Origin of the sequence: Variovorax sp. OK605 (assembly GCF_900115445.1) — a bacterium.
Taxonomy (GTDB): domain Bacteria; phylum Pseudomonadota; class Gammaproteobacteria; order Burkholderiales; family Burkholderiaceae_C; genus Variovorax.
Genome location: NZ_FOWL01000007.1, coordinates 1 through 56137, shown reverse-complemented (window position 1 = coordinate 56137; position 56137 = coordinate 1). Strand labels below are relative to the sequence as shown.

The 56137-nt window shown below is 67.6% G+C and carries 52 protein-coding genes and 2 pseudogenes (1 of these 54 cut by a window edge); 34 read left to right on the top strand and 20 right to left on the bottom strand.

The window, feature by feature from the left end; genetic code table 11:
• The 8 genes from BM013_RS19020 to BM013_RS18985 form a co-directional block, all read left to right on the top strand.
• On the top strand, nt 1-511 hold the end of the coding sequence (locus BM013_RS19020) for an acetyl-CoA acetyltransferase (protein WP_093129209.1). Its footprint begins 695 nt before the window's first position; the window shows 511 of its 1206 coding nt (coding positions 696-1206); its start codon lies beyond the left edge, outside the window; it ends in the stop codon at nt 509-511.
• Between the two features lie 65 nt (nt 512-576).
• Complete coding sequence (locus tag BM013_RS19015) at nt 577-1347, top strand: glucose 1-dehydrogenase (protein WP_093129208.1); 771 nt, start codon at nt 577-579, stop codon at nt 1345-1347.
• A gap of 28 nt (nt 1348-1375) precedes the next feature.
• A complete protein-coding gene (locus BM013_RS19010) occupies nt 1376-2170 on the top strand; it encodes an enoyl-CoA hydratase-related protein (RefSeq protein WP_093129207.1) in 795 nt (264 codons plus the stop codon).
• A 22-nt stretch (nt 2171-2192) separates the two neighbouring features.
• The gene (locus tag BM013_RS19005) at nt 2193-3734 is read left to right on the top strand and encodes an enoyl-CoA hydratase-related protein (RefSeq protein WP_093129206.1); all 1542 of its coding nucleotides are present in this window, start codon (nt 2193-2195) and stop codon (nt 3732-3734) included.
• Entirely contained in the window at nt 3731-4192 is a 462-nt protein-coding gene (locus BM013_RS19000; protein WP_093129205.1) for a MaoC family dehydratase N-terminal domain-containing protein, read from the top strand. Before BM013_RS19005 ends, BM013_RS19000 begins: the two co-directional genes overlap by 4 nt.
• Complete coding sequence (locus tag BM013_RS18995; protein WP_093129204.1) at nt 4189-4590, top strand: MaoC family dehydratase; 402 nt, start codon at nt 4189-4191, stop codon at nt 4588-4590. Before BM013_RS19000 ends, BM013_RS18995 begins: the two co-directional genes overlap by 4 nt.
• Nucleotides 4587-5831 carry an acetyl-CoA hydrolase/transferase family protein gene (locus BM013_RS18990; protein WP_093129203.1) on the top strand — a complete coding sequence of 415 codons (1245 nt, stop codon included), beginning with the start codon at nt 4587-4589 and terminating at the stop codon, nt 5829-5831. Before BM013_RS18995 ends, BM013_RS18990 begins: the two co-directional genes overlap by 4 nt.
• Before the next feature lie 13 nt (nt 5832-5844).
• Nucleotides 5845-6324, top strand: coding sequence for a PaaI family thioesterase (locus BM013_RS18985; protein WP_093129202.1), 480 nt, complete (start codon nt 5845-5847; stop codon nt 6322-6324).
• 17 nt (nt 6325-6341) lie between these two features.
• Here BM013_RS18985 and BM013_RS18980 read toward each other — a convergent pair whose 3' ends face one another.
• Nucleotides 6342-7358: an NADP-dependent oxidoreductase gene (locus tag BM013_RS18980; RefSeq protein ID WP_093129201.1), complete on the bottom strand. Its 1017-nt coding sequence runs from the start codon at nt 7356-7358 to the stop codon at nt 6342-6344.
• 111 nt (nt 7359-7469) lie between these two features.
• Between BM013_RS18980 and BM013_RS18975 the strand changes: the two genes are divergently transcribed.
• Genes BM013_RS18975 through BM013_RS18945 form a run of 7 tightly spaced genes read left to right on the top strand, consistent with a single transcriptional unit; the run spans nt 7470 to nt 14749 of the window.
• Nucleotides 7470-7928: a MaoC family dehydratase gene (locus BM013_RS18975; protein ID WP_093129200.1), complete on the top strand. Its 459-nt coding sequence runs from the start codon at nt 7470-7472 to the stop codon at nt 7926-7928.
• Complete coding sequence (locus BM013_RS18970; protein WP_177225507.1) at nt 7928-8797, top strand: HpcH/HpaI aldolase/citrate lyase family protein; 870 nt, start codon at nt 7928-7930, stop codon at nt 8795-8797. The genes BM013_RS18975 and BM013_RS18970 overlap by 1 nt, the downstream gene beginning before the upstream one ends.
• Nucleotides 8798-8849: 52 nt before the next feature.
• Nucleotides 8850-10016, top strand: a complete 1167-nt coding sequence (locus BM013_RS18965; protein ID WP_093129198.1) for an acyl-CoA dehydrogenase family protein — start codon at nt 8850-8852, stop codon at nt 10014-10016.
• A 34-nt stretch (nt 10017-10050) separates the two neighbouring features.
• Nucleotides 10051-11247: an acyl-CoA dehydrogenase family protein gene (locus BM013_RS18960; RefSeq protein WP_093129197.1), complete on the top strand. Its 1197-nt coding sequence runs from the start codon at nt 10051-10053 to the stop codon at nt 11245-11247.
• A 34-nt stretch (nt 11248-11281) separates the two neighbouring features.
• Nucleotides 11282-12193, top strand: coding sequence for an SDR family oxidoreductase (locus BM013_RS18955; protein WP_256220236.1), 912 nt, complete (start codon nt 11282-11284; stop codon nt 12191-12193).
• A 13-nt stretch (nt 12194-12206) separates the two neighbouring features.
• Nucleotides 12207-13172, top strand: a complete 966-nt coding sequence (locus BM013_RS18950) for a Bug family tripartite tricarboxylate transporter substrate binding protein (RefSeq protein ID WP_093129196.1) — start codon at nt 12207-12209, stop codon at nt 13170-13172.
• 2 nt (nt 13173-13174) lie between these two features.
• The gene (locus tag BM013_RS18945) at nt 13175-14749 is read left to right on the top strand and encodes an AMP-binding protein (protein WP_256221555.1); all 1575 of its coding nucleotides are present in this window, start codon (nt 13175-13177) and stop codon (nt 14747-14749) included.
• Nucleotides 14750-14756: 7 nt separating this feature from the next.
• Here the strand turns inward: BM013_RS18945 and BM013_RS18940 are convergent, their stop codons facing one another.
• On the bottom strand, nt 14757-15497 hold the full coding sequence (locus BM013_RS18940) for a FadR/GntR family transcriptional regulator (RefSeq protein WP_093129194.1): 741 nt from the start codon (nt 15495-15497) through the stop codon (nt 14757-14759).
• Nucleotides 15498-15639: 142 nt separating this feature from the next.
• Complete coding sequence (chrA, locus tag BM013_RS18935; RefSeq protein WP_093129193.1) at nt 15640-16923, bottom strand: chromate efflux transporter; 1284 nt, start codon at nt 16921-16923, stop codon at nt 15640-15642.
• Nucleotides 16924-17318: 395 nt separating this feature from the next.
• Here chrA and BM013_RS18930 point away from each other — a divergent pair, with 395 nt between their 5' ends.
• Nucleotides 17319-17885, top strand: a complete 567-nt coding sequence (locus tag BM013_RS18930; protein WP_093129192.1) for a hypothetical protein — start codon at nt 17319-17321, stop codon at nt 17883-17885.
• 649 nt (nt 17886-18534) lie between these two features.
• Here BM013_RS18930 and BM013_RS18925 read toward each other — a convergent pair.
• The 5 genes from BM013_RS18925 to BM013_RS18905 form a co-directional block, all read right to left on the bottom strand.
• Nucleotides 18535-19809, bottom strand: coding sequence for an MFS transporter (locus BM013_RS18925; RefSeq protein WP_093129191.1), 1275 nt, complete (start codon nt 19807-19809; stop codon nt 18535-18537).
• Between the two features lie 7 nt (nt 19810-19816).
• Nucleotides 19817-20875, bottom strand: a complete 1059-nt coding sequence (locus BM013_RS18920; RefSeq protein WP_093129190.1) for a beta-keto acid cleavage family enzyme — start codon at nt 20873-20875, stop codon at nt 19817-19819.
• Between the two features lie 48 nt (nt 20876-20923).
• Nucleotides 20924-21823 (bottom strand): TauD/TfdA dioxygenase family protein, encoded by a 900-nt coding sequence (locus BM013_RS18915; RefSeq protein WP_371280390.1) that lies wholly within the window; start codon nt 21821-21823, stop codon nt 20924-20926.
• Nucleotides 21824-21904: 81 nt separating this feature from the next.
• Nucleotides 21905-24586 (bottom strand): winged helix-turn-helix domain-containing protein, encoded by a 2682-nt coding sequence (locus tag BM013_RS18910; protein WP_256221554.1) that lies wholly within the window; start codon nt 24584-24586, stop codon nt 21905-21907.
• Between the two features lie 4 nt (nt 24587-24590).
• Entirely contained in the window at nt 24591-25673 is a 1083-nt protein-coding gene (locus tag BM013_RS18905; protein ID WP_093129188.1) for an AraC family transcriptional regulator, read from the bottom strand.
• Nucleotides 25674-25767: 94 nt separating this feature from the next.
• On the opposite strand from BM013_RS18905, the gene BM013_RS18900 reads away from it, so the two are divergent.
• Both BM013_RS18900 and BM013_RS18895 read left to right on the top strand, forming a co-directional pair.
• Nucleotides 25768-26355: an RBBP9/YdeN family alpha/beta hydrolase gene (locus BM013_RS18900; RefSeq protein ID WP_093129187.1), complete on the top strand. Its 588-nt coding sequence runs from the start codon at nt 25768-25770 to the stop codon at nt 26353-26355.
• A gap of 43 nt (nt 26356-26398) precedes the next feature.
• On the top strand, nt 26399-27643 hold the full coding sequence (locus BM013_RS18895; RefSeq protein ID WP_093129186.1) for a porin: 1245 nt from the start codon (nt 26399-26401) through the stop codon (nt 27641-27643).
• Between the two features lie 2 nt (nt 27644-27645).
• On the opposite strand, the gene BM013_RS18890 is transcribed toward BM013_RS18895, so the two are convergent.
• The 4 genes from BM013_RS18890 to BM013_RS18875 all read right to left on the bottom strand — a co-directional run bounded on the left by BM013_RS18890 (nt 27646) and on the right by BM013_RS18875 (nt 31943).
• The gene (locus tag BM013_RS18890; protein ID WP_093129185.1) at nt 27646-28833 is read right to left on the bottom strand and encodes an acetyl-CoA C-acyltransferase family protein; all 1188 of its coding nucleotides are present in this window, start codon (nt 28831-28833) and stop codon (nt 27646-27648) included.
• A complete protein-coding gene (locus tag BM013_RS18885) occupies nt 28830-29801 on the bottom strand; it encodes a quinone oxidoreductase family protein (protein WP_093129184.1) in 972 nt (323 codons plus the stop codon). Before BM013_RS18885 ends, BM013_RS18890 begins: the two co-directional genes overlap by 4 nt.
• 130 nt (nt 29802-29931) lie before the next feature.
• Nucleotides 29932-30927, bottom strand: coding sequence for an AraC family transcriptional regulator (locus BM013_RS18880; RefSeq protein ID WP_093129183.1), 996 nt, complete (start codon nt 30925-30927; stop codon nt 29932-29934).
• Between the two features lie 26 nt (nt 30928-30953).
• Nucleotides 30954-31943 carry a Bug family tripartite tricarboxylate transporter substrate binding protein gene (locus BM013_RS18875; RefSeq protein WP_093129182.1) on the bottom strand — a complete coding sequence of 330 codons (990 nt, stop codon included), beginning with the start codon at nt 31941-31943 and terminating at the stop codon, nt 30954-30956.
• A gap of 291 nt (nt 31944-32234) precedes the next feature.
• Between BM013_RS18875 and BM013_RS18870 the strand changes: the two genes are divergently transcribed.
• Entirely contained in the window at nt 32235-33293 is a 1059-nt protein-coding gene (locus BM013_RS18870) for a beta-keto acid cleavage family enzyme (RefSeq protein ID WP_093129181.1), read from the top strand.
• A 60-nt stretch (nt 33294-33353) separates the two neighbouring features.
• Here the strand turns inward: BM013_RS18870 and BM013_RS18865 are convergent, their stop codons facing one another.
• Nucleotides 33354-34355: an AraC family transcriptional regulator gene (locus BM013_RS18865; RefSeq protein ID WP_256220085.1), complete on the bottom strand. Its 1002-nt coding sequence runs from the start codon at nt 34353-34355 to the stop codon at nt 33354-33356.
• A gap of 250 nt (nt 34356-34605) precedes the next feature.
• Here BM013_RS18865 and BM013_RS18860 point away from each other — a divergent pair, with 250 nt between their 5' ends.
• The 3 genes from BM013_RS18860 to BM013_RS18850 are packed head-to-tail and all read left to right on the top strand — an operon-like array spanning nt 34606 to nt 37525.
• Nucleotides 34606-35574 carry a Bug family tripartite tricarboxylate transporter substrate binding protein gene (locus BM013_RS18860; protein ID WP_093129179.1) on the top strand — a complete coding sequence of 323 codons (969 nt, stop codon included), beginning with the start codon at nt 34606-34608 and terminating at the stop codon, nt 35572-35574.
• Between the two features lie 3 nt (nt 35575-35577).
• Entirely contained in the window at nt 35578-36420 is an 843-nt protein-coding gene (locus tag BM013_RS18855; protein WP_093129178.1) for a TauD/TfdA dioxygenase family protein, read from the top strand.
• A gap of 46 nt (nt 36421-36466) precedes the next feature.
• Entirely contained in the window at nt 36467-37525 is a 1059-nt protein-coding gene (locus BM013_RS18850) for a beta-keto acid cleavage family enzyme (protein ID WP_093129177.1), read from the top strand.
• A gap of 159 nt (nt 37526-37684) precedes the next feature.
• Here BM013_RS18850 and BM013_RS18845 read toward each other — a convergent pair whose 3' ends face one another.
• The 3 genes from BM013_RS18845 to BM013_RS18835 all read right to left on the bottom strand — a co-directional run bounded on the left by BM013_RS18845 (nt 37685) and on the right by BM013_RS18835 (nt 41755).
• Complete coding sequence (locus BM013_RS18845; protein WP_093129176.1) at nt 37685-38899, bottom strand: CaiB/BaiF CoA transferase family protein; 1215 nt, start codon at nt 38897-38899, stop codon at nt 37685-37687.
• A 99-nt stretch (nt 38900-38998) separates the two neighbouring features.
• Nucleotides 38999-40138 (bottom strand): FAS1-like dehydratase domain-containing protein, encoded by a 1140-nt coding sequence (locus BM013_RS18840; RefSeq protein ID WP_093129175.1) that lies wholly within the window; start codon nt 40136-40138, stop codon nt 38999-39001.
• A 63-nt stretch (nt 40139-40201) separates the two neighbouring features.
• Complete coding sequence (locus BM013_RS18835) at nt 40202-41755, bottom strand: acetate--CoA ligase (RefSeq protein ID WP_093129174.1); 1554 nt, start codon at nt 41753-41755, stop codon at nt 40202-40204.
• Between the two features lie 149 nt (nt 41756-41904).
• Between BM013_RS18835 and BM013_RS18830 the strand changes: the two genes are divergently transcribed.
• The 3 genes from BM013_RS18830 (at nt 41905) to BM013_RS18820 (ending at nt 44460) form a co-directional block, all read left to right on the top strand.
• A complete protein-coding gene (locus BM013_RS18830) occupies nt 41905-42363 on the top strand; it encodes a PaaI family thioesterase (protein WP_256221553.1) in 459 nt (152 codons plus the stop codon).
• A gap of 193 nt (nt 42364-42556) precedes the next feature.
• Nucleotides 42557-43519: a Bug family tripartite tricarboxylate transporter substrate binding protein gene (locus BM013_RS18825; RefSeq protein ID WP_093129173.1), complete on the top strand. Its 963-nt coding sequence runs from the start codon at nt 42557-42559 to the stop codon at nt 43517-43519.
• Nucleotides 43520-43560: 41 nt separating this feature from the next.
• Complete coding sequence (locus BM013_RS18820) at nt 43561-44460, top strand: IclR family transcriptional regulator (protein WP_256220487.1); 900 nt, start codon at nt 43561-43563, stop codon at nt 44458-44460.
• Between the two features lie 22 nt (nt 44461-44482).
• Here BM013_RS18820 and BM013_RS18815 read toward each other — a convergent pair.
• Nucleotides 44483-44917: pseudogene (locus BM013_RS18815) on the bottom strand (helix-turn-helix domain-containing protein); the annotation flags it as partial.
• Between the two features lie 143 nt (nt 44918-45060).
• Here BM013_RS18815 and BM013_RS18810 point away from each other — a divergent pair.
• The 4 genes from BM013_RS18810 to BM013_RS18795 all read left to right on the top strand — a co-directional run bounded on the left by BM013_RS18810 (nt 45061) and on the right by BM013_RS18795 (nt 47983).
• On the top strand, nt 45061-45336 hold the full coding sequence (locus tag BM013_RS18810; protein ID WP_093129171.1) for a DnaJ domain-containing protein: 276 nt from the start codon (nt 45061-45063) through the stop codon (nt 45334-45336).
• Nucleotides 45337-45342: 6 nt separating this feature from the next.
• Complete coding sequence (locus BM013_RS18805; RefSeq protein ID WP_093129170.1) at nt 45343-45912, top strand: hypothetical protein; 570 nt, start codon at nt 45343-45345, stop codon at nt 45910-45912.
• A gap of 29 nt (nt 45913-45941) precedes the next feature.
• On the top strand, nt 45942-46691 hold the full coding sequence (locus BM013_RS18800; RefSeq protein WP_093129169.1) for a hypothetical protein: 750 nt from the start codon (nt 45942-45944) through the stop codon (nt 46689-46691).
• A 68-nt stretch (nt 46692-46759) separates the two neighbouring features.
• Nucleotides 46760-47983, top strand: coding sequence for a hypothetical protein (locus tag BM013_RS18795; RefSeq protein WP_093129528.1), 1224 nt, complete (start codon nt 46760-46762; stop codon nt 47981-47983).
• Between the two features lie 801 nt (nt 47984-48784).
• Here the strand turns inward: BM013_RS18795 and BM013_RS18790 are convergent.
• Together BM013_RS18790 and BM013_RS18785 are read right to left on the bottom strand one after the other, a co-directional pair.
• A pseudogene (locus BM013_RS18790) lies at nt 48785-49525 on the bottom strand (IS110 family transposase); the annotation flags it as partial.
• Between the two features lie 185 nt (nt 49526-49710).
• Nucleotides 49711-50634 (bottom strand): LysR family transcriptional regulator, encoded by a 924-nt coding sequence (locus tag BM013_RS18785; protein ID WP_093129527.1) that lies wholly within the window; start codon nt 50632-50634, stop codon nt 49711-49713.
• Nucleotides 50635-50759: 125 nt separating this feature from the next.
• Between BM013_RS18785 and BM013_RS18780 the strand changes: the two genes are divergently transcribed.
• Genes BM013_RS18780 through BM013_RS18765 form a run of 4 tightly spaced genes read left to right on the top strand, consistent with a single transcriptional unit; the run spans nt 50760 to nt 54719 of the window.
• On the top strand, nt 50760-51662 hold the full coding sequence (locus BM013_RS18780; RefSeq protein WP_093129167.1) for an alpha/beta fold hydrolase: 903 nt from the start codon (nt 50760-50762) through the stop codon (nt 51660-51662).
• Nucleotides 51659-53065 carry a 3-isopropylmalate dehydratase large subunit gene (gene leuC / locus BM013_RS18775; protein WP_093129166.1) on the top strand — a complete coding sequence of 469 codons (1407 nt, stop codon included), beginning with the start codon at nt 51659-51661 and terminating at the stop codon, nt 53063-53065. Before BM013_RS18780 ends, leuC begins: the two co-directional genes overlap by 4 nt.
• A complete protein-coding gene (leuD, locus tag BM013_RS18770; RefSeq protein ID WP_093129165.1) occupies nt 53062-53736 on the top strand; it encodes a 3-isopropylmalate dehydratase small subunit in 675 nt (224 codons plus the stop codon). The genes leuC and leuD overlap by 4 nt, the downstream gene beginning before the upstream one ends.
• Complete coding sequence (locus tag BM013_RS18765; RefSeq protein WP_093129164.1) at nt 53733-54719, top strand: tripartite tricarboxylate transporter substrate-binding protein; 987 nt, start codon at nt 53733-53735, stop codon at nt 54717-54719. The genes leuD and BM013_RS18765 overlap by 4 nt, the downstream gene beginning before the upstream one ends.
• A 446-nt stretch (nt 54720-55165) precedes the next feature.
• Here the strand turns inward: BM013_RS18765 and BM013_RS18760 are convergent, their stop codons facing one another.
• Nucleotides 55166-55771 (bottom strand): class I SAM-dependent methyltransferase, encoded by a 606-nt coding sequence (locus BM013_RS18760; protein ID WP_093129163.1) that lies wholly within the window; start codon nt 55769-55771, stop codon nt 55166-55168.
• 94 nt (nt 55772-55865) lie between these two features.
• Between BM013_RS18760 and BM013_RS18755 the strand changes: the two genes are divergently transcribed.
• Nucleotides 55866-56137, top strand: a 272-nt coding sequence (locus tag BM013_RS18755; protein WP_143098305.1) for a transposase, incomplete at its 3' end; no start/stop codon positions are given.

The following is a 56137-nucleotide window of genomic DNA, read 5'->3' as shown; positions in this document are numbered from 1 at the left end:
TGCGCTGCGGCCCCGTGCGGAGCTGATCACCATCAAGGCGCTGGAGGTCTCCGTCAGCAACGGCGAGGAGGCCAGCTTCAGCAACTGGGACGGCGCGCACATCGCCACCGCCCGCACGGCCGGCGCGCGCGCCTATGCCGCCGCCGGCATCACCGAGCCGCGGCGCCAGCTGCAGATGGCCGAGGTGCACGACTGCTTCTCGATTGCCGAGGCCGTGACGATGGAAGACCTGGGCTTCAGCGCGCCGGGCCGCGTGATCCACGACGTGCTCGACGGCGTGTTCGACCGCGACGGCGCGCTGCCCATCGGCACCGACGGCGGCCTCAAGTGCTTCGGCCACCCCATCGGCGCCTCGGGCCTGCGCATGGTCTACGAGGTGTACCTGCAGCTGCAAGGCCGCGCGGGCGAGCGGCAGCTCAAGCACGTCGACCTGGGCCTGACCGAGAACCTGGGCGGCCATCCGCACCAGAACGTTTGCGCGGTGTCGATCATCGGGCGCCACGGCGCCTGAGCGAACCGCTTTTTCTCTCTCTTTTCCTTTTTCCCTTTTTCCCTTTTTCCACAGGAGACATCCCCATGCGAGGACTCAAAGGCAAGACCGCCATCGTGACGGGCGCGGGCAGCGGCATCGGCCGCGCCATTGCGCTGCGGCTGGCGGCCGAGGGCGTGACGGTCGGCGTGTTCGACATCAACGAAGCCGGCGCCGGCGACACCGTCAAGGCCATCGAGGCGGCCGACGGCAAGGCCGTGGCCGTGGCCTGCGACATCACGGACTATGGCGCAGTGACCGCCGCCGTGAAGAGCTTCGAGAGCAGCACCGGCGCGGGCACCGACATCCTGGTGAACAACGCGGGCTGGGACACGCCCATGCCCTTCCTCAAGACCGAGGAGGCCTTCTGGAAGAAGGTGACGGCCATCAATTGGTTCGGCCCGCTTCACATGACGCACGCCGTGGCGCAAGGCATGGCCGCGCGCAAGAGCGGGCGCGTGGTCAACATCGCGTCCGACGCGGGCCGCGTGGGCTCCACCGGCGAGGTGGTGTATTCGGGCTGCAAGGGCGCGACCATCGCCTTCGCCAAGGCACTGGCGCGCGAAGTGGCGCGCAGCAACGTCACGGTGAACACGGTGTGCCCGGGCCCGACCGACACGCCCGCCATGGACGCCTTCGTCGGCACCGGCGAGCAGGGCCAGAAGATCCGCGACGCGATGGTGCGCGGCGTGCCGCTGGGCCGCATCGGCGTGCCCGACGACTACCCCGGCCTCGTGGCCTTCCTGGCCAGCGACGACGCCGCCTTCATCACCGGCCAGACGATCAGCGTCTCGGGCGGCCTGAGCATGCACGGTTGAACACACACGAACACAGGAGCAAAGAGACATGAGCAAGCCATACAAGGACATCCTCTACGAAGTGCGCGACGGCGTCGTGAACATCACCATCAACCGCCCCGAGGTGTACAACGCCTTTCGCAACCAGACGCTGGAAGAACTCATCGACGGGCTGCGCCGCGCCGACGAAGAAAAGAGCGCCAACGTGATGGTGCTCTCGGGCGCCGGCGACAAGGCCTTCTGCACCGGCGGCGACCAGAAGGTGCACCTGAGCGAAGACGGCCTGTACGGCCCGCGCGGCACGGTGGGCATGCCCATCGAAGAGATGCAGACCGCCCTGCGCGACCTGCGCAAGGTGTCGATCGCCAAGGTGCAGGGCTTCGCCATTGGCGGCGGCAACGTGTTCGCCACCCTGTGCGACCTGACCATTGCCAGCGAAAAGGCCACCTTCGGCCAGGTCGGCCCGAAGGTCGGCTCGGTCGATCCGGGCTGGGGCACGGCCTACCTCGCGCGCATCGTGGGCGAGAAGAAGGCGCGCGAGATCTGGTTCCTGTGCCGCAAGTACAGCGCCGCCGAGGCCGAGAAGATGGGCCTGGTCAACAAGGTGGTGCCGCACGACCAGCTCGACGCCGAAGTCGAGCAGTGGTGCAAGGAGATCAACGAGATGAGCCCGACCGCGCTGACCATCGCCAAGCGCTCGTTCAACGCCGACACCGAGAACATCCGCGGCATCGGCTTCCTGGGCATCCAGACCGTGAAGCACTACTACCAGTCGGACGAGTCCAAGGAAGGCGTGAAGGCCTTCAACGAGCGCCGCAAGGCCGACTTCAAGAAGTACCTCTGAGCGCGCGACCGGAGACCGCCACGTGGAACCCACGCTGATCCATACCGCGCTCGATGCCGACGGCGTGCTCGTCGCCACCATCGACATGCCGGGGCGTTCGATGAACGTCTTCTCCACCGAACTGATGGACGCGCTCGACGCGCTGATGGACCGCGCCGAGCGCGACGACGCCGTGCGCAGCGTGGTCGTCACCTCGGCCAAGCCGACCTTCCTGGCCGGTGCCGATCTGGTGATGGTGCGCGGCTTCACCGAGCGCGCGCGCCGTGGCACGCACGACGAGATGTTCGCGCTGTGCGGCCGGCTGGGCCGACAGTTCGTGCGCCTCGAGGCCTCCGCCAAGCCCTGGGTGGCGGCCGTCAACGGCATCGCGCTCGGCGGCGGGCTCGAGCTTGCGCTGGCCTGCCGCGTGCGGCTGGTGACGGACGACCCGCGCACCCAGCTCGGCGTGCCCGAGGTGCGCTGGGGCCTGCTGCCCGGCGCGGGCGGCACGCAGCGGCTGCCGCGCCTTGCCGGCTTCGAGGCGGGCATCGACCTGCTGCTGAGCGGCCGTTCGATCAACCCCGCCGACGCCGTTCAGCTCGGCATCTTCGCGCGACAGGTGCCAGCGGCGCAGCTGCTCGACGAGGCCAAGGTCGCGGCACGCGCCATGCACGGCCAGCCCTGCGACGCACAGGCGAAGTTCTCCCGCCTGGCACAGGCCGACGTGCCGGCGTGGAGCGAAGACACGGCGCGCAGCATCGCGCTGCGCCACGGCGTCGCGGAGGCGGACTTCGCGCTCTATCCGGCCTACAGCGCGATCGTCGACAGCGTGCTCAAGGGCGCGCGCCTGCCGCTCGCCGAAGCCACCGACGTCGAGATGACCCAGTTCCTGCGGCTCATGTTCAACCCGGTGGCGGGCAACATGGTGCGCACGCTGTTCCTCGAGCGGCTGCGGGCCGAGCGCGAACTGGCCGCGCCCGAAGGCGTGCGCATCGAGCGCATCGGCGTTGGCGCCATCGGAGCGTCGCGGCGCGCGTGGATCGATGCGCTCGCCAAGTTGAAGCTGCCGCAGGCGCCCGACACCACGCTGCCGCCCGACACGCTCGAGCTGGTCGACACGCAAGGCCGGCACACGCAGGTGGCGCTGCGCGTGCTCGACGAGCCTGCGTCCGCCGGCGACGACGGCGTGCCCGTTGCGGTGCTGTCGCCGGCCGGGCCGTACGGCCGCGTGCTGGAGATCGTGGGTGCCGACGATGCGGCGGCTGCTGCCATCGCCAGTCTTGCGGCCCGGCTGTGGTCGCTGCCCTGGCGCACCCGCGGCCACGGCAGTGTGCTGCAGGGCCTGCGGGGGGCGCTTGCGCCCGCGCAGGTTCAGGCCGCCGTGCGGTATGCGGCGCACCCCGGCGCTGGCGACCCGGCCTTCCTCGACGTCGCAGCCTGCCTTGCAGGCGTGACACCGGCGTGGACCGGCGGGCCGCTCACGCAGGCCTGGGCCGAGCGCGACACGCTGGTGCCGACCTTCGACGCCGACGCGCGCGCGGCCTGGGCCACGTTGCAACCCGTGCTGGCGCGGGCCGCGGCATGACCGACCGCAGCCGCGTCGGCTTCACGACGCCCCCAACGCTGATGGACGTCGATGCCTGGCGCGTCAAGCTGTTCTGCCAGGCCACCGGCGAGACCGATCCGGTCTACTGGGACCCGGTGGCCGCGCAAGCGGCCGGCCACCCGGCCTGCCCGGTGCCACCCACGTTCCTGAAGGCGATCGAGGGCGAGCACTTCAGCAGCGCGCAACTCATGAAGCTGCTCGACGTGCCGCTGCGCGGCGTGCTGCATGCCGAGCAGTCCTTCGAATGCCTGGCGCCGGTGCACGCGGGCGACCGCATCGAGGTCAGCCGCACTGTGAGCGATATCTACGACAAGAAGGAAGGCGCCTTCACCTTCATCGTGGTCGACACGCACTACCGTGCCGCCGCCGGGCCGGTCGCCACGAGCCGCCAGACGATCCTGGTGCGCAATGCCCTGAACCCCGCGGCCTCCGCATGACCACGCGCACACCCTATCCCGCGCAGATCGCGCTGAACTGCGGCCCTGTGAGCGCGGTCGACCTGGCGCTGTTCGCGGCCGCCTCGGGCGACCACAACCCGCTGCACCTGGACCTTGCCACCGCGCAGGCCGCGGGCTTCGACCGCCCGGTGGTGCACGGCATGCTGACGATGGCCTATGCCGCGCGGCTGTGCAGCAGCCACTTCGGCCCCGGCAGCGTGCGCGCGCTGCAGACCCGCTTCACCGGTGTCGCGAAGCTCGGCGACACCGTGCGGTTCACCGGCACGCTGACAGGCACCGAAGGCGCCTGCGGCATCTACACGCTCAGCGCGCTGGCCACCGACGGCAGCGAACTCATGACGGGCACCGCCCGCGTCGAGCGCCGGGGCGCCGCATGACCTCTGCCCGCCTCATCGACGCGCTCCAGCCCGGCCTGCGTGTGTTCGTGCCCACGCTGAGCAACGAATCAGCGCTGCTGCAGCAGGAGCTGCAGGCCGACCCGGAGCGCGCGCGCGACGTCACCTTCACCGGCGTGCAGTTCCCCGGCATCGACCGCACCGATTACCTTGCGGTGCACCCGCTGGCGCGCCAGCAGGCGTTCTTCATGTCGCCCTCGGTGCGCGCAGGCATGGCCGAGCGCCGCGCCGAGTTGCTGAGTCTCGACTACGTGGGCATCGCCCGCCACCTGCGGGAGAGCCCGCCGCCCGACGTGGCCATTGCGCAGCTCACCCCGCCCGATGCCGAAGGCTGGTGCAGCCCCGGCCTCACGGGCGACTTTCTTCCGCTGGTGTGGTCGCGCGCGGGCAAGCGCGTGGCGCACATCAATCCCCGCATGCCGCGCACGCAGGGCGGCTTTCGGGTGCACGTGTCGAAGATCGACGTGGCCGTGGAGGCCGATGCGCCACTGGCCGGCTTCACCGACCCGGCCGCTGGCGAAACGGAACTGCGCATCGGCGCGCATGCCGCCACGCTGGTGCGCGACGGCGACACGCTGCAGTTCGGCATCGGCTCGGTGCCGCTGGCGCTCGGGCGGGCGCTGGCATCGCACCGGCGGTTGCGCTTTCATGGCGGGCTGGTGTCGAGCGCGCTTCGCGTGCTGTGGGAGGCCGGTGCGCTCGACCGCAGTGCGCCCATCACCACCGGCGTGGTGCTGGGCGACACCGCCTTCCACCACTTCGCGGCCGACCTGCCTTCGCTGACGATCCGCGACGTCTTGCACACGCACAACACGGCGGTGATCGCGGCCATTCCCCGCTTCGTGGCGATCAACTCGGCGATCGAGGTCGACCTCTTCGGGCAGGTCAACGCGGAGCGCGCGGGCGGCGTCATCCAGGCCGGTGCCGGCGGCCTGCCCGCCTTTGCGCAAGGCGCGCTCGCCTCGCGCGGCGGGCGGCTGCTGATCTGCCTGGCGGCCACCGCGCGCAAGGGCACCGTGTCGCGCATCGTGCCGTCGCTGACCGACCAAGGGCTGTGCACGCTGCCGCGCTACCTGGCCGACGCGGTGGTCACCGAGCACGGTGTGGCCGAACTGCGCGGGCTCTCGCTCGACGCGCGCGCCGAGGCGCTGATCGCCATCGCCGCCCCCGAACACCGCGACCCTTTGCAAGCGGCATGGGCCGCGATGCGGCGCACCGCCTGAACCGCCTCAGCTCATGAATCCACAGACTGCTGCCGCGCCGGAAGGCTTCGAACCGGTCGAGTTGGGCGGCGCCTTCGCGGTGCACAACGGCCCGCTGTTCGCCCGCTGGGCCGACGACCACCTGCTGCTCGGGTTTCGCGTGGGGCCGAAGCATGTCAACCCGGGGCAAGGCTGCCACGGCGGCATGCTGTGCACCTTCGCGGACATCCTGGTGTCGACGGCGGCGCAGTACCAGACCGACATTCCGCGCCAGTTCCTGCCGACGATCAGCCTGCAGACCGACTTCCTCGCCATCGCCCCGCTGGGCAGCTGGGTGCAGGGCCGCGCCGACGTGCTGAAGGTCACGCGCAACCTCGTGTTCTCGCAAGGGCTGGTGCAGGCCGATGGCGAGACCGTGTTGCGCGTGAGCGGCGTCTTCCGCCGCGGCCCGCTGCTGGCCGAGTCCGACGGCGACCAGGCGCTGCGGCTGCCGGGCATGCCGCAACGCGCCTGAATCTTTTCTGACGCTCTTCAGTCGTCCGTGAGGCGAATGAGCCGCTTGCCGAGGTTCTCGCCGCGGTAGAGCCCCGCGATGGCGTCGGGCGCGTGCGCGATGCCGTCGAGCACCTCCTCGAGGTACACCAGCTTGCCTTCGCGCAGCCATTGCGCGAGATCGCGGCGGGCCGCGGGATAGCGGTCGGCATGGTCGAAGATCACGAAGCCCTGCATGCGCGCGCGCTTCACCAGCAGGTGGCGTTCCACGCGCGGGCCCTGCGGCGCGGGGTTCCAGCTTGCGACCGATGCCGTGCCGCACACGACGATGCGCGCACCGACGTTGAGGTGCGTCATCACTGCGTCGCTGATGACACCGGCGGTGTTGTCGTAGTACACATCGACACCGCCTTCGCAAGCCTTCGCGAGCTGCTCGGCAAAGTCGTCGGCCTTGTAGTCCACAGCCGCATCGAAGCCGAAGCGTTCGACGCACAGCGCGCGCTTGTCGGGCCCTCCGGCAATGCCCACGGTGCGGCAACCGTGGATCCTGGCGATCTGCCCGACGCACGAGCCCACGGCACCCGCGGCCGTAGAAACCACGACGGTCTCGCCAGCCTTGGGCTGGCCGAGTTCCAGCAGGCCGAAGTGCGCCGTCACGCCGTTGATGCCCATCACGCCGAGCGAGGTAGACAGCGGCAGGTCGTCTTCCTCCACGCGCCGTTCGATCGCCGTGCCCTGCACCACCGCGTAGTCCTGCCAGCCGAAGAGGCCTGTCACCTTGGTGCCGACAGGCAACGCCGGGTCGCGCGATGCCTCGATGCGCCCCGCCGCAAAAGAGCGCATGACCGCGCCGATGGCCACCGGCTCCGAGTAGTTCGCCACCGCGGCCACCCACCCGCGCATCGCGGGCTCCACCGAGAGGTAGATGTTGCGCACCAGCACCTCGCCGGGCTGCAGCTCCGGCACCGGGCTCGTGACGATCTCGAAGTGTTCCGCCTGCGGAATGCCGGGGGGCCGCGAAGCAAGAAGAACCTGTCTGTTGACGCGCTGGGACATGTGGGTTTCTCCGGGGGTGCGGACGGTATGCCGCTGGTTCAAATCCGCTATAGTACACATGCGTATGATGTACATCCATACGCTCAACGACACAGCACAGGAGACGAGTCGATGGCTGGAAAATGGTTCGAGGAATTCGTGGTCGAACAGCAGTTCGATCATGAGATACGGCGCACTGTGCTCGAGTCGGACAACATGTGGTTCAGCAACGCCACCTGCAACCCGGCGGCCATCCACATCGACGCAGAGTACGCCAAAGGTACCGAGTTCGCAAAGCCGCTGATGAACAGCATCTTCACGCTCGGGCTGGTCATCGGCCTGTCGGTGCAGGACACCACGCTGGGCACCACGGTGGCCAACCTGGGCATGACCGACGTGCGCTTTCCCGCGCCGGTGTTCGCCGGCGACACGCTGCGCTCGCGCACCACGGTGCTCGAGGTGCGCGCGAGCAAGTCGCGGCCCAATGCAGGCATCGTGACCTTCCTGCACCAGGGCTTCAACCAGCGCGACGAAGAAGTGGCCACGCTGCGGCGCCAGGCGCTGATGCTGCGCAAGCCGGAGGCCGCGTGATGGCCCTGCGCTCGATGCTCTTCGTGCCGGCCGACAGCGAACGCAAGCTCGCCAAGGGCCTGGGCAGCCCTGCCGACGCGCTGATCCTCGACCTGGAAGACGCCGTGGCGCCCGCGCACAAGGCCGCGGCGCGCGGCAGCGCCACCGCCTTCATCGCCGAGCACGCGGCGCGCCTGCAGACGCAGCTGTACGTGCGCATCAACCCGCTCGACTCCGGCCTGGCCATGCAGGACCTCGCCGCCGTGGTGGTGCCCGGGCTGGCCGGCATCATGCTGCCGAAGACGCACAGCGCCGACGACATCCGCCGCATCGCCTTCTGCCTCGATGCACTCGAGGCCCGCGCCGGCATCGCGCCGGGCACGGTGCGCATCGTGCCGGTGGCCACCGAAACCGCGCAGGCCATGCTCACCATGGCCAGCTACACGCGCGACGTGCCGCGGCTCGCCGGCATCACCTGGGGCGCCGAAGACCTGTCGGCGGCCATCGGCGCCATTTCGAACCGCGACGCGGACGGCAGCCTGTCGCCGCTGTACACGCTGGCCAACTCGATGTGCCTGTGCGCCGCGGCCTCCGCGGGCGTGCCGGCCATCGACACGCTCTACACCGACTTCCGCGACGCGGCCGGCCTCGCTGCTTCGTGCGCCGTGTCGCGCCGCCGCGGCTTTGCCGGCCGCATCGCCATCCACCCCGACCAGGTCGCGGTGATCAACGAGGCCTTCTCGCCGAGCGAGGCCGAACTGGCCCACGCGCGCCGCGTGGTCGAGGCCTTCGCGGCCCAGCCCGACGCGGGCACCGTCGGCCTCGACGGCGCGATGCTCGACATGCCCCATCTGAAACAGGCGCGCCGCACGCTCGGCCTCGAAGGCTGAAGCGCAGCGCGCCTTCGTCCACTCGCCCCTTCAAGCAACGGAGACATCTGCAATGGACTTCTCGATCCCCGAGGACCACACGGCCATTCGCGACGGCGTCGGCGCCGTGGTGAGGTCGTTCGACGACGAATACTGGCTCGCCCGCGACGACGACGGCGAGTTTCCCAAGGCCTTTCACCGCGCCATGGCCGATGCCGGCTGGCTCGGCATCACCATGCCGCAGGAGTACGGCGGCGCCGGCCTGGGCGTGACCGAGGCGGTGATCATGCTGCACGAGGTCGCGAGCCACGGCGGCGCGATGGCGGCCGCATCGACGGTGCACATCAACCTGTTCGGGCCGCACCCCATCGTGGTCTTCGGCACCGAGGACCAGCGCAAGCGCTGGCTGCCGCGCTTGGTCGAGGGCAAGGACCAGTGCTGCTTCGGCTTCACCGAGCCCGACGCGGGGCTGAACACCACCGCCATCAAGACCTTCGCCGAGAAGGTGCCGGGCGGCTACGTGGTGCACGGCCAGAAGGTGTGGACCTCGACCGCGCAGGTCGCCAACAAGATCATGCTGCTCACGCGCACGACCAAGCTGGAAGACTGCAAGCGACCGACCGACGGCATCACCATCTTCTACACCGACCTGGACCGCAGCAAGATCGAGGTGCGCCGCATCCCGAAGATGGGCCGCAAGGCGGTGGACTCCAACGCCATCTTCATCGACGGCCTGTTCATTCCCGACGCGGACCGTGTCGGCGAGGAAGGCAAGGGCTTCAGCTACATCCTGCACAGCCTGAACCCCGAGCGGCTGCTGGTGGCGGCCGAGGCCATTGCCATCGGCCAGGACGCATTGCGCCGCGCCACGCGGTACGCGCGCGACCGCGTGGTGTTCGATCGGCCCATCGGCCAGAACCAGGGCATCCAGCATCCGCTGGCCGAGCGCTGGATGGCGCTGGAAGCGGCCTGGGCCATGACCATGAAGGGCGCCTGGCTCTACGACAACCACCGGCCCTGCGGCGCGGAGGCCAACACGGCGAAGTTCCTTGGCGCGCGCGCGGGCTACGACTCGGCGCTGCAGGCGGTGCTCACGCACGGCGGCTTCGGCTACGCCAAGGAATACCACGTCGAGCGCCTGCTGCGCGAGGTGACCATCACGCGCATCGCGCCCATCACCGAGCAGCTCATCCTGTCGTTCATCGCCGAGAAGGTGCTGGACCTGCCCAAGTCGTACTGACCGCAGTAGCGACTTCCCTTGTGAAGGAAACAATGTGATCAAACGCGGACTCTTCAGCGAGGAGCACGATGCCTTCCGCGACATGGTGCGAAAGTTCATCGAAAACGAGATTGCGCCCCACCACGCGGCGTGGGAAAGCGAAGGCATCGTGCCGCGCGAGCTCTGGCGCAAGGCCGGCGCGGCGGGCATGCTCTGCTGCACCATCCCCGAGGAATACGGCGGCGCCGGTGCCGACTACCTGTTCGACGTGGTGGTGTTCGAGGAAATGGCGCGCTCGGGCTACACCGGCCCGGGCTTCATGATCCATTGCGACCTGGTGGCCACCTACGTGAAGTCTTTCGGCACCGAGGCGCAGAAGAAGCAGTGGCTGCCGAAGATGGTGCGCGGCGAGGCCATCGGCTCGCTCGGCATGACCGAGCCCCACGCCGGCTCCGACCTGAAGGCGATCCGCACCAAGGCGGTTCGCGACGGCGACGACTTCGTGATCTCCGGGCAGAAGGTGTTCATCTCCAACGGGCAGCTGTGCGACGTGATCGTGCTGGCCACCAAGACCGACTCCACGGCCGGCGCCAAGGGCGTCACGCTGTTCCTGGTCGACACCAGCCTGCCGGGTTTTCGCCGCGGCAAGAACCTGCAGAAGCTCGGCATGAAGGGCCAGGACACGTCGGAGCTGTTCTTCGACGAGGTGCGCGTGCCGGCCTCGGCCATGCTCGGCGAGGAAGGCCGCGGCTTCGAACTGATGATGACCAAGCTCGCGCAGGAACGCCTTGCCCAGGCCATCCGCTCGGCCACCGTGGCCGAAACGGTGGTGGAGTGGACGGTCGACTACGTGGCCAATCGCAAGGCCTTCGGCAAGACCATCGGCGACTTCCAGAACACGCAGTTCAAGCTCGCCGAGCTCAAGACCGAAGCCGTGGTGGGCCGCCAGTTCACAGACAAGTGCATCGAGAGTTTCATGCAGGGCGAGCTCGATGCGGTCGACGCGGCCATGGCCAAGATGTGGCTGTCGAACACGCACTGCAAGATCGTCGACGAGTGCCTGCAGCTGTTCGGCGGCTGGGGCTACATGTGGGAATATCCGATCGCGCGGGCCTACGCCGACGCGCGCATCGTGAAGATCGCGGGCGGCTCGATCGAGGTGATGAAGCACATCATCGGGCGCCAGATGTTCTCCAGCTACCAGAAGGGCGGCGACCGCTACAACGGCGTTGCCGGCATCAACCCCGCCTGAGGCGCGCACGCCCCGGCATTCGAAGGAACGACCCATGACGACGATGGCCAGCGGACCGATCCGCGACGACGCCCTGAAGGGCAAGCGCATTCTCATCACCGGCGGCGGCACCGGCCTGGGCAAGGAGCTGGCGCGCGCCTTCGTGGCGCACGGCGCGTCCGTGCACATCTGCGGGCGGCGCGAAGGCGTGCTGCAGGAGGCCGTGGCCGAGCTGCGCGCGCAGGCCGCGCACGGCGGCACGGTGGAGCACCACATCTGCGACGTGCGCAGCGCCGAGCAGATGGAGGCCATGGTCGAGAAGATCTGGGAAGGCGGAGCGCTCACCGGCCTGGTGAACAACGCGGCGGCCAACTTCATCTCGCCGTCGATCGAGATCAGCCCGCGCGGCTTCGAGGCCGTGCGCTCCACCGTGATGGACGGTGCGCTCTACGCCACGCTGGCCTGCGGGCGCCGCTGGATCGCGCAGGGCCTGCCCGGCTCGGTGGTGAGCATGCTGGTGACCTGGGTGTGGACCGGTTCGCCCTACGTGCTGCCCTCCGTGATGGCGAAGACGGCCGTGCACGCCATGACGATGTCGCTGGCCGTGGAATGGGGGCAGCACAACATCCGCGTGAACGCGGTGGCGCCCGGCCCCTTCCCCACCGAGAGCGCATGGGAAAAGCTCGCGCCGATCCCCAAGGCCAACGTGGGCGCGGCCTCCTCCGAGAAGGTGCCCATGGGCCGCTTCGGCAAGATGAACGAGCTGTGCAACCTGCTGATGTTCCTGCAGTCGGACGGCTGCGACTACATCACGGGACAGAACATCGCCATCGACGGCGGCCACCACCTGGCGGCCCCCAGCACCTTCGCCGAGATGAACGCCATGACGCCCGAGGACTGGGCCGAGGCCAAGCGCATCGTGCGCGGACGCGCGGAGCAGGAAAAGGCGCAACGCAGCGCTGGCTGAGCGGCACCTTCGCATGACCCGCAGGAGAAGTTTTCTCGGCGCCGTGGCCATGGCGTCGGCGCTGCCCTTCGATGCCGTGCGCGCGCAGGGCTTCCCGTCGCGGCCGATCACTCTGATCGCCCCCTCGGTGGTGGGCGGCTCCACCGACGTGGTCTGCCGCGCCATGGCAGAAGCGGTCGGGCGCCGGCTCGGCGTGGCGGTGGTGGTGGAGAACAAGGCCGGCGCCGGCGGCTCGCTGGGCGGCCTGGCGCTCGCTTCCGCCAGGCCCGACGGCCACACGGTGGCGCTGCTGCCGCTGGCCACCTTCCGCATGCCGCTGATGCAGAAGATGGCCTTCGACCCGCTGCGCGACATCGCCTATGTGGCCGGCCTCGGCGGCTTCGTGTTCGGACTGGCCGTGAAGGCCGATGCCCCGTTCCACAGCCTGGCCGAGCTGATCGACCATGCACGCCGGCACCCGGGCGAAGTGAGCTACGGCCACGCCGGCATCGGCTCCACGCCGCACCTCGCGGTGGAAGAGCTGGCGCAGAAGACCGGGGGGCAGTTCACGGCCGTGCCGTACAAGGGCTCGAACGAGGCGCTGGCCGCGCTGCTCGGCGGGCAGATCTCGGTGATGAGCGGCACCACCGAATTCGCGCCGCATGTGCAGTCGGGCAAGCTGCGCGTGCTGGCCACGCTGGGCGCCAAGCGTGCCGCGGCGTTTCCCGACGTGCCGACGCTGCGCGAATCGGGCGTGGACATCGTGAACGAGTCGCCCTTCGGCATCGGCGCGCCGCGCGGCACCGACGCGTCGGTGGTCCGCACGCTGCACGACGCCTTTCGCGCGTCGCTGGACGACCCGACCGTGAAGTCCGTCTACGCGCGTTTCATGCTGCCGATGATTCCCATGAACCCGGCCGAGTACGAGGCCTTTGCACGCCGCACGGTCGCCTCCGAACGCGCGACGCTCGCGCGGCTCGGCCTGCTGAAGAAGGAGTGAGTGTGTCGAGTCTTTCCGCGCCGGTGCTGGACCTGCGCCTGCATGCCCGCAAGGCCCCCGACCGCCCCGCCATCGTCTGTGGCGACGTGCAGCTCAGCTACGGTGAACTGGAGGCGCTGGCCAATCGCTGCGCCGGCGTGTTCCGCCGGCTCGGGCTGGTGCGCGGCGACCATGTCGCCACGCTGCTGAGCAACCGGCCCGAGGGGCTGGCCGCCGCCTGGGCTGCATGGCGCTCGGGCCTGTACCTCACGCCCATGTCGACCGCGCTCGCGCCGCCGGAGCTGCAGTACCTGGTGGAAGACTGCGACGCGAAGGCGGTGCTGGTCGATGCGTCGCTCGGCGAACTGGTGGCCGCGCTGCCCGGCGCCGCCGCGCGGCCGGTGCACTGGTTGTCTTTGGGCGGCGCCGTCGAAGGCTTTTCTGCGCTCGAGCCGCTGCTGGACGCGGCCTCGCCCGCCCCGCACGCCGACGAGCCGCCTGGCGCGCTGATGATGTACACCTCGGGCACGACCGGTGCGCCCAAGGGCGTGATCCGCCCGCTGCTGCCGCCCGAGTGGCGCGGCACGCCGCCTTTTGCGGCCGACCTGCTCGACCTGTTCCAGGTGGGCGGCGACGACGTTCGCTACCTGTCGACCGCGCCGCTGTACCACGCGGCACCGCTGCGCGTGGCGCTGGCCGTCACTGCCGGCGGCGGCACCGTCTTCGTGATGGAGCGCTTCGACGCCGAGGAGGCGCTGCGGCTGATCGAGCACGAAGGCATCACGCACAGCCAATGGGTGCCTTCGATGTTCCAGCGGCTGCTGGCGCTGCCGGCCGAGCGCCGCGCCGCACTGCGCGCCCCCGCGCACCGCATCGCCGTGCACGGCGCCGCGCCCTGCCCGCCCGCGCTGAAGCGCGCAATGATCGATTGGTGGGGCCCCATCCTGCTCGAGTACTACTCGGGCAGCGAAGGCGTCGGCCTGACGCTGATCGACTCGGTCGAGGCGCTGCGCAAGCCCGGCTCCGTGGGCCGCGCGCGCAAGGGCGTGGTGCACATCGTCGATGCCGACGGCGGCGAACTGCAGCCCGGGCAGACCGGCGTCGTGTACTTCTCGGGCCTCAAGCCCTTCGCGTACCACAAGGCGCCGGAGAAGACGCTGAGCCGCACGCACGCGCAGGGCTGGCAGACCTTCGGCGACATGGGCCACGTCGACGACGAAGGCTGGCTCTACCTGACCGACCGGCAGGACGACATGATCATCTCGGGCGGCGTCAACATCTACCCGCAGGAAATCGAGGCCGCCATGCTCGAGGTGCCCGGCGTGTGGGAGTGCAGCGTGGTGGGGGCGGCGGACGAGCGCTTCGGCGAACGGCCCGTAGCCTTCATCGTGCCAGCACGCGACGCGGCACACGACCCCGATGCGCTGGTGGCCCTGCTGGCGCGCGTGCGTGCGCACAACAAGGAACGCCTGGGCCGCCTGAAGCAGCCCGACGAGATCCACCTGATCGACCAGCTGCCGCGCACCGCCACCGGCAAGGTGCTTCGCCGACAGCTGCGCGACGGTCTCGGCAAGGGCCTTTCAGGCAAGGCCGTTTAAAGGCCCTTTAGTCAGCAGAAGAGAAGGCCGGCCCCTGCGGCGGCTCGCAGGCGCGCCGCCGTTCCTTTCCGTTCGTCAGGTGGAGCCGCATGGCCGCACGCGCGGCTTGCGCGTCCTGCTGCTCGATGGCCTGGAAGATGCACCAGTGCTCGTGGCGCGCCTGGTTCATCCACACCGCGCTCTGCTTCTCGCCGCCCACGGCGATGAGGAACGCGGTCGGCACGCAGGTGGGGCTCAGCGCCTCCAGGATCGCGGAGAAATGCGGGCTGTGCGAGATGCGCGCAATTTCAAGGTGGAACTGGAAGTCGGGAAAGGCCGTGTCCATGTCCTGGTCCATCGCGGCGTTGAAGGCGTCGAGCGCGCGCTTCAACGAGACCAGTTCGTCGGCGCTGCGGCGTTGCGCCGCCAGCGCCGCAGCCTCGGTCTCCAGCCCGATGCGCAGCTCGATCAGCGCAATCGCCTGCTCGAGGCTGTCGTCGGGGCTGCTGTCGACGCGAAACGGCCTGGCCCGCGACGCGCCCACGACGAAGGTGCCCACACCCCGCTGCGGCCGGACCATGCCGGCGGCCTGCAGCTTCGACAGTGCCTCCCGCACCACCGTTCGGCTCACGCCGAACTCCTGCATGATCGCCGCCTCGGTCGGCAGCTTGTCGCCCGCGCGCAGCGGGCCGATCCGGATCCGCCTGCCCAATGCATCGACGACGCCGGCGCTCAGGCTGCGCGGGCGGCTGCGCTCGAACGGTTTCATGTGCAAATCCGTCCATGGTACGGGCAAGCCCCGGTCCGTCGTCGGCAATTGGCGGCTCATGGCCGACGGCTCGGAGCCGAGGTCCTGCAGGTGCTTGGCGAATTCGGGCTTGGCCACGATGCGTCGAAAGTCCTGCCCGGTCTCAGAGCGCGAGCAGCCACCCCGCGAGCGCCGCGAGCGCGACCACCAGCACGGGCGACTGCCGCCAGTACACCAGCAAGCCGAAGGCGCCCAGCGCAAGACCGAAATCGGCCCGCGAATGGATCGCGCTGGTCCACACCGGGTCGTACAGCGCGGCCGCCAGGACACCGACCACGGCCGCGTTGATTCCAGCCATCGCACGCTGCACGCCGTCGCGCCGGCGCAGGACTTCCCAGAACGGCAGCGCGCCGACCACCATCAGGAAGGCGGGAACGAAGATGGCGACAAGAAGCGTCAAGCCGCCAATCCATCCGCCCAAGGTGCCCGTCATCGCCGCGCCAAGGTAGGCCGCGAAGGTGAACAACGGGCCGGGCACGGCCTGCGCTGCGCCGTAGCCGGCGAGGAACGCGTCGTTGCCGAGCAACCCGTTGGGCACCACGCTGGCCTGCAGCAGCGGCAGCACCACGTGGCCCCCGCCAAACACGAGCGCACCCGATTGGTAGAAGGACGAGACGACCGACAGCGCCGGCATGCCGACCGCAGCAGCCAGCGGCGGCAGCAGCACGAGCAGGAGCGCGAACAGCAGCAGCATCGCCGCGCCTGTCCGCCTGCTCACGCCGTAGTCTCGGTGCACGGCGACCGGCAGATGGCCGAGCTGCACCGCCCATCGCCCGGCAACGCCGCCCGCGACGATGGCAGCGACCTGCCCCGTCACCGAAGGAACGGCAAGCACCAGCAACGCGGCAACGACGGCGACACCCGCCCGCGTGCGGTCCGGGCAGAGCGTCCTGGCCATTCCCCAGACCGCCTGCGCGACGACGGCGACCGCGACGATCTTCAGACCATGGACCGCACCCGACTGCGCCAGCGCGGACCACTGGGCGACGCCCAGTGCAAACAGGATGAGGGCGATGGCGGAGGGAAGCGTGAACCCGGCCCATGCGCACAGCGCGCCCAGCCACCCCGCCCGCCCGAGCCCGAGCGCGATGCCCACCTGGCTGCTCGCCGGACCCGGCAGGAACTGGCACAGCGCAACCAGGTCCGCATAGCTCTTGTCGTCCAGCCACGCGCGGCGGTCGACGAACTCGGTGCGAAAGTAGCCAAGGTGCGCAACGGGGCCGCCGAACGAGGTCAGGCCGAGTTTCAGGAAGGCCAGGAACACCTCGATGGCCGAGCCGCCGGTCGGGCTTGCACTCGCTGGCGAAGCGGCGGTTGCGGCGTTCCCCTTGTGTGCGCTGTGTGCCTTGCCTGCCTTTCTTTCCTTGCTTGCCTGATGCCGGCTCATCGGATTTCCACCCTGAATGCTGTTTCGTCGGGCATCTTAGCGAGAGATCTTGACCAGCTTCTTTCCACCGATGCATTGCATCTGAACAAGCGCTGCATACCTTCTCCGTGCGCTTAAGTCGTTCACCTCAACTTCACGACCTGGCATGTTCCAAGCGGACGACGCTTTTGCGCTCGCGCCGCCGCTCGTGGTGGTCACGGCGGCGCAATGTGCATGGCCAAGCGGACCCTCTTCCGAACGAAATCCACCGCACGACCAGGACCCCATCAACTGCTGGCAAAAATAGATGAATCTGAATGGTTTGTGAACTACTAAAGTATTACATTTCTGACGCCGAAAAGCGAGGAGCGAATGAGGAAGCCAACCGGCTCGCGCGACTTCGAGGAGCAGAGCGAATGCCACTGGACTACCTGATCAAGCTCCACCATGGTCAGCTGCCTGTCACCGTCACTTCTCCAGCGGATCTGAAGCAGATCTCGTTGCTCAAGGCGACCGGTCTCATCGAGGCCACGCTGGCGCTCTCCGGCGCGCCGGACAAGGCTTTTCAAAGAATCGAAGCAGCGCTCGTCCAATCGATCACGGATGCGGGCAAGGCTGAAATCACGGCCGCCACGGGCCATGCAACGCATGGCGGATTGCCCCTCGCCGGGGGGAACACGCTCGCGCTCGAGTACCTCCGCCTGATCGAGTACTGCAGCCTGCCGATCTCCGTCACGGAACACAGCGTGGTCGACAGTGTCGAGGCGCTTGCCAGGGCAGGACTTGTCGATGCGACCATCGAGACCTTGCCGCGCCAGGCGCCGATGCCCGGCGAGCGCACTGCACGGGTTCACCGGATCACCGAGGTGGGGCATGACTTTCTATCGCGCAAGCATGGAAAGGCCGTGAACCGCACAAGAAGCCAGTCCCTTCAAACTTTGCAAGCCTGGATTTCCGCCAGCGCGCAGCCGCTGGAGGCCTGAGACAAGACGGAGGCTGTGCGCAAACCCGAGACGACATCCGGACGAGGAGCAATCGCAGGATGCGGTTGACGCGGGGTGGCGCCAGCAGCGCCGACAAGGGGAAGTGACGAGATGGAACCGATCCCGTATCTGATCTGGCTCCAGGGCAAGTCGCTGCCCCTCGCTGTTTCGACACCGCAGGAAACCCGGCTCGTGTCCATGCTCAAGGCGGCCGGCCTGGTGGAGGCGACGAACCCGGCTCCAGCGAATGCCCAAGGCCGACATTGGCCGGCAGCCGAGGCTGTCGTCCTGTGCATCACCGACCAGGGCCACGAGGCCATCGCGCGACACGTGGCGATGCGAGGTTTCACCGCTACTCCGCAGAAGCACACGCCGCTGGACCGTCTTCGATCGCTCGAGCACTCTGCGTTTCCCTTGCGCGTGGAAGACCCGAACGGATCAACAGCATCGCCGTGCTCAAGGCTGCAGGCTTCGTCGAAGCGACGCTCAGCGGCGCTCCTGCTTGTGGAGATACCCAAGAGTGCAGCAATCAAGCACTGGTGCTACGCATCACCGAACTCGGGCGTGCGGCGTTGGAGAGAAATCGACGCTGATCGATCACCAGGATATCCAGACGCCGTCGAGCACCGCGTACCGGCCCGGTGCAGGCCTAACCCTGCAAGGCCGCCCGCGACACATCGCGCTCGTAGCCACGCGCAGCCACCATGAAAAGGCCGGCAGCCAGCACGCCGAAGACCGGCATCACCGCCAACGCGGCCTGCAGCGACCAGGCGTCGGAAATCCAGCCCGCGATGAACGGCCCCGCGGCCAGGCCCAGCAGGTTCTGCGCGAGCGACAGCACCGACGCACCCGTCGAGCGCACACCAGGGTGCACCACGTCCATCACCACCGCCGCCACCACGCCCGCCTGGCAGGTCATGAAGAAGCCGCCGAGCGCGATGACCGCGAACTGCACCTGCGGCGCGAGCACGATGCCGAAGCGCGATGCACCGAACGCAAAGCCCAGCACCGCGGCGGAAACGAGGCACAGCAGCGCCGTCACCTGCAGCTTGGCGCTCGCACGCCAAAGCCCGGCGCGATCGGCCACTGCGCCCCACACCACGGCGCCCGCCGCACCGCACAGCACGACCAGCGCCGCGCGCAGGGCCGCCTGCTCCGGCGCGAGGCCGTCGACACGGTTCAGGTAGCTCGGCAACCAGGCCCACACGGCGGAGACGAGCACGACCTGCGCCGGCGCTGCAACGCAGACCCAGAACAGGGTCGGCACATGGGCCAGCAGCTTCATCGCGCCGCGCAGGCTGCCATGGCCTGCCGCGGCGCCGCCGGCCGCCAGCGGCACCGTGTCGTAGTCGCGCACCTTGAGGTACAGCAGCGCCAGCAACAGTCCCGGCACGCCCACCACGCCGAACGCCGCCCGCCAACCCCAACGGGCCGCGATGACGCCACCGAGCACCACGCCCAGCACCGACCCCACCGACGCGCACGAGAAGAACACCGCGAGCACCGTGCCGCGCATGCGCATCGGAAAGTGGCTGGCGATCAGCGCCGTGCCCACCGACCCGTAGCCGGCCTCGCCCAGACCGACCACGGCGCGCGCCCCCAGCAGCTGCGTGTAATTGCGGCTGAACATGCACGAGATGGACGCCATGCTCCAGATCAGCGCCATGCACACGATGCTCTTCACGCGGCTGAACCGGTCGGCGGCCAGCGCGACCGGAATGCCCGCGAGCGCCACCGTCACCGACACCACCGAGGCCAGCGCGCCGAGCTGCTTGTCGGACAGCCCCCACTCCTGCTTCAGGTGCGGAAAGAGCGACACGATGACCTGCCGGTCGATGTAGTCGAACAGCATCAGCCCGCAGGTCATGGCAAAGGCGAACCAGGCCTGGCGCGGTCCGATGAGGTAGCTGTCGCGGGCGTTCATGCCAGGCTCAGGCCGCCTTGCGCAGGTAGCCTTGCTGGCCGCCGTTGCGGTTGGCCGCGAAGCCGTTGGCCAGCAGCGATTCCTCGGTGGTCTCGTAGAACACGCCGATCTTGGAGATCTCGCGCGCCTGCTGCGCCGTGGCGATGGGGCGGCCGAACTCGCGCGAGATGCGCACCAGCTGCTCGACCTGCGCGACCGTGCCCATCTTCGCGCTGCGCGACTGGTTCCACAGGTTGTCCTCGATGCCGCAGCGCACGTGCAGGCCCATCGCGATGCCCATCATGTTCACCGGCAGCACGTTGCGCATGGAGCTTTCCACCGTGAGCACCGCGCCGTCGGGCACCGCGCGCACGAAGTTCGCGAAGCTGTAGATGTTCGGCGCATCCATGCCGCCGCCGATGGCCACCCAGTTCATCACCAGCGGACCCTTGTAGATGCCCCGGCGCATCAGCCGCTCGACCGATTCGAAGCTGTTGATGTTGTAGCACTGGAACGCGCTCTGGATGCCGGCCTTGTTGAGGCGGCGGATGTGTTCCTCGGCCCAGCCGGGCTGCGCCGGCACGGTCATTTCCTTGTAGGCCTTGTAGACCTCCGGGTCTTCCATCGACGTGCCGCGGATGTCCGCGTCTTCCCAGTGCTCGACCACGTTCATCTGCGAGGTGTTGATGGTCACGGTGACCTGGTCGGGCTGGGGCTCCAGCTCGGCCAGCATGTGGCGCGTGTCGTCGCTGAGCCATTTGGCCGCGGCACCTTCGCTCTCGGGCGCGAAGCTGATCGAGCCGCCGACCTGGATGATCATCTCGGGCACGGCCTTGCGCACGCCGGCAATGAGCTCGTTGAACTTCGACAGCCGCTTGCTGCCCTTGCCGTCGAGTTCGCGCACATGCAGGTGCAGCACGGTGGCGCCGGCGTTGTAGCAATCGACCGCCTTCTGGATCTGCTGCGCCATCGTGAGCGGGATGTCTTCCGGAAAGTCGGAAGGCACCCACGACGGCGCATAGGGCGCGGCGGTGATGATCAGCGGCTGCTGGTTTTCGGGGTACAGGTGTCCGTCGAGAAAGTTCATGGCGTGGGCCTCGTTGAAGAATTGAAGAAGGGAAAAAAGAAGGGCCGCTCAGTACGTCGCCTCGCCGACGATGCCGGCGCGCTCCATCTTGCGGTGGCAGGGCGGGTAGTCCATCACCGCGTAGTGCTGCGTGGCGCGGTTGTCCCACATCACCACGTCGTCGGGCTGCCAGCGCCAGCGCACCTGGTATTCGGGAATCTGCGCCTGGCCGACCAGGTACGCGAGCAGCATCGCCGCGCCGGGGTTGTTGTCCTGCCCGCAGCGCACGTTCGACGGCGTGTGGAAGTTGGTGAAGTGCGTGGTGAAGCCGTTCACGAACAGGATCTTCTCGCCCGTGTCGGGGTGCGTGCGCACCACGGGGTGTTCGGCGTCGGGGTATTGCGCCTTCAGCGCGAGGCGCTTGTCCGTCGGCATGGCCGCACCGAAGCTGGCCTCGATGCTGTGCCGCGCACGCAGCGTCGCGATGCGGTCCTTGATGTGCTGCGGCAGCCGCTCGTAGGCCAGCGCCATGTTGGCCCACATGGTGTCGCCACCCACGGGCGGGCACTCCACGCAGCGCAGCACGCAGCCCATCGCGGGCGCCTCGCGCCAGGTGCCGTCGGTGTGCCACGCGTTCTCGTAGCGGTCGGGCGGGTTGTCGGGCGACTTGTAGATCTGCACCAGGCCCGGGTGCGCGGGGTCGCTGCCGATCACCGGATGGTCTTCGAGCTCGCCGAAGTGGCGCGCGAAGGCGACGTGCTCGGCGCGCGTGATGTTCTGGTGCCGGAAGAACAGCACCCGGTGCTTCACCAGCAGCGCGCGGATCTCCGCCGCCAGCCCGGCGTCGCGCGAGGCCTCGGCGAGGCTCACGTTGCGCAGTTCCGCGCCGATGGCGCAGGTGGTCGGGCGGACCTCGATGCCATGCGCCACCGAAGAAGTTGCCGAAGAAGCTGTCGAAGAGGTCGTCATCGAAATCATGTCTTTGTCTCCTGGACAAAGAATAGGCCGCCCCCCCCTTCCCCGCCCCCTCCTTGCGGGAGGGGGCTCCGCTCAGTGTTGACCGCCCAGCAGCCCCAGGATGCGCGCGCGCTGCACCACCTGCGCGCGCGTGCCCGCGTCCAGCTTGGCGAACAGGTTCTTCACGTGCCACTTGATCGTGGTCTCGCCGGCCTGCATGGCGCGCCCGATCTCCTTGTTCGACAGGTTGCGGGCCAGCAGCGCGAGCACCTCGCGCTCCTTGGGCGTGAGCACGGCGCTGGTGGCGGGGGGCGGCGCCGGGTGCATGGGCGCGGCAGCCGGTGCCGCGGCGGCAGGCTTGTCGCCGCCGGCCGCAAGGGTGTCGACCCATGCGGCCAGCTCGGGATGCGCATCGGCGAACACGCGCTGCAGCCCAAGCGCGCGCGCCAGGTCGATCGCCTCGCGCACCAGCGCGACCGACGGCTGCCCGCAGCGCTCCAGCGCCAGCGCGCGCAGCCCCAGCAGTTCGATGTGCAGGCCGCCCTGGCACAGTGCGCGCGCCGCTTCGTCGGCACGCTCCAGCGGCGCGAGCGCGCCTTGCCATTCGCGAGCGGCAATGGCTTCGTACGCCCGCGCCACGTCGCGCAGCATGCCGGCGCTGCGGCGCCACAGCGGGCCTTGCGGCGCGGCCGGGTCTGCCAGGTGCGCGTCGATGCGGTCGCACAGCTCGCGGCAGGTCTGTGCGCGGTGGCGCCTCGCATGCACGCGCACCTGCTCCACGCAGCTCGCGATGCGCAGGCGCGGCAACCGGCGTGCGGCCCCCGCTGCGTCCAGCGCGGCAAGCAGCTCCAGCGCGCGATGCTCGGCACCCTCCGCCACCGCCATGCGTGACGCGGTGAGGTAGGCCTGCATCAGCGACTCCGGCAGCCCGCTGTGTTCCAGCACGTCGAGCCGGTCCGCCAGCAGGGCCGAAGCATCGGCCGCGAGGTCGCGCGCCCATGCCGTCGCCGCCAGCAACGCGGCCAGGTTGCAGCTGAAGCGGTGGCGCCGGCCCAGCTGCGCTTCGGCACTGGCCACGGCGCTGCGCAGGCAGGGCTCGGCCAGCAGGGCCTGGCCCTCCCACACATAGCTCAGCCCGACGACCAGTTCGCTCCAGCGCCGGATGTAGTCGGTGCCATGGTCGACACCGCCTGCATGGCCTGCATGGCCGGCATGGCCGCGCGCGGCCTGCTGCTCGCGCAAGCGCGCCAGCGCGGGCTCGCCCTCGAGCAGCGCGCAGTACGCCATGCGATTGGCATGCGACTGCAGCAGCAATGGGTCGGTCAACGGCACCGCGCCGGTCCACGGCGCATGCAACGCAACGAATCGGTCGGGATCGTCCGCGAACACGGCCGCGCCGCCGAGGATCAGCGCGCATTCGCAGCGCAGCGCATCGCTCGCCCCGGGTTGCGCGAGGATGCGCGCGACGAAGCGCGCGGCCTCTTCGTGCCGCTCGCTGGAGGCCAGCGTCCACGCAACGGCCAGCAGCAGGCGCGGGCGCCGGTCGAGTTCTTCGGCCGGCAGCTGCGAGAGCCATTCGAGCACCGCGCCCAGCCGGCCATGGCGCATGAGCGATTCGTAGAGGCTGCGTTCGGCCAGCGCATAGGCCTGCTGGTGCTGGCCCGCGCTCAGCGCATGGCGTGCGGCCTCGTCGGGCAGGTCGTGCGCGGCCAGCCATTGCGCCGCGTCGGCATGCGCGCGGACCTGTTGCGCCTCGTCCAGGCAGGCAAAGCGCCGGCGCAACGCGTCGCGCACCAGCGCGTGCATGCGCAGCCAGTCGCCGCCCTCCGTCGCGGCAAAGACCGGGGTGTCGCTGGCGAGCCGCGTGAGCCGCGCGGGCGCGTCGTCGACGCCGGCCATCGCGCGGCACAGCGCGGGATGCAGCAGCTCCAGCACCGACACGCGCACGAGAAAGTCGCGGTCTGCCGCGTCCATGTCGGCCAGCAGCAGGCCCACGAGTTCCCCCTGCAGTGCACCGCCCGCCGCACCGAGCCCGGCAATGGCGGTGTTCATGTCGGCGCCGGTGTCGGCGCCGCGCCCCACGATGCTCATCGCCAGCTGCAGGCCCAGCGGCCAGCCTTCGGTGAGCGCATGCAGCCGTGCGGCGGTGTCGCGGCCGACGCGCGCGCCGAACCGCGCCTGCACCAGCTGCAAGGTCTCCTCGAGGCTGAACCCCAGTTGCGCCGCGCCGATCTCCACGCACTGGCCGTAGGCAATGAGGTCGTCGATGTCGAGCTGCCCGTCGGGCCGCGCCGCCATGAAGACGCGCACGTTGAGCGGTGCGTTGCGCAGCAGGTAGGCCAGTGCGGCGCGCGAGGCGGCGGGCAGCCGGTCGACCTCGTCGACGACCAGCACCACGTTCGCGGCGGACTGCGCCAGCTCGGCCAGCAGCGCCGTCATGCCCGCGAGGTTGCCGGGCCTGTCGTCCTCCAGCACGCTGCGCCCGAAGGCGGGCCGCGCCATCGCGATGCGCAGCGACAGGGCCAGGCTCTGCGCGAGCCGGTCCGGGTCGTCGATGGCCTGCGCGCTCACCCATGCGACCGGCACGCCCAGCCCCAGCTGCTCCAGGCGCCACTGCGCCAGCAGCGAGGTCTTTCCCGTGCCGGCGGGCGCGCGCACCATCAGCGCGGCGGCATCGCGCAGCGCATCGGCGGCCGACGACAGCCGGCCGCGCGCGACGACGTGGCGCTGCACGCGCGGCGGCGTCACCTTGAGGACCAGGTCTTGCGGAATCAACGCGTCATTTCCGCGCGGATGCGACACCGGCCTTGCCGTGCTCGGGCCGCACATCGGCCTCGCGGTGCTCGGCTGTGGCATCGGCCCTGCGGCGCTCGGCGCGGCTGTGCTTGGCGCTGCAGCCGAACTCATGGTGGAACCAGCGCGACAGGCCGCTGGGCGCGGAGAAGCCCAGCAGGCTCGCCACCTCGGCCAGCGGGCGTTCGCCCTCCAGCACATGGCGCCTCGCCAGTTCCTTGCGGATGTCGTTGACCATCGAGGAGAAGGTCTGCCCGTGCTCGGCCAGCCGGCGCTGCACGGTGCGGCACACCACGCCAAGGTACTGCGCCACCTGCTTGATGGTGCAACGCCCGCTCGGCAGCAACAGCAGCACGGCCCGGCGCACGTCGTCGAGCACCGCGGCGCCCGGTGTGCGGGCCGATGCGTCGAGCATCTGCTGCGCATAGCGCGCCATGGCGGGGTCGGCCCACGGGTTGCGCGCGTCGAGGTCGCGCGGGGCGCAGACGATGCAATTGAAGTCGTGCTCGAACTCGATGGTGCGGCCCATGAGCCGGCGGTGCGCGCCCAGGTCGCGCGGCGCGGCATGTGCCAGGCACACGCGCTTGGGTTGCCACTCGGCGCCGAGAAACTGGCGCATGAGCCGCAGCATCACGCCCAGCGCCAGCTCGATGCGTTGCCGCGTCGACAGCTGCGCGCTGCCCGGCCTGAGCTCTTCGCGGATCACCACCACGTCGTCGAACTCTTCGATCATCAGCGACAACGAGCCGTTGAGCAGCGTCTGGTAGCGCATCAGCACGTTGAGCGAATCGCGCAGAGTCGGCTGGTCGCGAATCAGCATGCCGACCGTGCCGAGGTTGGACAGCAACCGCTGCTCGGCCATGCACAGCCCGAAGCTCTCGTTGCCCGACTGCGCGGCCGAGGCCTGCAGCAACAGCGCGACGCTCTCCACCGGAATCATGAGGTCGGGCTCGCGCAGGACGCTCGGGCTCAGGCCCGCATCGAGCAGCATGCGCACCGGGTCGAGCCCGCTCGCGCGGGCAACTTCGCTGTAGTTGGTGAGACTGGCGGCACGTACCAAGGAGGACATCGAAAGCCTGGGCTGCGGGGTGGCATCGAAGGGTAAGTGCGTGGCACGCAAAGTCAATCGGGAGAACACGGTCCCGAACAGAATCCGCGGCACCATGAACAGCACGACCCCCACCGTTCTCATCGTTCCCGGCCTGCGCGACCACGTGGCCGATCACTGGCAGACGCTGCTCGCGGCGAAGCTGCCCAAGGTACACAGCGTGCCGCCGCTCGAACACGACAAGCTGAGCTGCGCCGCGCGCGTCGACGCCATCGACCGCGCGCTGCAGGACATCGAGGGGCCGGTCGTCATCGTCGCGCACAGCGCGGGCGCGATGATGGTCGCGCACTGGGCCATGAGCCGATACACGCGATACACGTTCGGCACACGCAACTCGCTCGACATCCGCGGTGCGCTGCTCGCCGCGCCCGCGGACCTCGAGACACCGATGCCCGCGGGCTACCCCACCGTCGACGTGCTCGACAGCAACGGCTGGCTGCCGCTTCCACGCGCCGTGCTGCCGTTCCCCAGCATCGTCGCGGCCAGCAGCAACGACCCGCTCACCCGCCTCGATCGCGCGCGCGAGCTGGCGCGGTGCTGGGGCAGCCGCCTGGTCGAGCTCGGCGCCGTCGGCCACCTGAACCCGAACTCGGGTTTCGGTGAATGGCCGCGCGCCGAAGAACTGATTCGCGAGCTCAGCTGAGCCGCTCAAGGCTTTTCACAACCAGCCATCGGAGACACCGGGCATGCTAAAAAAATTCATTCTTCTTGCGGGTTCGGCTTGCGCCGCCAGTGCGGGCGCGCAGTCGTCCATCACGGTGTTCGGCGTCATGGACGCGGGCGTCAGCCACTACGCGACCAAGAGCGCGACCTACGGCGCCGCGAACAGCCTGGGAGCGCGCACCGTGACGCAGAGCCAGACCGTGCTGTCGCCTTCCGGCCTGAGCTCGAGCCGCCTGGGCTTTCGCGGCACCGAGGACCTGGGCGGCGGCCTGGCCGCGAGCTTCTGGCTCGAGGCGCCGCTGAGCAACGACACGGGCGGCGGCGTGACCAATTTCGGACGCCGCTCCACGCTGAGCCTGGGCGGCCCCTTCGGCGAAGTGCGCCTGGGCCGCGACTACACGGCCTCGTTCTGGAACGACGCGGTGTTCGACCCGATGACGGTCAACGGCGTGGGCACCAACCTCATCGCCGTCGTGAACAGCAACATCGCGGCCTCGCGCGCGCTGGCCACGGGCGGGCTGCTGAACGGCGGGCTTTCCGCGGGCACCGACAGCTACCTGCGCACCAGCAACTCGATCGGCTACTTCCTGCCGCCGGACCTCGGCGGTTTCTACGGCCAGCTGCAGTACGCCTTGCCCGAGAACACCAAGGGCCTCGGCCCCACGGCCGCGGCGACCACCGGGCAGCGCGGGCGCTACCTGGGCACGCGCGGCGGGTGGGCCAACGGCGCGTTCGACGTGGCGCTGGCCTACGGCGAAAGCACCGTGGCCGACACGGCGACGTACAAGGAAGTGATCAAGACGATCAACCTCGGCGCGTCCTACAACTTCGGACCGGCCAAGCTCTTCGGCGAACTCTCGCGCGTGAAGGACGACATGCAGCGCCTGCCGGGCGCGCTGAACCTGCGCGTGAGCGACAGGTACAACGCGGCCCTGGTCGGCGTCACCGTGCCGGTCGGCGTGGGCCTCATTCGCGTGTCGTACGCCAACGTGAAGTTCGACAGCGGCTCCAATGCGCCCAACTCCGATGCGAGCACCAGCAAGATTGCGCTGAGCTACGTGCACAACCTGTCGAAGCGCACGGCGCTCTACGCGTCGGTGGCGCGCATGCGCATGCGCGACGCGCACAACAACCCGACCGTGATGGGCGTGACGCCGCTGGTGCTGAGCCTGCCGTCGATCTTTCCGCAGCCGAGCTACATCACCACCGGCGGGTTCGAGCCGAAGAGTGCCGTGGGCTACGACTTCGGGATCCGGCACGCTTTCTAGGCTCAGAACCAGCGCTCGAACACGGCGGCAATGCCCTGGCCGCCGCCGATGCACATCGTCACCAGCGCGTAGCGGCCGCCGGTGCGGTGCAGTTCGGCAATCGCCTTGGTGGTGATGATCGCGCCCGTCGCACCCACCGGATGGCCCAGCGAAATGCCCGAGCCGTTGGGGTTCACCTTGGCCGGGTCGAAGCCCAACTCCTTGATGACCGCGCAGGCCTGCGCCGCGAAGGCTTCGTTCGACTCGATCACGTCGAAGTCGCTCACCTTCAGCCCGGTGCGCTCCAGCACCTTGCGCGTGGCCGGCACCGGGCCGATGCCCATGTACGCGGGCTCCACGCCGGCGTGCGCATAGCCCACCAGGCGCGCCAGCGGCTTCAGGCCGCGGGCCTTCACGCTCTCGCCACTGGCCAGCACCACGGCGGCAGCACCGTCGTTGATGCCCGAGGCGTTGCCGGCGGTCACGAGGCCGTCTTTCTTGAACGCTGGCTTCATCTTGCCGAGCGTCTCGGCGGTGGTGTCGGCGCGCACATGTTCGTCGGTGTCGAACAGCACGACGCCCTTGCGCGTCTTCACCTCGACAGGAACGATCTGATCCTTGAAGCGGCCCGCGGCAATGGCGGCCGCTGCGCGCTGCTGGCTGGTGACCGCCAGTTCGTCCATCTGCTCGCGCGTGATGCCGTAGCGCGCGGCCACGTTCTCGGCGGTGATGCCCATGTGGATCTTCTCCCACGGGTCGTGCAGGATGCCCAGCATGTAGTCGACCAGCACCGCGTCGCCCATGCGCGCACCGTAGCGCGCGGAGGTGTCGAAGTACGGGCCGCGGCTCATCGATTCCGAGCCGCCGCCGATGGCGATCTCGCAGTCGCCCAGCGCAATGGCCTGCGCCGCCGACACGATGGCCTGCAGGCCCGAGCCGCACAGGCGGTTCACGTTGAAGGCCGGCGTCTCGATCGGGCAGCCCGCGTCGATGGCCGCCACGCGGCTCAGGTACGCGTCTTTCACGTCGGTGGGAATCACGTTGCCCATGACGACGTGGCCAATGGCATCGCCGGTGAGGCCGCTGCGCTCGATGGCGGCCTTGACCGCCGTCGTCGCCAGCTGGGTGTTCGGAACGTCCTTCAGCGCGCCGCCGAAGGTGCCGATGGCGGTGCGGGCCATGCCCACCACATAGATCTCGTCGTGCTTCATGGCACGAGCACCGTGGCACCGGTGGTCTTGCGGCCTTCGAGCGCACGGTGCGCGTCGGCCGCATCGGCCAGCGCGAAGACCTGCTGCGGCTCGCTCACGATGCGCCCCGCCAGCACGTGGTCGAACAGCTCGCGCGCCATGTCGAGCATGTGCGCGCGCGGATGGATGTAATGGATCATCGCCGGGCGCGTGAGCCAGATCGAGCCCTTGCCCGCGAGCACCTTGGTGTCGAGGACCACGGCGCCCGACGAGGTGCCGTTGCTCACCAGCGAGCCGCGCGGCTGCAGGCAATCGAGCGAGGCCTCGAGCGTGTCCTTGCCCACGGAGTCGAACACCACGGGCACGCCCTTGCCGTCGGTGATCTCCTTCACACGCTGCGCGATGTTCTCGCGCGAGGTGACGATGGTGTGCGCGCAGCCGTTGGCCTTGGCGATGGCGGCCTTCTCGTCGGTGCTGACGGTGCCGATCATCGTCACGCCCAGGGCACGCGCCCATTGGCAGGCGATGAGGCCCACGCCGCCGGCGGCCGCGTGGTACAGGATGGTCTCGCCGCCCTGCAGCGGATAGACCTGGCGGAACAGGTACTGCGCCGTCATGCCCTTCATCATGAGCGTGGCGGCCGTGCGGTCGCTGATGCCGTCGGGCAGCGGAATGAGCACGTCGGCCGGCATCACGCGCACCTGCGAGTAGGCGCCCTGCGGCCCGATGAGGTAGCCCACGCGGTCGCCCACGCGAATGTCGTCCACGCCGGGGCCCACCGCCTCCACGACGCCGACCGCGTCGGAGCCCAGCCCGTTGGGCAGTGCCAGCGGATAGCGGCCGGTGCGGAAGTAGATGTCGATGAAGTTGACGGCGATGTAGCTGTGGCGCACGCGGGCCTGGCCCGGGCCGGGCTCGCCGACCTCGACGTTTTCGAGCTTCAGGACATCGGCGCCCCCGGTTTCATGAAAGCGGATGGCCTTGGTCATGGTCTGTCTCCTGATGAATGCATGGGGAGACAAGATTCTTGCGAGGACCCGCCAGGACGGGAAGCGCGGGTTTCGCGATGTCCCGGATGAACAAATCAATGTCCCCGATAAGCAATAACAACGCTGCCGCTCAGCGCCACTCGGACGCGCTGCATCCGAACTGCTTGCGAAACCAGTGGCTGAAGCTGCTCGGACCCGAAAATCCCAGCAGCTCGGCCACTTCGCCCAGCGGCAGGTCGCTGTCGCGCAGGTGGCGCTTGACGAGGTCGCCGCGCACCTGGTCGAGCAGGTGGCTGAAGGTGAGGCCTTCGGCGTCGAGCCGGCGGTGCAGCGTGCGCCGGTCGATGCGCAGGTGCCGCGCCACTTCCTGCACGGTGCAGGCGCCGCCGGGCAGCAGCGCGAGGATCAGTTCGCGGCAGGTTTCGAGCATGGTCTCGCCGCGGTCCCTCAGGCCCGCCTCGAGGTATTTGCGCGCCAGCCGCGCGGAGCCTTCGTCGGTCACTTCGCGCGGCCTGGCCAGGTCGGCCGCCACGCAGACCAGCCCGTTGAATTCCTCGTTGAACTTGACGTTGCGCCCGAAGAACGCCCGATGCGGCGCCGCGTCCGCCGGCGCGCGGTGCGTGAAGCACACCTGCAGCGGCCGCCATTGCGGATCGATCAGCTCGCGCAGCATGCGAAAGATGATGCCCACGGCCAGCTCCACCGCCTGGCGCATCGGCAGGCCGGGGCTGGGCAGCAGGTCTTCGCGGATGATGACGACGCTGCCCGTGTCCTCGATGTTCGTGATGAGCGAGGCGTTCACCAGCTTGAGGTAGCGGCACAGCGTGTCCAGCGCGTCGCGCGGCGTGGGCTCCTCGCGCAGCACCAGGCTGATGGGGCCCAGGTGCGAGAGCTTGCGCTGTGCCGCCAGGCGCAGCGCGAGGTCTTCGGTGCGCGTGGCGCGCGCGGTGATCTCCAGCAGCTCGCGCACCGCGTCTTCCGGGATCATGGTCTCGGGCTCTTCGAGCAGCCTGGCGCGCAGCCCCACGGTGCGCATGAAGGCGTGCGGATCGCGCCCGAGCGAGTTCACCAGCTCGACATAGCCGCTGAGACTGGCGCTGCGTATCAATCGGCCGACGGGTTTCATGGGGGCATGGGCGCGCCCCACGTACTTCATTCGGGGCTGATCTTCAGTTTCAGTTTCTCGATGATGGCCTTATTGTGGGCCGTGGTGGCGTCGAGCGTCTGGCGCAGCTGATCCATCGATGCGGTGCGCGGCGAGTCGAGGTTCTGCGCGACCAGCGCCTCGCGGAACTTGGGCGCGTCGACGGCCTTGGCCACTTCGGCGTGCAGCCTGTCCTGCAGCGCCTTGGGCATGCTGCTGAGCACGAACACGCCGATGCTCGCATCGGGCATCACGAAATCCGGCAGACCCAGTTCGCCGAAGCTCGGCACGTCGGGCAGGAAGCGCGAGCGCCTGGCCGACGCCACGGCCAGCGCCTTGACCTTGCCGCTGCGCACCAGCGAGCTCACATTGCTTGTCACCTCGAAGGTCAGCTGCACCTGGTTGCCCATGAGGTCGACCAGCGCCGGCGCCGAGCCCTTGTACGGCACCGCCAGGATGTTGTCGCCGCTGCGCTCGCGCAGCATTTCGCCCAGCAGGTTGGAGCGCGTGCCCGTGCTCAGGTTGGCCACGCTGACCGACTTCGGGTGCTGCCTGGCGTAGTCCAGCAGGTCTTTCACGTTGTTCGCGGGAAAGTTCGTGTTGGCCACCAGCACGTGGACCATGCCGGAGACCTCACCGATGAAGGTGAAGGTCTTCAATGGGTCGTGGGGCGTCTTCACGACGAGAGGAATGTCGGACAGGAAGCTCGACGGCGCCACCATGAGCGTGTAGCCGTCGGGCGCGGCGGCCATCACCGATCGCTGCGCGATCACGGTGGAACCGCCCGGCTTGTTGTCCACCAGCACGGGCTGGCCGAGCTGCGTGCGCAGCTGCTCGGCCAGCAGGCGCGCCGACGCGTCGGTGATGCCGCCGGGCGGCGCGGGCACGACCAGCCGGACGGGCTTGTCGGGCCACTGCTGCGCCAGCGCGGGCCCCGAACCCAGGCCGCACAGGGCCGCAAGGACGATGAGAGAAAGTTTCAGTCGATGAATGAACATGGCGGTGCGTGAGTCTCGGTTGTAGTTGACTGCCTGCAATTTGCAAGACGGGCCCATCTTCTGGATTTGCCCCGTTGGCCGCTTGTCGCCGGGCGTCGCGCACTTGGCTTTAGGTGACAGCACCGACGCGCAAAACAGTGCCCCAAATTGACAAACGAATGTCTCAGATTGGCAAGTCTCATCCGGTGACAACCCAGACACTGAACGCGTGGTTGCAACCGTCCGACGAAGGTTGCGCATTCGACGTCAGGCAGCCCGCTCGACATCCACCCTTCAACCTGGACACCCCCCATGAACTTCCTCGACGGCCACCTCTACCCCGAGAACCAGCAGCCGCTGATCATCACCGCCGCTCCTTACGCGCCGGGCTGGATTCCCTCCGACTTCCCGGAAGACATCCCGGTCACGATGGAAGACCAGATCCAGAAGGCCGTGGACTGCTACGAGGCAGGCGCCACGGTGCTGCACCTGCATGTGCGCGAGGCCAACGGCAAGGGCAGCAAGCGGCTGTCGATGTTCAACGAGCTGATTGCCGGGGTGCGCGCACGCGTGCCGGAGATGGTGATCCAGGTGGGCGGCTCGATCAGCTTCGCGCCGGAGAACGAGGGCGAATCCGCCAAGTGGCTCAGCGACGACACGCGCCACATGCTGGCCGAGCTCACGCCCAAGCCCGACCAGGTGACGGTGACCGTCAACACCACGCAGATGAACGTGACGGAACACGCCGGCGTGGACGACTTCAAGGGCGTGTCGCGCGGCTTCCCCAACCTCTACGCGAGCTACCGGGACATGATCGTGCCCTCGAACCCCAGCTGGGTCGAGGAACACATCCGGCGCCTGACGGCCGCCGGCATCCAGAGCGAGTTCCAGTGCTACAACATCAACAGCTTCGAGACCATCGAGCGGATGATCCGCCGCGGCGTCTACAAGGGCCCGCTGGTGATGAACTGGGTGGCCATCAGCGGCGGCATGGACCAGGCGAACATCTACAACCTGGCCAACTTCCTGCGCGCCGCGCCCGACGGCTCGGTGGTCACGGTGGAGAGCTCGGTGCTGAACGTGCTGCCCGTGAACATGATCGGCATTGCGTTGGGCCTGCACGTGCGCTGCGGCATCGAGGACGTGCTGTGGAACCAGACGCGCACCGGCAAGGCGAGCTCCGTCGACCAGATCAAGCAGCTGGTGCGCATCTCGACCGAATTCGGCCGCCCCATCGCCACCGCGCAGCAGGCGCGCGAGATCATGAAGATCGGTGTGTTCTACGAGACGGTGGAAGAAACGCTGCAGGCCAACGGCTTCGCGCCGAACCGCAACGGCGCGCAGCAGGGCTTCCTGCGCAAGCCGGCCTGAAGTGTTCCTGAAGTGTTCCTGAGGCGTTCCTGAGGCGCCTTCATCGCCGACCAGTCGGCGTCAGGTCGCCGCCATGTCGGCGGCCTGCTTGCGCCACTGCGAGGCGCTGCATCCGAAGAGGTTGCGAAACCAGTGGCTGAAGCTGCTGAGCCTGGAAAAACCCAGCTGCTCGGCGATGTCTCCGAGCGGCAGATCGCTCTCGCGCAGATGGCGCTTGACCAGGTCCGAGCGCACCTGGTCGAGCAGGCCGCTGAAACTCGTCCCTTCCGCATCGAGCTGACGGTGCAGCGTGCGGCGGTCGACACGCAACAGCCGCGCCACCTCCTGTGCGCTGCAGGCGCCGCCGGGCAGCAAGGCCAGGATCATCTGGCGGCAGTTTTCCTGTGCGCTCTCGGTGCGGTCCTTCAGCGCCGCCTCGAGGTATTTGCGCGCGAACTCCGCCGACACCGGGTCACCGGCCTCGCGCGGCCGGGACAGGTCGTCGGCCCTGCAGACCAGTCCGTTGAACTCCTGGTTGAACTTGACGCCGCGCCCGAAGAACGCGCGGTGCGCGCTCGTGTCCTTGGGCGGGCGGTGCGTGAAGCAGACCTCCAGCGGTTGCCACTGCGGGCCCGCCAGTTCGCTCAGCATGCGGAACATGGTGCCCACCGCCAGCTCCACCGACTGCCGCATCGCCAGCCCGGGGCTGGGCAGCAGGTCTTCGCGGATGACGACCACGCCGCCGGCGTCTTCGACCCGGATGATCAGCGAGGTGTTGACCAGCTTCAGGTAGCGGCACAGCGTGTCGAGCGAATCCCTGGGCGTGAGCGCCTCGCGCAGCACCAGGCTGATCGGGCCGAGGGCGGAGAGCTTGCGCCGGGCCGCCATGCGCAGCGCCAGGTCCTCGGTGTGCGTGGCACGCGCGGTGATCTCGAGCAACTCGCGCGCGGCATCGCGGGGGATCAGCGTCTCGGGGTCTTCCAGCAGCTTCGCATGCAGGCCCACGCTGCGCATGAAGGCGTGAGGGTCGCGGCCCAGCGACTTCACCAGCTCGACGTAGCCGTTCAGGCTCGCGCTGCGCATGAGTCGGGAGATCGGTCTCGAGGCCTCGTTCATGGGCCCGATTCTGGCATTGCGCCTCCCTGATGCGCGTCGCCTGAAGCGACAAAGCCAGCGACCAAGGCAGCGACCAAAGCAGCGACCAAAGCAGCGACTTTATGGCTGTCCCTCAAAAGCAATTTGCTGTCTCCGATAAGCAAGTCTCCCGCGCCCCCCGCGCCGGATACTGACTGCGTCCGCACACCGGTGCGAGACCCAGGAACCGGAGACATAAATGAAGATTCAGCAGTTTTTGCGCGCCGCCGTGGCGCTGGCCGGATGGTCGTTGGCGCTCAGCGTCTGGGCGTTCGGTGAAAAGCCCGTGCGGCTCATCGTGCCCGCGCCGCCGGGCGGCACGATGGACATCGTCGCGCGTGTGCTCGGCCAGCAGATGTCGATCGACATCGGGCGGCCGGTGATCGTCGAGAACCGCCCCGGCGCCGGCGGATCGATCGGCCTGCAGGCGATGCTGCAGGCCGCGCCCGACGGCAACACCATCGTGCTGGCCGCGAGCAACGTGCTGGCCGAGACGCCGCAGATCGTGAAGATGCCCTTCGATCCGCTGAAGGACGTGGTGCCCATCGCGTCGCTGGCGCGCTCGGGCATCGTGCTGGTGACGGCGGCCTCGTATCCGGCCAAGGACTTCGCCGACCTGGTCGCGCAGCTGAAGACGCGCAAGGGCAAGTCGAGCTTTGCGAGCTACAGCCCCGGCACCACCTCGCAGTACGCCGGCCTGATCCTCAGCGACCGCGCCGGGCTCGACCTGCAGCACGTGGGCTATGCGGGCTCGCCGCCGGCGCTGCAGGACATCCTGGGCGGCCAGGTGGACTTGATGTTCGACGGCATGGTCACCTCGATGCCGCTGATCCGCGGCGGCAAGCTGCGCCCCTATGCCTTCACCGGCAACGTGCGCTCGCGCTACCTGCCCGACATTCCGACCACCACAGAGCTCGGCTTTCCCGACCTGCAGTTCCGCGGCTGGGTCGGCGTGATCGGCTCGAGCAAGCTGCCGCCCGACGTGATGGCCAAGCTGCACGCCACCATCGACAAGGCCGCACGGTCGCCGCTGGTGCAGCAGAAGCTCGTCGACGTGGGGCTGGAGCCCGAGGTCAGCATCGACACGCCGGCGCTGATTGCCGAGACACGCACGCTGTCGGAGCGCAACGCCGCCATCGTCAAGAAATACAACATCAAGGCGAACTGAACCATGGACATCCGACCCATCACGCCCGCCATCGGCGCGCAAGTCACCGGCGTGCACCTCGGCGAGGCCGCGCGCAACCCGGACACCTTCGCGCAGATCCGCGCCGCGCTGCTCAAGCACAAGGTGCTGTTCTTCCGCGGGCAGGACATCACGCGTGCCGACCACGTCGCCTTCGCCACCTGCTTCGGCCCGCTGGAAGACCACCCCGTGGTCGGCAGCGACCCCGAGCACCCGGGCCTCGTGCGCATCTACCGCAGCGACAACAAGCACAGCTACGAGAACACCTACCACTGCGACGGCCTCTGGCGCCCGGCGCCGGCAATGGGCGCGGTGCTGCGCTGCATCGAGTGCCCCGAGATCGGCGGCGACACCATCTGGGTGAACATGGTGCAGGCGCACGAGGAGCTGCCCGAAGAGATCAAGCAGAAGATCGCCAACCTGCGCGCCAAGGCCAGCATCGAGCATTCGTTCGGTGCCGTGATGACGCCCGAGGCCCGCAGGAAGCTGGGCCAGGACCACCCGCCCGTGGAACACCCCGTGGTGCGCACGCACCCAGAGACCGGAGAGAAGGTGTTGTACGTCGGCAGCTTCAGCACGCACTTCGCCAACTACAGCACGCCCGACAACGTGCGCCACGGCATCGACAAGACGCCCGGTGCGGCGCTGCTGCTGAACTACCTGCTGAGCCGCGCCACCATTCCCGAATACCAGGTGCGCTGGTCGTGGCAACCGGGCGACGTGGTGGTCTGGGACAACCGCAGCACGCAGCACTACGCGCTGAACGACTACTGGCCGGCGCCGCGAAAGATGGAGCGCGCCGGCATCGTCGGCGACGTGCCGTACTGAGCGCGCGCCTTCCGGCCCCCACATCGCACTTCCGAGACGCAACGACATGAACTTCCTCGACGGACACCTGTACCCCGAAAACCAGCAGCCGCTGATCATCACGGCCGCCCCTTACGCGCCGGGTTGGCTGCCTTCCGACTTTCCGGGCGAGATTCCGGTCACGATGGAAGACCAGATCCAGAAGGCGGTGGACTGCTACAACGCCGGCGCCACCGTGCTGCACCTGCACGTGCGCGAACTCGACGGCAAGGGCAGCAAGCGGCTGTCGAAGTTCAACGAACTCATTGCCGGCGTGCGCAAGGCCGTGCCCGAGATGATCATCCAGGTCGGCGGCTCGATCAGCTTCGCGCCAGAGAGCGAAGGCGCGGCCGCCAAATGGCTCAGCGACGACACGCGCCACATGCTGGCCGAGCTGGAGCCGCAGCCCGACCAGGTCACCGTGACCGTCAACACCTCGCAGATGAACGTGACGGAACACGCCGAGCTGGCCGACTTCAAGGGCACCTCGCGCGAGAACCCCGCGATCTTCGAGGCCTACAAGGAGATGACGGTGCCGGCGCAGCCCGGTTGGGTCGAGGAGCACATCCGCCGCCTCACCGCGGCGGGCATCCAGAGCGCGTTCCAGTGCTACAACATCAACAGCTTCGAGTCGGTGGAGCGGCTCATGCGGCGCGGCGTCTACAAGGGTCCTCTGGTGATGAACTGGGTGGCCATCAGCGGCGGCATGGACGCGCCCAACATCTACAACCTGTCGAACTTCGTGCGTGCCGTGCCCGACGGCGCCGTGCTCACGGTCGAAAGCTCGGTGCGCAACGTGCTGCCGGTGAACATGTTCGGCGTGGCCATGGGCCTGCATGTGCGCTGCGGCACCGAGGACGTGCTGTGGAACCAGACGCGCTCCGCCAAGATCGGCACCGTCGCGCAGATCGAGCAACTGGTGCGCATCGCGCGCGAGTTCGGCCGGCCGATTGCCACGGCGCAGCAGGCGCGCGAGATATCGAAGATCGGCGTGTTCTACGAGAGCACCGAAGAGTCGCTGCTGGCCAACGGCTTCGCGCCGAACCGCAACGGCGGCAACCAGGGGTTCCTGCGAAAGGCTGCGTGACTCCTCGTCGATGGGGTTTCACATGGGCTTCGGCATGAACACGGGAACGCGATGATGCAGGCCGCTCGAGAGCTCTTGCATCGGCAGAGTCCGCCTGAACTGCGGCCAGTGCGGCAAGTGCGGCAAGTGCAGTGACGGCGGGTCGCCGGAGCGGCCGACTCAGGACGGCACGGCGCCCTCGGCATCGAGCTTCGGCGCGGGCACGACGCCATCGGCAAAGAGCCGATCGATTTCGGGCGCGGTGAATCCGAGCGACTGCAGGACGCAGGCCGCGTCCGCATTGAAGGGCCGGGGGCTGCTGCCCGGCGAACCCGGTGTACCGTGCAGCCGGGCCGTCAGGCCGATTCCCTTGTAGCCGTCGCGCATGACCACCATCTCCCGATGCGTTGCGTGAGGCTGGGCGAAGGCCTCCGACACCGAATGCACCGGTGCCGCGGGAACGCCCGCGGCCATCAACGCGTCGCACAGCGCCTTGCGCGCGTGGTGGCGGATGGCGCTTTCGATCTCGTGCCGCAGGGCATCGCGATGCCGCAGGCGCCGGGCGTTGTCGGCGAAGCGTTCGTCCAACGCAAGATCGGGCCGTTCGACCACGCCACAGAAGCGCTGGAACTGGCCACGGTTCATGACGCCGAGAAAGATGTCGCCGTCCTCGCAGGCAAAACGGTCGTAAGGCGCGATGTTGGGGTGCGCGCTGCCGAGCAAGCCCGGCTCCTGATGCGATTGAAAATAGTTGCCCGCATGCGGGACCAGCAGGCTCAGCGCCGCATCGAACAGCGTGGCCTCCACCCTCTGCCCTTCGCCGGTGACGCTGCGGCTTTGCAGTGCGAGCAGGATGCCCGTCAGCGCGGTGTAGGCCGTGAGGTGGTCGACGATGGGCACGCCGATCCGCGTGGGGCCGCTCGACTTTTCGCCGTTGATGCTCATGAGTCCGCACATCGCCTGCAGCACCGCGTCGTAACCGGGCAGCCCGCCCAGGGGACCGTCGGCGCCGAAGCCGCTGATGCTGCAGTGGACCAGGCGCGGAAAGCGCGCCTTGATCCATCCTTCATAGGGGATGCCCCACTTTTCCAGGGTGCCGGGCAGGAAGTTCTCGATCAGGACGTCGGCATCGGCGAGCAAACGCTCCAGCACCTGTCGCCCCGACGGCTTCGACAGGTCGATGCCGATGCACTGCTTGCCCCGGTTGAGCGCGCTGAAGTAGGACGCGTCGCCGTGGCGATCGAAAGGCGGCCCGAGCGTGCGGGTGTCGTCCCCGCCGGGCGGCTCGACCTTGATCACCTGCGCGCCATGGTCCGCCAGCATCTGGGCGCACATCGGCCCCGCCAGCACGCGTGACAGATCCACCACCCGAATGCCGCTGAGTGCACCACGCATCGCTTGTCTTCCTTGTCGGCTGTTGTTGGTTTTCCTGGCGCCGGAACACGCCCGGCCCCGGCCGCCGCAGCAGACGGGGGCCGGGGCCGAGCGTGGATGCTAGCCGCGGCGGGGCAATTCGACCACGCCGGAACCGAGCACGGAGAGTTCGTCGTCCTGGTTGCGCGCCTCCTGCTCGATCTCGACCAGGTGCCTGCCGTCCTCGACGTACTTGCGCTTCACGCGGCCCTTGATGAACAGCATGTCGCCCTCGGGGTTGTGGCGGCGGATCTTGCAGCTGGCCTTGCGCAGGAATGCGTCGTCGCCCATCCAGTTGGTCAGGTGATGCGTGAGCCAGGAGGTGCGCTCGGGGCCGTAGTCGTAGGCACCCGGCGCGCCCACTTCCAGCGCGAAGTCTTCTTCCCAATGCACGCGCTCGGGCACGTCGGGAATGCCGAAGCGGTTGGTGATGCCCACGCCGGGATGCGCGTCGATCAGTTTCCAGGCCATCTTGTTGGCGCGGATGTACAGGCCGCCCCAACCCTGCGCGTAGGCGATGAAGCCGGTCACGGTCATCGGGCCCTTGAACATCACAGGCAACGCCTCGCCCTCGACCACGTCTTCCCAGTAGCGCGGGGTGGCGCCGCGCACTTCTTCTTCACGGTAGAGCTTGAAGGCCTCCTGGATCTCCTCAGGCGAGTACTGGCGGGGCGTGCGCGCGCGCACTTCCTTGTACTTGGTGCCCTGCTCCCGGGCGTGATCGCGCTCGGTGCGGAAGCACCAGCTGTCGGCCTCGGACACCTTGTCGCCCTTCTGGTTGTAGAAGTCGACGTGGTAGATCTGCTGGACCGCACGGCCCGCGAAACGCGTCTGGTGTTCGATCAGGTCCTTGAGGTAAGCCTCGGTACGGATCTCGTCATTGCGCAGCACGGGCTTGTGCCAGGTCCAGTCGGCGCCCGACCACATCGCATGCACGCCGGGCAGGCCGCCCACATAGCCGGAGACGATCCGGCTGGTCGAGAACAGGAAGCTCGGGAGTGCCACGAGGCTGCCGTAGCGCGTCTTGGCGGCGTACGCCGGATCGCACCACAGCGGGTTGTCGTCACCGATGCCGTGCGCATAGTGGCGGATGTTGTCGCGCGTGGCTTCGTAGCACCATGGCTCCTGCGTGTTCTCGATCTTCTGGCCGATGCGCTCGCGCAATTCGTCCAGGCCGCGCTCGGTGATCTTGGGGAAGGTTCTTTCGCTCTGTACGGACATCGTTGGTCTCCTGGTGGTGTTGAATGAATGGGATGTAGGAACGAGGGGATGAAGAGATGAGGTTCAGGCGCTCGCGGGCTCGCGCTCGCGGTCCCGCAGGACCTTGCGGTGGACCTTGCCGGCGGGCGTCTTGGGAAGGTCCGACACGAAGACCACGTGGCGCGGATACTCGTGCTGGCTCAGCCGGCTGCGCACGAGGTCCTGGATTTCCTTGGTGAAGGCGTCGCTTCCCTCGCGCTCGGTGACCACAAAGGCCTTGACCACCTGGCCGCGGAGCTCGTCGGCCACGCCGATCGCAGCGGCCTCGCGCACGTCGGGGTGCCTCAGAACGGCGTCCTCGATCTCGACCGCGCTCATGGTCCAGCCCGCGGAAATGATCACGTCGTCGGCCCGGCCGGCGTGAAAGAAGTAGCCGTCATCGTCGACCTTGCCCAGGTCCTTCGTGGGCACCCAGGCATCGTTGCGCCAGATCTTGAGCTCGCCCACGACACCCGGGGCACAGGAGCGGCCTTCCGGGTCCTGCACGTCGACCCGCCCACCGGGAATGGCCTTGCCGAGCGAGCCGCGCTTCACCTTGAAGTCGGCGGCGCCGGGGTAGTTCACCAGAACCACGCCGATCTCGGTGGTGCCGTACATGCTGCACACCGGCCGCCCGAACGTGGCGCGCACGAAGTCTTCGGTCTCGCTGTCCATCGGCTCGCCGGTGAAGGAGACCTTCTCGAGGTAGTACTTGTATTTGTCCGCGGCACCGGAATTCCGCATCATCCGGAAGTGCGTCGCCGCCGCCGAGATGCTGTTGAAGCGCCCGCGCTGCAGCGCCTTCAGCAAACGCTGTGCGTCGAACTTGCCGGAGTAGGCGCCGATCGTCACACCCAGCGCCAGCGGCGCCAGGGTGCCGTGCCAGAGGCCGTGCCCCCACGCGGGAGAGGAAGGGCAGAAGAAGCGGTCGCCGGGCCGGATGCCCGTGCCGTAGAGCGCGGCCATCATCAACGTGACGAGCGAGCGCTGCTTGTGCTTGACGGCCGCCGGCAACTCGCGCGTGGTGCCGGACGTGTACTGGAATATCGCGTGGTCCTCGGCGTTCGTCCGGACCTCGAAGGTGTCGGGGAATGCACCCAGGCTCTGCATGAAGCCGCCGTCGACCACCAGCACGTCGACACCTCCGATGCCTTCGCACACCGGCGCCTTCTCCACGTTGGTCACGAGGATCTTCGGTTTGCAGTCATCGACGCGCAGGCGTATGCCGTCCGGGCCGAAGAGCGTGAAGAGCGGCACGGCAATCGCGCCGGTCTTGATCGCGCCGAAGATCGCCACGTAGAAGGCCAGCGAGGGCTCGAGCATCACCGCGACCCGGTCGCCGGGCTGGACGCCGCGCGCAACCAGCAGGTGGGCGAAGCGGCTCGACAGACGCGACAGCGCCTTGAACGTGATGACCTCTTCGCCGCCGTTCGCGTACGCCACCACGATGGCCACCTTTTCGTCGCTCGCATGGCGATCGACGCACTCATGGGCGATGTTGAACGACTCCCGATCGCCGTCGAACAGCGCCCAGAGCTTCTGCGTGGAGCAATGCGCCTTTGCGTCGGCGAAGGAGGTGTAGTCGGTCAGTTGGGTCATGGTTGGTTCTGGTCCTCTTGCGATGCCCAACTATGCGATTTCCGGCTTTGAATTGTCAAATGCGCATCTATTTTGTATATAGACAAATGCAAATATTGGAGTGGTGTAGAAGCCGGAAGGTTTTCATCAACCGAAGGAGCTGACACCTCATGGAAGAACCGATCGATCCATCCGAAAATCTCGCCGCCGCGGGCTGGCGCCGTGTTCGTTCGGCCGGCGCCTTCATGTCGGGGGCAGGACCGCTCTGGGCCATGCGCGAAGGCGAAGGCTGGCGCTATGGCATCTGGTCGACCGAGGCGCACCTGAACCCGGCCGGCTTCGTGCACGGCGGCCTGCTGGCGACATTGGCCGACCACGCGATCAGCACCGTGGCCTGGGAGGCTGCGCAACGCGTGCCTTGCGTGACGGTGCAACTGGACACGCAGTTCCTGGCACCCGTGACAACCGGCGTGCTCATCGAGGCGCGCGCGCAGTTGGTGCGGCGCACCTCCAGCTTGTTGTTCATGCGTGGCCTGCTTCAGGTCGCGGGCCAGGAAGTGCTGGTCGCACAGGCACTCATGAAGGTGCACGCGCCTTCCGGGCCTGCTCGAATTCCGGCCATCTTTTGACAGAAGTCTTATTGTCTTAGTACAACTTCAAGTCGTATTTGACAAGCGTTGACGCGAATTTGATACTTCATCCAAGCCGCTCCAGACGCTTCCCTTCTCCTTGAATGAAGCTTCCGAAGCGGAGCCAGGCCTGCTACTCAGACCCGTCGAACGGGCGCCAGGCAGGGCACCGATGCCTTCACAGGAGACAAGAATGAGACTTTGGAAGCTGCTCGCCACGGGCTGCGCAATTGCTCTTTGCTCGCAAGGCGCGCTGGCACAGGCCTACCCCACCAAGCCGATCCGGATCATCGTGGCCTACCAGGCCGGGCAAGGCACGGACATCGCCACGCGCTACCTGGGCAACCAGCTCGCCAAGGAGCTGGGGCAGCCGGTGATCGTCGACAACCGGCCGGGCGCCGGCGGCAATCTCGGCACCGAACTGGCCGCGGACGCACCGCCCGATGGCTACACGCTCACGATGGGCACCAATGCCACGCATGCAGTCAACCAGTACCTCTACAGCGGCGTGCGCACCAGGGCAGAGAAAGACTTCGAGCCGATCGTGCTGACGGGCAGCTTTCCGATGGTGCTGGCGGTGAACGCCAAGTCGCCGATGCACTCCATCACCGATCTGGTGGGCGCGCTCAAGAGCGATCCGCGCTCGGCCGACATCGCAACACCGAGCACGAGCGCCCGCCTGGTCATCGAGCTGCTCAAGGAGCGCTCGAGCCTCAAGATCTTCTACGTGCCCTACAAGGGCTCCGGCATTGCGATGACCGACGTGCTCGGTGGGCAGCTGCCGCTGCTGGTCGATACGCCCACGGCATTGCGCTCGCAACTGCAGGCGGGGCATGTCCGCGCGATCGCCGTGACGTCCTCGGTGCCGAGCGCGCTCGTGCCGGGCGTGAAACCGGTGGCGGAACAGGGCTATGCGGGCTTCGAGGTGATCGCGTGGAACGCGCTCTTCGCGCCGCACGGCACGCCTTCGGCCGTGCTGGACACGTTGAACGAAGCCATGAACCGGATTCTCAAGAGACCCGAGACCCGACAGCAACTCCTGGAATACGGCTTCGACCCCGGCGGCGGCACGCGCCAGCAACTCGCCGACTTCGTGCAGGGCGAGCGCCGCAAGTGGGAGCCGATCATCAGGACATCGGGGATGAAGGCGGACTAGGCCCGGTGGACGCCATGACTTCGCTGACCGCCCCTCTCGCCATGATCGGCAACACCTGGGCCGGCCTGGGTCGCCGGACACCTTCTGAGATAAGCTTGCGCCCGCCGATCGCAAGCCCTATGAAGTCCAGCCCCTCTTCCGCCTCGAAGCCAGCAAAAACGGTTGCCAAGCCCGCCAAGGCGGTGCGCATCAGGCCGGTGCCCGGGGTCACCCGGGCCGTGGCGATCCTGCGGCTTCTCGGGCGCTCCGCGAACGCGATGGGTGTCAAGGCCATTGCCGACGAGCTCCAGCTTGTCCCCAGCACCTGCCTGCACATTCTTCGCGCGCTGATCGCCGAAGACCTCGTCAAGATCGACAGCGACACCAAGCGCTATTCGCTGGGCACCGGCATGTTGAGCCTGGCCCGCAGCGCGATCGAGAGCAGCAGTTTCGCCAGCCTCGCGCAGCCGGTGCTGGACGCCCTGGCCAGAGACTGGAACGTGACGATGATCGGCGTCGAGACCCGCGACATGGAGTCGATGGTCGTGCTGGCCTTGTCGCGCTCCAACGCGCCTTTTCGCCTGCACGTGGACGTCGGCAGCCGTTTCCCTGCGCTGGTGAGCGCCACGGGCCGCCTCGTGGCTGCGTTCAGCAGCGAGACCTGGCCCCAGATCGAAAAGCGTTTCAAGACCCTGCGCTGGGACAAGCCGCTCGAGTTCGCGACCTGGAAGCGCGAGGTCGAGCAGGTCCGCAAGCGGGGTTTCAGCATCGACCGCGGCTACTACATGAGCGGCGTCACCGTGGTAGCCGTGCCGCTGCTCGATGCCTCCGGGCGCATCGCGCACACGCTGGTGGCCACGGGCCTGTCCGACAAGCTGGCCGGCGCGGCCGGCACCGAGTTGGCATCGGCGATGAAGAAGGAGGCCGACGCGTTGTCGGCGCTGCTTCCATCGCGCAGGTGAGCGGGCTGTTCATCCCCGCAGCGGGATGCAGGCCGCCCTGAGCTGAGTGGCAGTCGACGAACAGCGTCTCCCACCCTGCACCATCGACGGAGTCACGTCGGTTGCCTGCGACGCGGTGGCTGGGCCGCACGATCCGCCCGAGCTTCCTGGTGTCGATGTGCAGCAGATCGCCGGGCGCCTCGTGCTCGTAGCGCACGACAGCCTCGACAGGACCCAGGTCGCTCGACTTGGACATGCCCGCTCGCGCCAGAACGCGGCTGACCGTGGACTCCGAGACCCCCACGCTGCGTGCGATGCGAGCCTGCAGCACTCGACGTTTACGCAGCTCGACGATGAGCAACGCCTTGCCTGAGTCGATGGTTCTGGGCGAGCGTATGGGCCTGGAAGAGGCATCAGCCAAGCCAGCTTCTCCGACTGCCAGATAGCGACCGAGCCACTTGCGGGCCGTTGGCGCAGTACCGCGCGCGACAACGCTGTGCGGTCGCCGCAGGTTCGATCAACCTCAGATCAAGGCCTCGCGAGGCACGAGCTCACACGTCCTGCCTACAATCAACGCCTTCTGCGGCTCGCCGTGACACCCGCAACTCACAAAGGCACCGCGTGCAAGACCACTATCTCGCCTTGGGCGTCAGCAGCAGCGCGAGTCCGGCGGACATCAAGAAGGCCTACCGCCAGCAAGCCGCCCGGCACCACCCGGACCGCAACCCCGCGCCGGACGCTGCCACACGTTTCCGTGCTGTTCAGGAGGCCTACGACATCCTCGGCGACAGGGCCAAGCGGGAGACTTATGACGACAACCGCAAGCGCAACCTGCTGGACGATCCACTGCAAACCGCGCGCGGCATCTGGGCAGACTATTTCCAACGGCTCATCTAGGTCTCGATGCACGTATCCCCCTTCTTCCACAACCTGAACTCCGCGTACCTGGCTGAACTCGACGACATGCGCCACGACTCCGAGGGGCATTTCGTGCTGGAGCGGCGGCTGGCCGAGCGGCGCAGCGAGATCGCGTTCCTGGTTCACATGCTGGAGGTCGCGCCCGAGATGGTGGCAGTCGTGCTGCACAAGGCTTTCCACTTCACGTCCACCCCGGCCATGGACCAGTTGCTCGCTTGCGAGCCCGAGGACCTGGCGGCGTGGGAGAGCCTGCGCAAGACCATCGACATCGCCCCATGGGCCAGGCCGACCGTGCAGCTGCTGCGCAAGCAGGCCGCCGGCGACCGCTTCCTGAGCGTGGCTGCCGCGCTGGAGTACATGGCGGGGAGCCCCCGGCACGCGCCCGCCCATGCAGGTGACGAAGACGACAGCGAAAAAGACGCGACCAACGCCGACGACGACACGGACGACCGCCAGCCCCTGTCGGCCGACGACCTGGACGACGCCGATGGCCAGACCCGCGAGGACGCTCGCGCCGACTGGATGGCCGAACATGGCTTCGACCGCAAAGACTGAGCAGACAGGCACGCAAGACACCCACCGCAATGAACCACCTCGCCCTGATCACGAAGACCCGCAGCCTGATTGCCGCGGGCGACATTTCCGGCGCCGAGTCCGCGCTCACCGAACTGGCGGACACCGAGGGCGACAGCGCGCTGATGGTGGTACTCGACCAGCTGGAGCCGAAGGACATCCTCGCGGTGATGCGCGAGTACGACCCGTCCCGGGAGTCGGTGGTGAGCCTGTTGGTCACCCCGGCACAGTTCGCGCACGCCATCGTGATCGAGAAGCGCTACAAGGACCTCACCCACACGCACCTGCGCGGCATGGTGAACGCCATCGTCTTCCGGGAGGACGCGGACCCGGTGGCGTTCCTGACCGCTGTGGGCGATCTGGAGGGCGGCAGCGAAGCCATGGCCAACTACTTCGCCGAGAAATGGGCGCGCATCGAATCCTTCGCCCGCACCGGGACCTTCGACACCGCGGAGGAAGACGGCGAGATGCTCTCCGAGACCGAGCTGCTGGCGTCAGCTTATGCCACCCCCCAGGTCCCGCTGGACGAGGTGGCCGACCAGGACTGGATGGAGCTGGCCTGGCGCATGCGCCACGAGTGCCCCGACCTCTTCACCGAGACCTTGCTGGTCTTGCGTGCCCAGGCACGCGCCCATGACCTCGGCGTGGGGGACGACGAAGAGACCGTTGAAGAAGAAGACACGCGCGTGGAGACCAGCGACACCGATCGGGGCCGCAGCACACCGGCGGCACGCGACGACGAGGAAGAGTCGGCGATCTGACGGCGCCAGCCACAGCGCCTGAATGAACGATGCTTTCGATGCCCACCCCCCACCACACCACCCCAGACATGCCCCCCCAGGCCGTCGCGCTGTTCGATGGGCGGCCCTTTTTTGAGAAGGCCCTGCAGCATGGCGTGCGCCACGGCATCATCGGGCCCGAGAAGCTGGCCGCCATGTGCCAGGAAGCGCCCAAGGGCATGGTGCAGATCGCGCGTTACTTCGGCACCGAGTACCTGCGTCCCGACCTGGAGCGCGCCAGGGACAGGCTGATCAACCTGGTGAGCCTGTACCTGGAGCATTCGACTGGCGGCGACCTGGACCAGGCCGCCCAGTCCCTGCGGGACCACAGTTTGCTTTCGCGCTCAAAGGGCGGTTCCGACATGCTCAAGGCGCTGATCGCCATGCCCCAGAGCAGCCATTTCGGCATGCAGGCGCATGGAGTCTTCGAGAACAAGCATATCCCGTTGCTCGCCAAGTGGTCGCTGCGCAGCCTGCACGAATACCACGCCGAGCGTACCGCCCGCAGCCACGCGACCACCCTGGTGGAAGCTGCCGTCTGGATGGCAGCCCAGCTGGGTCTGGATGCCGATGACCTGGAGGATGCCGGCAGAGATGCAGAAGCGGTGATCCGCACGGCGCTGCTGGTGCGCGCATGCCGACGCAGCACCATGCCGGACTGGGCCACATTCGAGAAGATGGTGGTGGGTCTGCGCAAGAAATATGCGCCACGAGCCGATGACCGGGCGACGCCGGTCCCCATGAGCTTGCCCAAGGATCTGCCGGCATCCTACCGAGAGGTGGTGCAGTCGGTGCAGGCCTCTGTCATGCAGGACATGCCAAGGATCCTGGATGCCACGCTCCACGTGTACAAACTCTTCGACCAGACGCCGGCCTTCCTGGGCCGCTATTTCTGGTTAGAAGACACCATGGCCGACCTGGACCATCTCGAGCGCAGCAACAGCGTCTTGTGGGAGAAGGCCACCGAGGGCCACACCGACGACAGTTCGCTGTTGACACTGTTCCTGCGCATCGCCACGCACGGCAAACACACCACGCTACTCACCAGGAAGACCGCAGCCAGCCTGCTCAAGAAGATCCGGACATCGGGCCTCGATACCGATCTGCCCCGGCAGTTCGTGCTGCAGCACGCCCCCGTTCAGCTGCAGGGCGACTACCTGCACCTGTGGAACGCCTTCGTCGAAGAGGCCGAGCCCCTTCTGCGCAGCGACCGGGTGCAAGCCACCGAGGATGCGCTGGCGCTGCTGCACCGAGAGTGCAATATCGTCGGGTAGGCCAAAAGCGAAGGCGCCGGTGGACGGCACCCGGCGTGGCGCCGAGCCGCGGCACGTGCCGAGCACGAGAAGTGTGCGCAGGGCCTAGAGCCGCAAGTCACAGCATTCCCAGCACTTCATCTGCTACCAGGCTTGCGCCGGCAGCGGACGGTGAGCCGATCGCTGCCTAGGCATACCGATCGCTCTGCCATGTCAGCGAGCAGTCCTGGCCGTTGCTGGTCACCATGGGTTTCCCCTCGACGACAAACTGGCGTCTGGGCGTGTTCGGCCTCGCAGCCGGTGTGCGCCGATGCCGTTTCCTCGACGCACCTTATTCCGGCACAACACTCCTTCCCCGCTGCTAATGCTCAAAAAAGTGCGTCGACGGCTAAAACTACCCAACCCCTTGATCTAAAAAAAGGATTTTCTGTAGGACGCAGCTGCTCCCGCAAAGTTCGTAGGACTAATCTCCGCGATTTCTCGACGAGAAGCGCTTCCTGCACGTCTCAGCTCGCGACATCTCTAGATTGTTTCTACGCCCAGCATCGTTAGGGAACGTCTTATATGGGCGCCTCCCGGATTGCAAGAACTCGTGTGTGTGAGGATTCAGGAGGCAGGGCTGCAGTCTTATATCCAGCCTGTTGTGCAGGCGGGTATGCCTGCTGGCCCTGATGGTTTTCGCTGACGAGTCTCCCATCTGGTCAACGAACTTGGCGCTCTTGTTCCCTATCGGAGTGTCCCCGTCCCGGTCCGACCTGTCTGGCCCATCACACGCGTGGTCGCTTGCTCTCCTTCAAACTGGTTGTATCGTTCTCTTCGTCGTCAGTGCGCGGCCTGCCACGCTTCGGGGCGCCAGGCTTGACCGGGTGCCAGCACCGCCCAGATCGTTCGCGCCAGCTTGTTCGCCACCGCGGCGACAGCCACGCTGTAAGGTCGGCGCTGCAACAAAGCTGTCAGCCATGGCCATGTTGGGCCATCCTTGGATCTGATCACGACGGCTCGGGCACCGTGCATCAGCAACGTTCGCAGGTAAGCATCGCCTCGTTTGCTGATGCCGAGCTGCCGTATCCGTCCACCGGTGGCGGTCTGGCGAGGGACCAATCCGATCCATGCAGCAAACTCCCGGGCGTCTTTGAACGCTGTCGGCGTACCCATGCTGGCGACGACGGCCGTGGCTGTGAGAAGACAAATGCCGGGGATCTCGGCGACGGCTTTGCAGGCCGGCATTTCACGCATCTGCTGAGAGAGCCGTCGCTCGATGAGGCCGATGTCGGCCTGCAGTTGCTGGACTCGCCTGAGTTGCTCGTTCAGGCTTTCCATGAGCATCGCTGGCAACCGTGTCTTCGCGTCGCACATGGCGTCGGGCAACGTCTTGAGCAACGCGGCATGACCCTCCGGCAGCACGATGCCGAATTCATACAGCAGCCCCCGCAACTCGTTGGTTTGCATGATGCGGGTCTTCATGAGCTGTGCTCGCAGCCGGTGTAGTGACAGCACGATCTGCTGTGCCTCGGACTTGACGGGAACGAAAGCAACGACATGCTCCCCCCGTTCATCAACGGCCTGCCCGAATATGGCTGGATCGTGCAGCAGTTTTGGAATAACGCTGACCCGGCCAAGCGCCCTGTGAAAGACCCGTTCGGCCTCGTCAAGTAAGCAACCTTCCCTCCTCGCGCCAACGGGTGCGAGGGGTAGCGCCAAGGTGCATGGGGCTCCGACGTTCGCACTGGAGCCCTCTTAGACCCAAATCACCAAACTGCCGCGTCCTCAGTACTCCCACTTCGATATGACTCAAATCCCGCATGAAGAAAATCAACGAGCGCTCTCGTCTTCGCGGACATGTTCGCTTTGGTCTGGAAGACCATAAAAATGTCCGCAGGTGGAGGCTCCCAACCTCGCAGTACCTGCCGTAGCCGCCCCGAGCGGAGGTACGGTGCCGCATCCCACTGCGAACGCAACAAGATGCCATGCCCGTCCAATGCCCAAGCCAATGCGCACTCGCCATCGTTGCTGCTCAGCACTCCGCGCACCTTCACCGTTTCCTGTCGCCCGCCCGAGCGCAGGTGCCATGAACCGAAGGCCTCGTCGCCCTCACGAATAAACAAGCAACTGTGCTGCGGCAGTTCGCGCGGATGAGTGGGCTCGCCGGCCTTCGACAGGTAACGAGGTGACGCGCACAGCACACGAGCATTCGATGCAAGTTTGCGCGCTGTGAGACGTGCGTCCGGCAGCGTGCCGATGCGTACCGACAAGTCGAAGCCCTGCTCAACCAAGTTCACTGGTCGGTCGGAGAGGTGCAGCTGCACTTCGACTTCGGGGAAGGCCCGTGCGAACTTCGACAGCGTCGGTGCGATGAAGCGCCGCCCAAAGCCCAGCGTGGCATTGACCTTCAGCAGCCCACGCGGCGTGACCTTGGCGCCCGACACCGCTCGCTCCACGGCATCAAGCGCATCGAGCACGTGCGCGCCTTCAGTCAGATAGGTCTCGCCCTCAGGCGTGAGGCTGATACGCCGGGTAGTGCGGTTGAGAAGCCGCACGCCCAGGCGCGCTTCGAGCGCTGCAAGGCGCTTGCTCACCGAGGGCGGCGTGATGCCCAGCTCCTGTGCGGCGGCGCTCAGGCTGCCCTGTTTCATCAGCACCGCGAAGAAAGAGAGATCGGAGAGTGCGTCCATGGTGGTCACCATATTAAGTCGGCAAAGGAAAGAATCAATTTCCTCGAGCGACTTTGTGGCGCCAAAGGAACTATCTACGATCCATGCAAGCGGAAAAACCGCTGCGTTTTCGAAGGAGACACCCCATGAACGAACTCTTCCCTGGCTTCGAACATCACCACGTCGACGTCGGCCATGGCATCGCCATCTCGGCGGTGATCGGCGGTCGTGGCGCGCCGCTGCTGCTGCTGCACGGCCATCCGCAAACACACGCTATCTGGCACCGCGTGGCGCCCGTGCTGGCCGAGCGGTTCACCGTGGTTGCGGCCGATCTGCGCGGCTATGGCGATTCGTCCAAGCCCGAGGGCGCGGCAGACCATGCCAATTATTCGAAGCGCGCGCTGGCTGCCGACCAGGTCGCGCTGATGCGCCACTTCGGCTTTGCACGCTTCGACCTGCTGGCGCACGACCGCGGCGCCCGCGTCGCCTGCCGCTTGGCCATGGACCACGCACAGGCCGTGCGCAAGCTGGTGCTGCTCGACATCGCGCCGACGCTGGCGATGTATGCGCAGACCACCGACGCCTTCGCGCGCGCCTACTGGCACTGGTTCTTTCTGATCCAGCCGACGCCCTTGCCCGAACGGCTGATCGAAGCCGACCCCGCCGCCTACGTCCGCGACGTGATGGGCCGGCGCAGCGCGGGCCTCGCTCCTTTCGATGTGCGCGCGTTGGCCGAGTATCAGCGCTGCCTTGCGCTACCCGGCGCCGCGCACGGCCTGTGCGAGGACTACCGCGCGTCGGCGGGCATCGACCTTGTGCACGACCAGGCCGACCGCGATGCCGGCCTGATGCTGCAGCCGCCGCTGCTGGCGCTGTGGGGCGAGCAAGGCGTGGTGCATCGCTGCTTCAACCCGCTGGAGGAGTGGCGCCGCGTGGCGCAGCAGGTCAGCGGCGAGGCGCTGCCCTGCGGCCACTACATCGCGGAAGAAGCACCACAGGCACTCCTCGACAGGGTCTTGCCCTTCTTCATGCAAGGAGACGACGCATGACTGCCCTCACCACCCTCTATCGCAAGCTGGTCGATTCGCACACCGTTACGCAGCTCGATGCGCAGAACGTTCTGTTGTTCTGCGATCTGCACCTGATGAACGAATACACCAGCCCGCAGGCCTTTGCCGGCCTGCACGCGCAGGGCCGCGAGGTCGCGATGCCAGGACAGAACGTGTCGACCGTGAGCCACATCATTCCGACGCACCCGGTGCGTAACCGCATCATCCAAGACCCGGCTTCAGCGCTGCAGGCCAGCAACCTCAAGCGCAACTGCGAACGCCACGGCATTCCGCTGTTCGACACCAACGACGCGCTGCAGGGCATCGAGCACATCATCGCGCCCGAGCACGGCATGATCCGCCCCGGCATGGTGGTGATCTGCGGCGACAGCCACACCACCACCTACGGCGCGCTCGGCGCACTGGGCTTCGGCATCGGCACGTCCGAGGTCGAGCACGTGCTGGCAACGCAGACGCTGGTGTATCGCCTGGCTCAGGACATGCGCATCCGCGTCGACGGTCAGTTGCCGCTGGGCACCACCGCCAAGGACCTGATCCTGATGATCATCAGCCGCATCGGCGCGCAGGGCGCACGGGGCTTTGCGGTCGAGTTCTGCGGTAGCGCGATCGAGGCGCTGTCGGTCGAGGCGCGCTTCACGCTGTGCAACATGGCGGTGGAAGCCGGCGCGCGGGGCGCGCTCATCGCGCCCGACCAGGCGGCCATCGACTACGTGCTGGCACGCGCCCCCGACATCAACTCCAGCCTGCGCGACCGTGCGCTGGCGCATTGGGCCACGCTGCACAGCGACGAAGGCGCGGTCTTTGACGTGGAACACCGCTTCGATGCCGGCGAGGTCGCGCCCTATGTGACCTGGGGCACCAGCCCCGACCAGGCGATTCCCATCGACGGCACCGTGCCGGCGGCCGAAGGCACGCAGCGCCTAAGCATCGAGCAGGCCACACGCTACACCGGCCTCGCGTCGGGCGCGCCGATCGAAGGGCTGGCGGTGCAGCACGTGTTCATCGGCTCATGCACCAACGCACGCATCGAAGACCTGCGCGCGGTGGCACAGGTGGTGAAGGGCCGCCACGTGGCACCCGGGCTGCGCGCGATGGTGGTGCCGGGCTCGGGCGCCGTGAAGGCGCAAGCCGAGGCCGAGGGCATCGCTGCACTGCTGATCGAGGCCGGCTTCGAGTGGCGCCAGCCCGGCTGCTCCATGTGCCTGGCCATGAACGACGACGTGCTGTCGCCAGGCCAGCGCTGCGCGTCGACCACCAACCGCAATTTCGAAGGCCGCCAGGGCCGCGGCGCCATCACGCACCTCATGAGCCCGGCCATGGCCGCGGCCGCCGCGCTCACGGGCCGCATCACCGACGTTCGCCAACTGGAGACCCTGCCATGAGCGCCACGCACGACCGCATCCAGGGCACTGCCGCGCCGATCGCCATCGCCAACCTCGACACCGACCAGATCATGCCCAAGCAGTTCCTGCGCGGCATCGACAAGGCAGGGCTGTCGCAGGGCCTGCTGTGGGACTTGCGTTTTCATGGCGACGGCAGGCTGCGCGAGGAGTTCGTGCTCAATCGTCCCGCCTATGCGAACACACGCATCCTGATCGCCGACGCGAACTTCGGCTGCGGCTCGAGCCGCGAGCACGCAGTGTGGGGGCTGCAGCAGTACGGCATCGAGGCGGTGATCGCATCTAGCTTCGGCGAGATCTTCTATTCGAACGCCATGAACAACAGGCTACTCGCGGTGATGCTGCCCGAGGCCGATGTGGGCGCCCTGCTGGGTGCCGCCGCATCGGCGGAGGCGCCGCTGCATCTGGAGATCGACGTGCAGCGCCTCGAGGTGCGCTCGCCGCTGGGCACGCATGCGTTCGCGCTGTCGGATCGCCATCGCACCATGTTCCTCGAAGGGCTGGACTTGATCGGGGCCTCGCTCGCGCACCGGTCGGCCATCGAGGCCTTTGCACAGCGTCACTGGGCCGCAGAGCCCTGGACGCGCGACGTCGCACGCCGTACCAAGGCGCGACTCGATCTTCCACCACAACCACCGGAGACAAATCCATGAAGAAAAAACGCCTGCTACTGTGTGTCCTGCCAACTCTCGCCCTTGCGCACGGGACAACTGCGATGGCACAGTACCCCGACAAGCCCATCACATTGGTCGTGCCATTCACAGCGGGCGGCCCCACCGACCGCGTGGCGCGCGACTTTGCCGAAGCGCTGCGCAAGGCATTGGGCGGCCAGACTGTGATCATCGACAACGCCGCGGGCGCGGGCGGCAACATCGGTGCGGCCAAGGTGGCACGCGCCGCACCCGACGGCTACACGCTGCTTCTTCACAACATCGCCATGGCAACCTCTCCGGCGCTGTACCGCAAGCTCCCCTACAAGCCTCTTGATGACTTCGAGTATCTGGGTATGGTCAGTGAGGTGCCAATGACGCTCATCGGTCGGCCGAATCTGCCTGTTTCAAACTTGGCGGAGCTCACGCGACTTGTGCTCGCTGAAACAGGCAAGGTGACCATCGCCAACGCAGGCGTGGGATCGGCTTCGCACCTGTGCGGTCTGCTCTATGAGCAGGCAATAAAGGGCAGCATGGTCGCAGTGCCGTACAAGGGCACCGCGCCCGCAATGTCCGAGTTGCTAGGCGGGCAGGTCGACCTGATGTGCGACCAGACCACCAACACCAGCGCGCAGATCGCAGCCGGCAAGGTCAAGGTCTTCGGCGTGACAACAGTGGCGCGCATCCGCACGCCGCAGCTGGCGTCGGTGCCCACCTTCGATGAAGGCGGTCTGAAGGACTTTCGCGTGTCCGTGTGGCATGGACTGTATGCTCCTAAAGGCACACCTGCGGCCGTCCTCGAAAAGCTCAACGCCGCGTTGGAGGCCAGCCTGAAAGACGCAGATTTCCAGCGCCGAGAGGCCGACCTGGGTGCTGTGGTCGTGACGGACGACCGCGCTGGCCGCGAAGCGCACAAGTCCTTCGTGGCGAAAGAAATACAACGATGGGCTCCGGTGCTTAAGGCCGTGTCGCAGAACGCAGAGTAATCGTGCGCCTTGCGCAGACAAGCACATCAATGATCGAGGCGGCAAGACCGAATCTTGCCGACCGGCGCCCGCTCACGCTGTAGTAAAAGCTACCGGAGAGCAACGCTCCGTGGCTTCGGGCACGTTGCCTTCCTCCACGGTGACTCACCGCTCGAATACCTGGGCATCGACAAGGCGCCAGATCGAAATCGAGCGAGAAGCCGATGCATCAGACCACGCTGTTGACGCGCGCCGCGGATTCTGATGTCACATGGTCGTCAAGCGTTACCGCAACAGAGCCGAAGCCGGGCCGATGTGTTCGATTGCCTCGAACGGTTGTACAACCCGTTCAGGACTCAAAACTGAACTACCTTAGGCCGGTTCAATTCGAGCATCTGCGCTCAACGGCGTAGGCAATCCGTCCGGCAAATCGGAGAAAGCCCAACATGAAGTCCGCGCCGGACCTGTCAGGGCTTCACAAACCGATAGGCGAAGCGATCCGTCTCACCCTTGATCGAGGGATCGAACACCTTGATCGAGTGCGTATCGTCCTTGTTCGCGAGCAAGGTGCTTTCCGCGTCCAGTACGAAGCCGGCCGCCTCCACCTCCTCGCGCACGAATGCTGGCTCAATCCGATGCAGCGACTGGGCGGCGCTTGCGCCCGCCCCGACGGCGGCGGAGTGGTCTACGATGACGTAAAACCCGCCGGGCCTTAGCCGCTCGTAGACGGCGCGATTGAATTGACCCGCCGTCGCGCCCCTGGCCTGGATCAGCGCGGTGTGGAGATCGTGATAGAACAGGTGCAGCCACAGGACATCCACTGGTTGCGTGGCCTCCGGCAGCGCCACGAGGTCCGCGGAGAGGACTTCGACGTTCTCTCGGCCCAGCTCCTTCGCCAGCGTCCGCATGCGGCCAACCGGATCGTTGTTGAAGTGGGCGACCTCGGCCGGCACGAAGCTGTAGACCCGTCCTCCGGGTCCCACGACGTCGGAGAAGAGACGGGTCCAGTCGCCGTCGCCTGGATAAACGTCGATAACGGTTGAGCCCGCATCGACTCGTGCGAACCGGATCAACTCAAACGTAAGCCGTCAATTAACCACGCCCTTGTTCAGGGAGCGATGAGCTGTGAGGCTACGTGCCCATGTATAGCAACATGGACACGTAGACATGACAGAGCAGTACGCAGAGTTGAGAGGCCGGTTGGTTGTGGGGCGCAAGAGTGACGGTCGCGGCGTCTACGACGAATCTGCCAAGAGGGAGTTGATCGTTGCCTGCCTCAAGCAAGGAGTGTCGGTGGCACGCATGGCGATGGAGCACGGTGTCAACACGAACCTGCTGAGGACGTGGATCGCGGCTTACCAGCGGCGAAGCGCCCAGGCGCCAGCGGGCGACATCGCGCGAATGCAAGATGCGGCATTCGTTGCCGTGCGCGTAGAGGG

Excerpts from the sequence above, each read along its gene's own strand:
- BM013_RS19015 (WP_093129208.1), top strand. The coding sequence starts at position 577 with ATGCGAGGACTCAAAGGCAAGACCGCCATCGTGACGGGCGCGGGCAGC.
- BM013_RS19010 (WP_093129207.1), top strand. The coding sequence starts at position 1,376 with ATGAGCAAGCCATACAAGGACATCCTCTACGAAGTGCGCGACGGCGTC.
- BM013_RS19000 (WP_093129205.1), top strand. The coding sequence starts at position 3,731 with ATGACCGACCGCAGCCGCGTCGGCTTCACGACGCCCCCAACGCTGATG.
- BM013_RS18995 (WP_093129204.1), top strand. The coding sequence starts at position 4,189 with ATGACCACGCGCACACCCTATCCCGCGCAGATCGCGCTGAACTGCGGC.
- BM013_RS18990 (WP_093129203.1), top strand. The coding sequence starts at position 4,587 with ATGACCTCTGCCCGCCTCATCGACGCGCTCCAGCCCGGCCTGCGTGTG.
- BM013_RS18985 (WP_093129202.1), top strand. The coding sequence starts at position 5,845 with ATGAATCCACAGACTGCTGCCGCGCCGGAAGGCTTCGAACCGGTCGAG.
- BM013_RS18980 (WP_093129201.1), bottom strand. The coding sequence starts at position 7,358 with ATGTCCCAGCGCGTCAACAGACAGGTTCTTCTTGCTTCGCGGCCCCCC.
- BM013_RS18975 (WP_093129200.1), top strand. The coding sequence starts at position 7,470 with ATGGCTGGAAAATGGTTCGAGGAATTCGTGGTCGAACAGCAGTTCGAT.
- BM013_RS18970 (WP_177225507.1), top strand. The coding sequence starts at position 7,928 with ATGGCCCTGCGCTCGATGCTCTTCGTGCCGGCCGACAGCGAACGCAAG.
- BM013_RS18965 (WP_093129198.1), top strand. The coding sequence starts at position 8,850 with ATGGACTTCTCGATCCCCGAGGACCACACGGCCATTCGCGACGGCGTC.
- BM013_RS18955 (WP_256220236.1), top strand. The coding sequence starts at position 11,282 with ATGACGACGATGGCCAGCGGACCGATCCGCGACGACGCCCTGAAGGGC.
- BM013_RS18950 (WP_093129196.1), top strand. The coding sequence starts at position 12,207 with ATGACCCGCAGGAGAAGTTTTCTCGGCGCCGTGGCCATGGCGTCGGCG.
- BM013_RS18940 (WP_093129194.1), bottom strand. The coding sequence starts at position 15,497 with ATGAAACCGTTCGAGCGCAGCCGCCCGCGCAGCCTGAGCGCCGGCGTC.
- chrA (WP_093129193.1), bottom strand. The coding sequence starts at position 16,923 with ATGAGCCGGCATCAGGCAAGCAAGGAAAGAAAGGCAGGCAAGGCACAC.
- BM013_RS18930 (WP_093129192.1), top strand. The coding sequence starts at position 17,319 with ATGCCACTGGACTACCTGATCAAGCTCCACCATGGTCAGCTGCCTGTC.
- BM013_RS18925 (WP_093129191.1), bottom strand. The coding sequence starts at position 19,809 with ATGAACGCCCGCGACAGCTACCTCATCGGACCGCGCCAGGCCTGGTTC.
- BM013_RS18920 (WP_093129190.1), bottom strand. The coding sequence starts at position 20,875 with ATGAACTTTCTCGACGGACACCTGTACCCCGAAAACCAGCAGCCGCTG.
- BM013_RS18915 (WP_371280390.1), bottom strand. The coding sequence starts at position 21,823 with ATGACGACCTCTTCGACAGCTTCTTCGGCAACTTCTTCGGTGGCGCAT.
- BM013_RS18905 (WP_093129188.1), bottom strand. The coding sequence starts at position 25,673 with ATGTCCTCCTTGGTACGTGCCGCCAGTCTCACCAACTACAGCGAAGTT.
- BM013_RS18900 (WP_093129187.1), top strand. The coding sequence starts at position 25,768 with ATGAACAGCACGACCCCCACCGTTCTCATCGTTCCCGGCCTGCGCGAC.
- BM013_RS18895 (WP_093129186.1), top strand. The coding sequence starts at position 26,399 with ATGCTAAAAAAATTCATTCTTCTTGCGGGTTCGGCTTGCGCCGCCAGT.
- BM013_RS18890 (WP_093129185.1), bottom strand. The coding sequence starts at position 28,833 with ATGAAGCACGACGAGATCTATGTGGTGGGCATGGCCCGCACCGCCATC.
- BM013_RS18885 (WP_093129184.1), bottom strand. The coding sequence starts at position 29,801 with ATGACCAAGGCCATCCGCTTTCATGAAACCGGGGGCGCCGATGTCCTG.
- BM013_RS18880 (WP_093129183.1), bottom strand. The coding sequence starts at position 30,927 with ATGAAACCCGTCGGCCGATTGATACGCAGCGCCAGTCTCAGCGGCTAT.
- BM013_RS18875 (WP_093129182.1), bottom strand. The coding sequence starts at position 31,943 with ATGTTCATTCATCGACTGAAACTTTCTCTCATCGTCCTTGCGGCCCTG.
- BM013_RS18870 (WP_093129181.1), top strand. The coding sequence starts at position 32,235 with ATGAACTTCCTCGACGGCCACCTCTACCCCGAGAACCAGCAGCCGCTG.
- BM013_RS18865 (WP_256220085.1), bottom strand. The coding sequence starts at position 34,355 with ATGCGCAGCGCGAGCCTGAACGGCTACGTCGAGCTGGTGAAGTCGCTG.
- BM013_RS18860 (WP_093129179.1), top strand. The coding sequence starts at position 34,606 with ATGAAGATTCAGCAGTTTTTGCGCGCCGCCGTGGCGCTGGCCGGATGG.
- BM013_RS18855 (WP_093129178.1), top strand. The coding sequence starts at position 35,578 with ATGGACATCCGACCCATCACGCCCGCCATCGGCGCGCAAGTCACCGGC.
- BM013_RS18850 (WP_093129177.1), top strand. The coding sequence starts at position 36,467 with ATGAACTTCCTCGACGGACACCTGTACCCCGAAAACCAGCAGCCGCTG.
- BM013_RS18845 (WP_093129176.1), bottom strand. The coding sequence starts at position 38,899 with ATGCGTGGTGCACTCAGCGGCATTCGGGTGGTGGATCTGTCACGCGTG.
- BM013_RS18840 (WP_093129175.1), bottom strand. The coding sequence starts at position 40,138 with ATGTCCGTACAGAGCGAAAGAACCTTCCCCAAGATCACCGAGCGCGGC.
- BM013_RS18835 (WP_093129174.1), bottom strand. The coding sequence starts at position 41,755 with ATGACCCAACTGACCGACTACACCTCCTTCGCCGACGCAAAGGCGCAT.
- BM013_RS18830 (WP_256221553.1), top strand. The coding sequence starts at position 41,905 with ATGGAAGAACCGATCGATCCATCCGAAAATCTCGCCGCCGCGGGCTGG.
- BM013_RS18825 (WP_093129173.1), top strand. The coding sequence starts at position 42,557 with ATGAGACTTTGGAAGCTGCTCGCCACGGGCTGCGCAATTGCTCTTTGC.
- BM013_RS18820 (WP_256220487.1), top strand. The coding sequence starts at position 43,561 with ATGATCGGCAACACCTGGGCCGGCCTGGGTCGCCGGACACCTTCTGAG.
- BM013_RS18805 (WP_093129170.1), top strand. The coding sequence starts at position 45,343 with ATGCACGTATCCCCCTTCTTCCACAACCTGAACTCCGCGTACCTGGCT.
- BM013_RS18800 (WP_093129169.1), top strand. The coding sequence starts at position 45,942 with ATGAACCACCTCGCCCTGATCACGAAGACCCGCAGCCTGATTGCCGCG.
- BM013_RS18795 (WP_093129528.1), top strand. The coding sequence starts at position 46,760 with ATGCCCCCCCAGGCCGTCGCGCTGTTCGATGGGCGGCCCTTTTTTGAG.
- BM013_RS18785 (WP_093129527.1), bottom strand. The coding sequence starts at position 50,634 with ATGGACGCACTCTCCGATCTCTCTTTCTTCGCGGTGCTGATGAAACAG.
- BM013_RS18780 (WP_093129167.1), top strand. The coding sequence starts at position 50,760 with ATGAACGAACTCTTCCCTGGCTTCGAACATCACCACGTCGACGTCGGC.
- leuC (WP_093129166.1), top strand. The coding sequence starts at position 51,659 with ATGACTGCCCTCACCACCCTCTATCGCAAGCTGGTCGATTCGCACACC.
- leuD (WP_093129165.1), top strand. The coding sequence starts at position 53,062 with ATGAGCGCCACGCACGACCGCATCCAGGGCACTGCCGCGCCGATCGCC.
- BM013_RS18765 (WP_093129164.1), top strand. The coding sequence starts at position 53,733 with ATGAAGAAAAAACGCCTGCTACTGTGTGTCCTGCCAACTCTCGCCCTT.